Source organism: Clostridium sp. DL-VIII, from assembly GCF_000230835.1.
Taxonomy (GTDB): Bacteria; Bacillota; Clostridia; order Clostridiales; family Clostridiaceae; genus Clostridium.
In genome coordinates this window covers 5,704,636-5,762,306 of the sequence record NZ_CM001240.1, presented here as the reverse complement: position 1 = coordinate 5,762,306, position 57,671 = coordinate 5,704,636, and the positions used below count along the sequence as shown (strand labels likewise).

Annotated in this window: 51 protein-coding genes and 1 other annotated feature (2 of these 52 only partly in view); of the genes, 46 read left to right on the top strand and 5 right to left on the bottom strand. The window is 30.8% G+C overall.

Annotated features, from left to right (window positions below):
* The 6 genes from CDLVIII_RS26205 to CDLVIII_RS26180 form a co-directional block, all read left to right on the top strand.
* Positions 1–620: the 3' portion of a CBS domain-containing protein gene (locus CDLVIII_RS26205; RefSeq protein ID WP_009172516.1), read on the top strand. 631 nt of this gene lie to the left of the window's left edge; the window shows 620 of its 1,251 coding nt (coding positions 632–1,251); the start codon falls outside the window, past its left edge; its stop codon occupies positions 618–620.
* A 542-nt stretch (positions 621–1,162) separates the two neighbouring features.
* Positions 1,163–2,074 carry a cysteine synthase A gene (gene cysK / locus CDLVIII_RS26200; RefSeq protein WP_009172515.1) on the top strand — a complete coding sequence of 304 codons (912 nt, stop codon included), beginning with the start codon at positions 1,163–1,165 and terminating at the stop codon, positions 2,072–2,074.
* Positions 2,075–2,210: 136 nt separating this feature from the next.
* Positions 2,211–2,801 (top strand): serine O-acetyltransferase EpsC, encoded by a 591-nt coding sequence (gene epsC, locus CDLVIII_RS26195; RefSeq protein WP_009172514.1) that lies wholly within the window; start codon positions 2,211–2,213, stop codon positions 2,799–2,801.
* Between the two features lie 464 nt (positions 2,802–3,265).
* Positions 3,266–3,970: a lysophospholipid acyltransferase family protein gene (locus CDLVIII_RS26190; protein ID WP_009172513.1), complete on the top strand. Its 705-nt coding sequence runs from the start codon at positions 3,266–3,268 to the stop codon at positions 3,968–3,970.
* 14 nt (positions 3,971–3,984) lie between these two features.
* Positions 3,985–4,635 carry an endonuclease III gene (nth, locus tag CDLVIII_RS26185; RefSeq protein ID WP_009172512.1) on the top strand — a complete coding sequence of 217 codons (651 nt, stop codon included), beginning with the start codon at positions 3,985–3,987 and terminating at the stop codon, positions 4,633–4,635.
* Between the two features lie 110 nt (positions 4,636–4,745).
* Positions 4,746–5,651: a D-alanine--D-alanine ligase gene (locus CDLVIII_RS26180; RefSeq protein ID WP_009172511.1), complete on the top strand. Its 906-nt coding sequence runs from the start codon at positions 4,746–4,748 to the stop codon at positions 5,649–5,651.
* A 331-nt stretch (positions 5,652–5,982) separates the two neighbouring features.
* Here the strand turns inward: CDLVIII_RS26180 and CDLVIII_RS26175 are convergent, their stop codons facing one another.
* Positions 5,983–6,402: a Fur family transcriptional regulator gene (locus CDLVIII_RS26175; RefSeq protein ID WP_009172510.1), complete on the bottom strand. Its 420-nt coding sequence runs from the start codon at positions 6,400–6,402 to the stop codon at positions 5,983–5,985.
* A 106-nt stretch (positions 6,403–6,508) separates the two neighbouring features.
* Entirely contained in the window at positions 6,509–7,060 is a 552-nt protein-coding gene (locus CDLVIII_RS26170; RefSeq protein WP_009172509.1) for a manganese efflux pump, read from the bottom strand.
* Between the two features lie 186 nt (positions 7,061–7,246).
* Here CDLVIII_RS26170 and CDLVIII_RS26165 point away from each other — a divergent pair, with 186 nt between their 5' ends.
* A complete protein-coding gene (locus CDLVIII_RS26165) occupies positions 7,247–8,464 on the top strand; it encodes a 6-phosphofructokinase (RefSeq protein ID WP_009172508.1) in 1,218 nt (405 codons plus the stop codon).
* Between the two features lie 121 nt (positions 8,465–8,585).
* Here CDLVIII_RS26165 and CDLVIII_RS26160 read toward each other — a convergent pair whose 3' ends face one another.
* Positions 8,586–9,887, bottom strand: coding sequence for an aminotransferase class V-fold PLP-dependent enzyme (locus tag CDLVIII_RS26160; RefSeq protein WP_009172507.1), 1,302 nt, complete (start codon positions 9,885–9,887; stop codon positions 8,586–8,588).
* A 154-nt stretch (positions 9,888–10,041) separates the two neighbouring features.
* On the opposite strand from CDLVIII_RS26160, the gene CDLVIII_RS26155 reads away from it, so the two are divergent.
* A complete protein-coding gene (locus CDLVIII_RS26155; protein ID WP_009172506.1) occupies positions 10,042–10,521 on the top strand; it encodes a hypothetical protein in 480 nt (159 codons plus the stop codon).
* 109 nt (positions 10,522–10,630) lie between these two features.
* Here CDLVIII_RS26155 and CDLVIII_RS26150 read toward each other — a convergent pair whose 3' ends face one another.
* Positions 10,631–11,245: a TetR/AcrR family transcriptional regulator gene (locus tag CDLVIII_RS26150; protein ID WP_009172505.1), complete on the bottom strand. Its 615-nt coding sequence runs from the start codon at positions 11,243–11,245 to the stop codon at positions 10,631–10,633.
* A gap of 170 nt (positions 11,246–11,415) precedes the next feature.
* Positions 11,416–12,396, bottom strand: a complete 981-nt coding sequence (locus tag CDLVIII_RS26145; RefSeq protein ID WP_009172504.1) for a VanZ family protein — start codon at positions 12,394–12,396, stop codon at positions 11,416–11,418.
* Between the two features lie 630 nt (positions 12,397–13,026).
* On the opposite strand from CDLVIII_RS26145, the gene abc-f reads away from it, so the two are divergent.
* The 38 genes from abc-f to rnr all read left to right on the top strand — a co-directional run.
* Positions 13,027–14,949, top strand: coding sequence for a ribosomal protection-like ABC-F family protein (gene abc-f, locus CDLVIII_RS26140; RefSeq protein WP_009172503.1), 1,923 nt, complete (start codon positions 13,027–13,029; stop codon positions 14,947–14,949).
* Between the two features lie 157 nt (positions 14,950–15,106).
* Entirely contained in the window at positions 15,107–15,820 is a 714-nt protein-coding gene (locus CDLVIII_RS26135; protein ID WP_186005528.1) for a response regulator transcription factor, read from the top strand.
* A 22-nt stretch (positions 15,821–15,842) separates the two neighbouring features.
* Positions 15,843–17,309, top strand: a complete 1,467-nt coding sequence (locus tag CDLVIII_RS26130; protein ID WP_050816329.1) for a HAMP domain-containing sensor histidine kinase — start codon at positions 15,843–15,845, stop codon at positions 17,307–17,309.
* Positions 17,310–17,388: 79 nt separating this feature from the next.
* Positions 17,389–18,330 carry a glycoside hydrolase family 25 protein gene (locus CDLVIII_RS26125; protein WP_009172500.1) on the top strand — a complete coding sequence of 314 codons (942 nt, stop codon included), beginning with the start codon at positions 17,389–17,391 and terminating at the stop codon, positions 18,328–18,330.
* Between the two features lie 179 nt (positions 18,331–18,509).
* Positions 18,510–19,961 carry a VanW family protein gene (locus tag CDLVIII_RS26120; RefSeq protein WP_009172499.1) on the top strand — a complete coding sequence of 484 codons (1,452 nt, stop codon included), beginning with the start codon at positions 18,510–18,512 and terminating at the stop codon, positions 19,959–19,961.
* Positions 19,962–20,334: 373 nt separating this feature from the next.
* Positions 20,335–20,796 carry a tRNA (cytidine(34)-2'-O)-methyltransferase gene (locus CDLVIII_RS26115; protein ID WP_009172498.1) on the top strand — a complete coding sequence of 154 codons (462 nt, stop codon included), beginning with the start codon at positions 20,335–20,337 and terminating at the stop codon, positions 20,794–20,796.
* Between the two features lie 20 nt (positions 20,797–20,816).
* Positions 20,817–21,653, top strand: coding sequence for a DegV family protein (locus CDLVIII_RS26110; protein ID WP_009172497.1), 837 nt, complete (start codon positions 20,817–20,819; stop codon positions 21,651–21,653).
* 303 nt (positions 21,654–21,956) lie between these two features.
* Entirely contained in the window at positions 21,957–23,345 is a 1,389-nt protein-coding gene (gene rpoN / locus CDLVIII_RS26105) for an RNA polymerase factor sigma-54 (protein ID WP_009172495.1), read from the top strand.
* Between the two features lie 383 nt (positions 23,346–23,728).
* The gene (locus tag CDLVIII_RS26100) at positions 23,729–24,790 is read left to right on the top strand and encodes a sugar-binding domain-containing protein (protein WP_083825392.1); all 1,062 of its coding nucleotides are present in this window, start codon (positions 23,729–23,731) and stop codon (positions 24,788–24,790) included.
* Positions 24,791–24,864: 74 nt separating this feature from the next.
* Positions 24,865–25,866 carry a type I glyceraldehyde-3-phosphate dehydrogenase gene (gene gap / locus CDLVIII_RS26095; protein WP_009172493.1) on the top strand — a complete coding sequence of 334 codons (1,002 nt, stop codon included), beginning with the start codon at positions 24,865–24,867 and terminating at the stop codon, positions 25,864–25,866.
* 289 nt (positions 25,867–26,155) lie between these two features.
* Positions 26,156–27,331 (top strand): phosphoglycerate kinase, encoded by a 1,176-nt coding sequence (locus tag CDLVIII_RS26090; RefSeq protein ID WP_009172492.1) that lies wholly within the window; start codon positions 26,156–26,158, stop codon positions 27,329–27,331.
* A 158-nt stretch (positions 27,332–27,489) separates the two neighbouring features.
* Positions 27,490–28,236 (top strand): triose-phosphate isomerase, encoded by a 747-nt coding sequence (tpiA, locus tag CDLVIII_RS26085; RefSeq protein WP_009172491.1) that lies wholly within the window; start codon positions 27,490–27,492, stop codon positions 28,234–28,236.
* Positions 28,237–28,644: 408 nt separating this feature from the next.
* Positions 28,645–30,180 (top strand): 2,3-bisphosphoglycerate-independent phosphoglycerate mutase, encoded by a 1,536-nt coding sequence (gene gpmI, locus CDLVIII_RS26080; RefSeq protein ID WP_009172490.1) that lies wholly within the window; start codon positions 28,645–28,647, stop codon positions 30,178–30,180.
* Between the two features lie 245 nt (positions 30,181–30,425).
* Positions 30,426–31,025, top strand: a complete 600-nt coding sequence (locus tag CDLVIII_RS26075) for a hypothetical protein (RefSeq protein WP_009172489.1) — start codon at positions 30,426–30,428, stop codon at positions 31,023–31,025.
* Between the two features lie 321 nt (positions 31,026–31,346).
* Positions 31,347–32,639 carry a phosphopyruvate hydratase gene (gene eno, locus CDLVIII_RS26070; RefSeq protein ID WP_009172488.1) on the top strand — a complete coding sequence of 431 codons (1,293 nt, stop codon included), beginning with the start codon at positions 31,347–31,349 and terminating at the stop codon, positions 32,637–32,639.
* Between the two features lie 145 nt (positions 32,640–32,784).
* A complete protein-coding gene (secG, locus tag CDLVIII_RS26065) occupies positions 32,785–33,018 on the top strand; it encodes a preprotein translocase subunit SecG (protein ID WP_009172487.1) in 234 nt (77 codons plus the stop codon).
* Between the two features lie 168 nt (positions 33,019–33,186).
* Positions 33,187–33,412: a binding site (T-box leader), on the top strand.
* A 118-nt stretch (positions 33,413–33,530) separates the two neighbouring features.
* Complete coding sequence (locus CDLVIII_RS26060) at positions 33,531–33,683, top strand: YezD family protein (RefSeq protein WP_009172486.1); 153 nt, start codon at positions 33,531–33,533, stop codon at positions 33,681–33,683.
* A 219-nt stretch (positions 33,684–33,902) separates the two neighbouring features.
* Positions 33,903–35,384 carry a nitrogenase component 1 gene (locus CDLVIII_RS26055; protein ID WP_009172485.1) on the top strand — a complete coding sequence of 494 codons (1,482 nt, stop codon included), beginning with the start codon at positions 33,903–33,905 and terminating at the stop codon, positions 35,382–35,384.
* Complete coding sequence (locus tag CDLVIII_RS26050) at positions 35,368–36,684, top strand: nitrogenase component 1 (protein WP_009172484.1); 1,317 nt, start codon at positions 35,368–35,370, stop codon at positions 36,682–36,684. Before CDLVIII_RS26055 ends, CDLVIII_RS26050 begins: the two co-directional genes overlap by 17 nt.
* A gap of 188 nt (positions 36,685–36,872) precedes the next feature.
* A complete protein-coding gene (locus CDLVIII_RS26045; protein WP_009172483.1) occupies positions 36,873–38,180 on the top strand; it encodes an aminotransferase class V-fold PLP-dependent enzyme in 1,308 nt (435 codons plus the stop codon).
* Positions 38,181–38,297: 117 nt separating this feature from the next.
* Positions 38,298–39,131 carry a nitrogenase iron protein gene (nifH, locus tag CDLVIII_RS26040; RefSeq protein WP_009172482.1) on the top strand — a complete coding sequence of 278 codons (834 nt, stop codon included), beginning with the start codon at positions 38,298–38,300 and terminating at the stop codon, positions 39,129–39,131.
* Between the two features lie 100 nt (positions 39,132–39,231).
* Positions 39,232–40,011, top strand: a complete 780-nt coding sequence (locus CDLVIII_RS26035) for an ATP-binding cassette domain-containing protein (RefSeq protein WP_009172481.1) — start codon at positions 39,232–39,234, stop codon at positions 40,009–40,011.
* A complete protein-coding gene (locus CDLVIII_RS26030) occupies positions 40,008–40,676 on the top strand; it encodes a methionine ABC transporter permease (RefSeq protein ID WP_009172480.1) in 669 nt (222 codons plus the stop codon). Before CDLVIII_RS26035 ends, CDLVIII_RS26030 begins: the two co-directional genes overlap by 4 nt.
* 41 nt (positions 40,677–40,717) lie before the next feature.
* On the top strand, positions 40,718–41,560 hold the full coding sequence (locus CDLVIII_RS26025) for a MetQ/NlpA family ABC transporter substrate-binding protein (RefSeq protein ID WP_009172479.1): 843 nt from the start codon (positions 40,718–40,720) through the stop codon (positions 41,558–41,560).
* A 15-nt stretch (positions 41,561–41,575) separates the two neighbouring features.
* Complete coding sequence (locus CDLVIII_RS26020; RefSeq protein ID WP_009172478.1) at positions 41,576–41,923, top strand: NifB/NifX family molybdenum-iron cluster-binding protein; 348 nt, start codon at positions 41,576–41,578, stop codon at positions 41,921–41,923.
* 330 nt (positions 41,924–42,253) lie between these two features.
* Positions 42,254–43,126 (top strand): radical SAM protein, encoded by an 873-nt coding sequence (locus CDLVIII_RS26015; RefSeq protein ID WP_009172477.1) that lies wholly within the window; start codon positions 42,254–42,256, stop codon positions 43,124–43,126.
* Positions 43,127–43,234: 108 nt separating this feature from the next.
* A complete protein-coding gene (locus CDLVIII_RS26010; RefSeq protein ID WP_009172476.1) occupies positions 43,235–44,398 on the top strand; it encodes a PLP-dependent aspartate aminotransferase family protein in 1,164 nt (387 codons plus the stop codon).
* The gene (cysK, locus tag CDLVIII_RS26005) at positions 44,395–45,309 is read left to right on the top strand and encodes a cysteine synthase A (protein WP_009172475.1); all 915 of its coding nucleotides are present in this window, start codon (positions 44,395–44,397) and stop codon (positions 45,307–45,309) included. Before CDLVIII_RS26010 ends, cysK (CDLVIII_RS26005) begins: the two co-directional genes overlap by 4 nt.
* A gap of 172 nt (positions 45,310–45,481) precedes the next feature.
* The gene (locus CDLVIII_RS26000) at positions 45,482–46,594 is read left to right on the top strand and encodes an iron-containing alcohol dehydrogenase family protein (RefSeq protein WP_009172474.1); all 1,113 of its coding nucleotides are present in this window, start codon (positions 45,482–45,484) and stop codon (positions 46,592–46,594) included.
* Positions 46,587–47,765, top strand: a complete 1,179-nt coding sequence (locus tag CDLVIII_RS25995; protein ID WP_009172473.1) for an aminotransferase class I/II-fold pyridoxal phosphate-dependent enzyme — start codon at positions 46,587–46,589, stop codon at positions 47,763–47,765. The genes CDLVIII_RS26000 and CDLVIII_RS25995 overlap by 8 nt, the downstream gene beginning before the upstream one ends.
* Positions 47,758–48,819, top strand: a complete 1,062-nt coding sequence (locus CDLVIII_RS25990) for a methionine ABC transporter ATP-binding protein (RefSeq protein WP_009172472.1) — start codon at positions 47,758–47,760, stop codon at positions 48,817–48,819. The genes CDLVIII_RS25995 and CDLVIII_RS25990 overlap by 8 nt, the downstream gene beginning before the upstream one ends.
* Positions 48,820–49,497: a methionine ABC transporter permease gene (locus tag CDLVIII_RS25985; protein ID WP_009172471.1), complete on the top strand. Its 678-nt coding sequence runs from the start codon at positions 48,820–48,822 to the stop codon at positions 49,495–49,497.
* 13 nt (positions 49,498–49,510) lie between these two features.
* Positions 49,511–50,386, top strand: a complete 876-nt coding sequence (locus CDLVIII_RS25980) for a MetQ/NlpA family ABC transporter substrate-binding protein (RefSeq protein ID WP_009172470.1) — start codon at positions 49,511–49,513, stop codon at positions 50,384–50,386.
* Between the two features lie 70 nt (positions 50,387–50,456).
* Entirely contained in the window at positions 50,457–51,314 is an 858-nt protein-coding gene (locus CDLVIII_RS25975; protein WP_009172469.1) for a MetQ/NlpA family ABC transporter substrate-binding protein, read from the top strand.
* A 20-nt stretch (positions 51,315–51,334) separates the two neighbouring features.
* Positions 51,335–52,510, top strand: coding sequence for an amidohydrolase (locus CDLVIII_RS25970; protein WP_009172468.1), 1,176 nt, complete (start codon positions 51,335–51,337; stop codon positions 52,508–52,510).
* A gap of 176 nt (positions 52,511–52,686) precedes the next feature.
* On the top strand, positions 52,687–54,219 hold the full coding sequence (locus CDLVIII_RS25965; RefSeq protein ID WP_009172467.1) for a nitrogenase component 1: 1,533 nt from the start codon (positions 52,687–52,689) through the stop codon (positions 54,217–54,219).
* Positions 54,220–54,242: 23 nt separating this feature from the next.
* On the top strand, positions 54,243–55,601 hold the full coding sequence (locus CDLVIII_RS25960; RefSeq protein WP_009172466.1) for a nitrogenase component 1: 1,359 nt from the start codon (positions 54,243–54,245) through the stop codon (positions 55,599–55,601).
* A gap of 431 nt (positions 55,602–56,032) precedes the next feature.
* Positions 56,033–57,671 carry the 5' portion of a ribonuclease R gene (rnr, locus tag CDLVIII_RS25955; protein WP_009172465.1) on the top strand. 545 nt of this gene lie beyond the right edge of the window, so only the first 1,639 of its 2,184 coding nucleotides appear in the window; the start codon lies at positions 56,033–56,035; its stop codon lies off the right edge, out of view.

Here is a 57,671-nt window from a genome sequence, read left to right as displayed (position 1 = left end):
ATGAGGATTTAGCAGCGGATACGCTAGAAGAAATAGATTCAGAATATAAAGGGACTATTATTAAGGAATTGTCTGATAGTAAGACAGTTGAAGTATTGGAAAATATGCCTAATGATGAAATTGCTGATTTATTAGATGATTTGGATGAGGAAGAAAGAGAAAAAATATTAGTTAACTTAGAGAAAGAAGATGCAGATGAAGTTAAAGAACTTTTACAATATGAAGATGAGACAGTTGGAAGTATTATGAGTAAAGAGTTCATATCTGTAAATTTAAATATAACAGTCGGAGATACTATTGAAATATTAAAAGAAATGAAGCCAGATGAAGATGTTATTTATTATATTTATATAACTGATGAAAATGAGCATATACAAGGTGTAATTCCTCTAAGAGATTTAATCATAAATGACACTGATGCAAAGCTAAGAGAAATAATGGACGAAACAGTGTCTAGAGTAAGACACGATGATGAAATAGGCAAAGTTATAGAGATAGCAGCAAAGTACGATTTAAATTCTGTGCCAGTAGTAGATGAAGAAGAGAAACTAGTAGGGATAGTAATCATACATGATTTAATAGATGAATTTTTATATCCACTTTGGAAAAAGAAATATTAACAAAATCAACACTTTTTATTTTAGCAATTTAATAAAAAGTGTTGACCTTTTTTTGCGTATAGAATATAATAATGATATAAACCCTATCAAAACAGTAAGAATTAAAAACTTAGAAAAAGGAAAGTAACATAAATGAAGTTTACAGAGAGAAGAGGAAGCTGAGAACTTTTCATCAAGATCTTATGTGAAGTGCCCTTTGGAGTTGAAGTCTGAATATATGTATAAAAATGATATGATTATTATAATAGCATACTTTATGAAATTGTATATGGGTATGTTTGAATGTGTGTCATTTTTACATCTTTTAGTAAGGTTCTCCGGGTTCACCCGTTATAGTGATATGGCATTTTATAGTGCCTTAAGTTGAGAGGGATTAATAAATCCAATTAGAGTGGAACCGCGAATTTACTTCGTCTCTATAGTATTATATAGAGGATGAAGTTTTTTTATTATATAAAGAACAATTGAAGAAATATTAATACTAAAAGTATTAATAGGAGATATTAAAAATTAAGCAGAAGTTTGAGGAGGAAAATAGTAATATGATTTATAATCGAGGATTAGAGTTAATAGGAAATACACCGATTTTAAAGGTAAATAACTTGATTAAGGATGAAAATATTGCAGACATATATGTTAAACTTGAAAAATTTAATCCAGGTGGAAGTGTTAAAGATAGAGCAGCTCTTGGAATGATTGAGAAAGCGGAGAGAGAAGGAATATTAAAGCCGGGATCAACAATAGTAGAGCCAACAAGTGGAAATACAGGAATAGCGTTAGCACTTATTGGTAAGTTAAAAGGTTATAAGGTTACCATAGTAATGCCAGAAACAATGAGTAAAGAAAGAAGAGATTTAATTAAGGCATATGGTGCAAATCTTATATTAACCGAAGGTGCTAAGGGGATGAAAGGTGCTATAGAAAAAGCATTAGAAATAGGAGGTGGAGATGGATTTTTTATCCCACAGCAATTTGAAAATATAGCAAATCCAGAAAAGCACTATGAAACAACAGCAGAAGAAATATATAAAGATATCCCAGACTTAGATGCTTTTGTAGCAGGAGTAGGAAGCGGTGGAACTATAATAGGTGTATCTAAGAATTTAAAGAAGAAGATTTCAAAGGTTAAAGCAATTGCAGTTGAACCAGCTAGTTCACCAGTTTTAAGTGGAGGAAACCCAGGTGGACATAAAATTCAGGGAATAGGTGCAGGATTTGTTCCAAGTATCTATGAAAAAGAGTATGTAGATGAAGTATTATCAGTAAAAGACGAAGATGCATTTAAAACAGCAAAAGCATTTGTTGAAGAAGAGGGTATATTAGTTGGAATTTCTTCAGGGGCAGCAATATATGCAGCTATAGAAGTTGCTAAAAAACTTGGAAAAGGCAAAAAAGTATTAGCTATTGCTCCTGATGGTGGAGAAAAGTATATATCAATGGGCTTATTTGATTAGCAGTTAAAAAATTATAATATGCACTTATTTATATAGAGGTTATAATATGATTTTATGAAAATTTTTGTAATTTCATATTATTGCTTTAATTGATAATATTCTACTGAAAACTATAGAAAGGGAGAAGGAATAAGCTGTGTTTAAAAGATTAAATTATGATTTAGAAAGAGTTTTAAATGAAGATCCAGCAGCTAAAAGTAAAATAGAAGTATTAGTATTATATCCATGTATCCATGCATTAATATCTTATAGAATAGCACATTTTCTTTATATGAAAAAAAGATTTTTCATGGCTAGGTTAATTTCACAATTATCTAGATTTTTCACTGGTATAGAAATTCATCCAGGAGCTAAAATAGGAAAAGGATTATTTATAGATCATGGAATGGGTGTAGTAATTGGTGAAACTACTGAGATCGGAGATAATGTAACTCTTTATCATGGAGTAACTCTAGGCGGAACAGGTAAAGATAAAGGAAAAAGGCATCCAACCATTGAAGATGATGTATTAATAGGAACAGGAGCTAAGGTACTTGGACCTATTATTGTAGGAAAGGGAGCTAAAATAGGAGCTAATGCGGTTGTAGTAAAAAATGTTCCAGCAAAGGCAACTGCAGTTGGAAGTCCGGCAAAAAACATTGTGAGAGCTCAGGCAACTGCAACTATAATAGAAATAAGTGATATAAAAGGACGTAAAAAGAAAATATTTAATGAAATGGTCATATAAGATGAGAGTATTCAAGGTATAAGGAAGTATTACTAATATTAAATGATAGATATTCAGTGGAGAAAAAAGAGATTTACAAAAAAATAACAATGAAAGCTTTTAATTATAAAAAAGTTAGGGATCTTTAAGTAATAGCTTAAAGATCCTTAATATTTTTATGAAAGAAATTATAGATAAACAAATCAAAAACTTGATTTATTACTTATAATTTCTAGATTATACTTACTCATAGTTATAACTTATAACTTATAACTAATAATTGATTAATGGTTTTATCTGTTGCAAGTTATAAGTTTGGTTTATATGTTGGATATCTATAACAACCTAAGGATTTGCATACATATATGAAAGAATATATAATGTATAAGGAGATTAGACCAAGTATTAATTTTACGTATTGGTTAAATATGTAAAATGATATATAATATATAGAAAAGTATGTATATAAGAAAGGCTGGGGAAAAATGTTATCACCAATTACGATAAAGATTATAAGAATGTTACCAGAAGGGTTGATTATAAAAATAGCAAGGAAAATAGTTAACAACTATATAAGACAAAATGCTAATATAACAATTAATGGGCTAGAGAATATAGATAAAGTTAAAGGACCTAAAATATTCGTATGCAATCATTTAAGTAATTCAGATGGATTGGTTTTATCGAAAGTATTAAAAGAAAACGGTGATCCATATTTTGTAATGGGGAAAAAATTATCCAATAATCAAATAACTCAATTAGGAACTAAAATAGTAAAGAATATTCCGATTATGCCTAATACAGCTGATAAAGAAGCTATTACTAAAGTAGTTAAGACCTTAAAAGGTGGAAGTAATGTTTTGATATTTCCAGAGGGGACTAGAAGTAGAACCGGTGCTATGATTGAGGGAAAGAAAGGTGTCTTGATGTTTGCAAGAATGTCAAAGGCGGAAATAATTCCAATTGGCATGTCCGGAACAGATATATTATTGCCTATAAGTGAGCAAGGGGATATGGGATCAGAAAAATGGCAGCATGCGGACGTTACAATAAATATAGGGGAAAAAATTACATTTCCAAATAAAGAGAAAAATGAAGATAAGCATGAATATGATGAAAGATGTATGGACATTCTAATGAGAAGTATAGCAAATCTTTTACCTGAGAGATACAGAGGAATTTATAGATAAGGAGATTAGAAGGATTGAAAGCAAGGACAAAAAAAATTGTAGATATTCTGAAGGAAACATATCCAGATGCAAAATGTGAATTAAATTATGAGACACCACTTCAATTACTTATAGCTACAATATTGTCTGCTCAAACAACAGATAAAAAAGTAAATGAAGTGACCAAGGATTTATTTAGAGATTATCCAGATTTAGATGCATTCTTAACTTTAACAAATGAGGAGCTGGAACGAAGGATAAAGCAGATAGGACTATACAGAAATAAATCTAAAAACTTAATTCTTATGTTCAATCAGCTTAAGGAAAAGTTTAATGGAGAAGTTCCAAGAACTATGGAAGAAATAACTTCTTTAGCAGGAGCAGGCAGAAAGACTGCCAACGTTGTTTTATCAAATGCTTTTAATGTACCATCTATAGCTGTGGATACCCATGTGTTTAGGGTATCTAATAGATTAGATCTTGCATGTTCAGAAAATGTTTTAGAAGTTGAAAAGCAATTACAAGGCGAATTACCCAAAAAGGAATGGACATTAATGCATCATTTATTAATTTTTCATGGAAGAAGATGTTGCATTGCAAGAAATCCTAAATGCGGAGAATGTCCTTTAAATCATTTATGTAAATATAAAGGTAAAGAAAAGAAAAATGAACCACGGTCAAAGTAATTTGCAGACTTAGTGGTTCTTTTAATATTGTAGTAAATTTATTAAAATATACATAGTAAAAGAATTAAAACTAATTATGAAGTTAAATCAATAAATATTTGGAGGAAAATATGAAAATTGGAGTTATAATGGGTGGTATATCATCAGAAAGAGAAATATCCTTAAAAAGTGGAAATTCTATAATTGAGAATATAGATAAGAAAAAATATGAAGTGATCCCAATTGTAATAGATAAAAAAGAAGATATAATTAGTAAGACTAAAGGAATAGATTTTGCGCTTCTAGCATTGCATGGTCAATTCGGCGAAGATGGAACCGTTCAAGCAGTACTTCAAACTGTAGGAATACCATACTCTGGCTGTGGACCTTTAAGCAGCGCTATGTGTATGGATAAGGATGTAAGCAAGTCCATTTTAATGGCTGCTGGAATTAGAACTGCACCTTGGATAAATTTAAGAAAAAATGATGCCATAGATTTTAATGAAATAAGAGAATTAGGATATCCTGTAGTAGTTAAACCAACTCATGGAGGCTCAAGTGTAGCAACTTTTATCGTAAAGGAAGAAAAAGAAATTAAAGACTGTGTTGAAGAGGCCTTTAACTGGGACAGTGAAGTTATGATAGAAAAGTTTATAAAAGGAGATGAAATAACTTGTCCTGTATATGGAGATAAGATGCTGCCAGTAATTGCAATAAAGCCAAACGCGGAATTCTTTGATTTCACATCAAAGTATCAAGATGGTGGAGCAGAAGAAGTAGTAGTAGAGTTAGAAGAAGAGTTGCATAAAGAAGTAGAAAAAATGGCATTAGCAACTTATAAGGCATTAAAATGTGAAGTATATGCTAGAGTTGATATGATAGTTACTGAGCAAGGAATACCGTATATTCTAGAAGTAAATACACTTCCAGGTATGACTAAGAATAGTTTGATTCCTAAAAGCGCAGCAGCAATAGATATTGATTTTTCGAAATTAATAGATATGATAATAGAAGATTCTATGAAGATAAGCAGATAAACAAATTTTTGTCTAGAATTATGTAATAACTAACCGAAATAACATACATTTTTATTCCACAGGACGTATAAAATTTTCGCTGGAAAGTTCTAAATGGGAGCTTGCATCCATTTCTGCATGTTCCTGAAACAAGTTCAGGACAAGCAATAAATGGAACAAACTCCCATTAAGAACCTTCAGCAGCTTAATTTTAAATGCCTGTTGCACAAAAATGTATGTTATTTCTGGTGAAAGTGCACAAATAAAATCTAGCAAACATGTAAATATGTTTATATTATAAGCCAACTATATACATTTAAGTCTAGTTAGTATTGTTTGTTATTTATAAAGATTAAGGATTATTTTTCTTCTTGCAATCTTTGCAGACACCTTTCATAATCAAATCATGATTTGTTAAAGTGAAACCTGTTTCATTCTCAACCATTTCCTCTATTTGAAGCATAGGACATGGAATTTCAACTTCTTTATGACAAATATCACATTCCAAATAGTGTCTATGAGTCTTTCCTTTGAGTTTATATGAAAATACTCCATCATTAAGGGTTATTTTTTCGATAATTTCTTTTTCTTCAAATAATTCTAATGTTCTATAAACTGTACTTAAATTAATATTTATATTGTTATTTCTATAAAGTTGATATATTTTTTCAGCAGATAAACTCTTTTCAGAACTTTTCAATATGTTCAGGATTTCTATCCTTCCTTTAGTGATCTTAATTCCTTTTTCTTTTAGAATTTCTTTTGATTCCATTTTTATATCCCCTAACAGCTAAATATTAATTATATTATATCACATATAAAATAGGTATATAAAAAAATGTCAACTTAAATGTGGAAAATTTTTAGGCACTTGTATCTTAGAAAATTATCATTTTAAATCCGAAAAATATAAGCACTATACCGGCAAAGAAATTTGCATATTTTGTTACAAATTTTATCTTTTTTACGTATCTGCAGATAAAAAAACCTAAGGTGCAAATGCACAATGTAATTAATCCGATTAAAATTGAATTAATAAAAAGTAATAAGTTTCCTGTGATTAAACGGAAAGCAGTAAATCCAATTACCAAGGCATCTATACTAACGGATATTCCAAGTAAAATGCATGTGCTGTTTTTTATTAAAATTTCATTTTCCTTCTCTTTAAAACCATCAATTAGGATTAGAATTCCGATAACTCCTATGATTATTCCACCTGCAATTGATGGAATATTAGTAATATAAGTATCAAACAAATATCCTAATGTTCCTCCTAGATATGTAAATAAAAATTGAAAAAATGCAAAAGATAATAAAAACTTTAGTTTATGTTTTCTGTTAACTATCGGATTTATCCCAATGCTTAAGGTTATACCAAAAGCATCCATAGCCAATGCAATCCCTATTATTATTACACCATATAAATTCATTTTATCTTCCCCTTAAAATACTATTTACTCTATAATAATTAAAATCATTTTAATATATGCGAAAAAAATAAAAAAAGTCTTTATTTAATCTCTTTTTTATTGTATATTAATAAATAGTGTATTACTATGAAACAAATAGTATATCATATTTGCTGATTTTAGCATCACAAATAAGGAGGAAATTTCATGTCAAATTGTATAATAGCCCAATCAGGAGGACCAACAGCAGTAATAAATTCAAGTGTAGCAGGGCTGTTGAATGCTAATAAAAAGTTTGGGAATTTTGAAAAAGTATATGGTGGACTGAATGGTATTGAGGGTATATTAAATAAAAATATAATTGATTTGTCGTCAGTATCTGATGAAGAAATAAATAATTTTAGATTTACACCATCTTCTGGACTAGGATCTTGTAGGTATAAATTAAAAGACTTAGAGTCATGCAGTTCAGAATATGAGAAATTAATAGAGATTCTTAAAGAATATAATATAACAGCATTTTTTTATGTTGGTGGAAATGATTCTATGGATACTATTGCTAAACTTTCAAAGTATTCAAAATTAAATAACCTTGGAATAACATTCATTGGTATTCCTAAAACAATTGATAATGATTTAATGTTTATTGATCATACTCCTGGTTTTGGTAGTGCGGCAAAATTTATTGGAACTACTGCGATTGAAACATATTTAGATGCATCTGTATATATTAATAATGGAATATTCATTTTAGAAACCATGGGAAGAGACACAGGATGGCTTGCAGCATCAGCTTGCATTGCAAAAGTAGATGGAAAGCCGGTAGCAGATTTTATTTATCTGCCTGAAGCTGCTTTTGATAAAATTAAGTTTATATCTGATGTTAAAAAGAGATTCGATGAGCAAAATAAAGTTTACATAATAGTATCAGAAGGAATAAGAGATGAAAGTGGTAAATTCGTGTCTGAATTTGAATGTGTATCTCAGGATAATTTTGGACACGCTCAATTGGGTGGTGTTTCAGAATATTTAAGAAAGCTAATCCTTGATGCTGGCATCACAACAAGAGTAAAGGCGCTTGAACTAGGAATTCTTCAACGTTGTGCTATGCACTGTGCTTCTGATACTGACTTAACAGAAGCGTATAATGTTGGAGAAATGGCACTTAAGTACGCAGCTCAGGGTGAAAGTGGAAAAATGGTCACTATTACTAGAGAAAGTAATAAGCCTTACAAGGTTACATATTCATTAGTTGATGCTGATAAAATTGCAAATAACGTAAAGTATTTTCCAGTAGAATGGATTAATAAAGAAGGTAATTTTGTAACAGAAGAAGCAAATACATATTTTGAACCTCTTATAAAGGATCTTCCTAGTTTGAATTATGAAGGTAATCTTCCAAAATATAAGGTGTTTAACCAATAAAAAGGTTGCAATAGAATAGTTACAAATGACAAGAGACAAGTTAAGGATGAAGCTCAAGCTATAAGCTTTTCTTTCTTAACTTGTCATTTGTGATTTTTAATATAATGATATTTAGTGATTTCTATTTGAGTTTCCCGAGGCTGATATCTTCTAATACATTTAAGAATACATCTACTTCTTCAATAGAATTATATAGTGCGAAGCTTACTCTTACCATTCCAAGCATTTTTTTATTAGGATTCTCAAGAAATTCTTTAGCTTCAGCTTCACTTACATTCATAAGTCTTCTACAGTAAGGATGGGCACAGAACCATCCATGGCGCACAGAAATACCTTTTTGTTTAGCTAATATATCTGCAACATCATGATGATACATGTTTTCTAAATTGAAGGTTATAATTCCAAGTCTGTCGCTTATATTTATGGTGTCTCCGTACGTTGTTACTTTGGGTATTGTATTTAGGCCTTGTATAGTATGAGTTAAGAGAAGGTGCTCATGTTTTTCGATATAATCAAATCCAATAGTATTTATAGTCTTCAGTGAATTGATTAAGCCCATTACTCCCAGAAAGTTTGGTGTTCCAGCCTCATTTTTTTCAGGTGGAAGAAGAAATTTAACATCATTATCAAGTACTAATTCAACTGTTCCCCCGCCTGAATAATCTGGATCAACATCTATAAAATCTTCTTTCAATCCTATTATTACCCCTACTCCAAATGGAGCATAAATTTTGTGAGCTGAAAACACTAAAAAGTCAATTTGCTCATCATCACCATCATTAATATTAACTCTTGTGTGAGGTATAAGTTGCGCGCCATCCACAATTAGTTTAGCACCATATTTATGAACTAATTTTGCTATAAAATGAATATTGTTAACATAACCTGTTACATTAGAAGCTCCGGTAAGAGAGACGTATTTAACTCTACCGTTATTTGCCCTAAGTTTATCTTCTAAATCTTCAATTTTAAGCCTGCCATATTGATCAACTTCTATATAATCTACTTTACCTCGTTTTCTCCAAGGCAAATCATTTGAATGGTGTTCCATTCTTGAAGTTAAAATTATTTCATTTGGATCTTTTATTAAGGTATTTGCTAATTTATTTATCCCTTCAGTTGTATTACTAACATAAATAACTACATATTTATCTTTATTTTTTATATTGAAAAAATTCATTAAGAAGTCTTTGGAGTCTTTGTATAAATCAGTAGTAATTTCTGCTTTCTGGCCTGTTCCGCGACCTATGGAAGCATAGGTATTACTTAAATTTTCTATATATTCAATACTTGACTTAATGGGTGGAGTTGTAGCTGCATTATCAAAATTTATTCCTCTTATATAATGTCCATTTGCAGCACAAACTTTTTCATTTAATCCAATAAATAAGTCTTTTAGTTTTTTTGTATCCTTTACCTTCATATGCATCTCCTCCAATATATAGTATTCCTATGACATATTTATTGTTCACTTATTAGAAAAGTAAAATTCATATCTTTTCTATGAAATTTAGTACTATATATATATTTATGATGCATATTATTAATAGTAATCATATTAATAGGAGGTAATATTAATGAAACCTGATGAGAAATATATGGCAGAGTCTCGAGCAAATTTAGATGATAATGATATTAAATTTGTTCCACCAGAATTTATGGATAGAAATCTGTATGAGAAAGTTTCTTTGAATTTTGATGATGATAGTAATTTGGATTTATTTCCTTCTGAAACAGGACTTCCAGAATTATGCTATCATTCTGATGATTCCAGTGATTATTCTATGAATAGATATATTAACGTAGCCAACAATACAATACCTACTACATTTGATATTTTAAGAAACCTTGATCTTGATTTAGATGAAACAGAAGATTTAGAAAGGTCTAGTTCTAATAGTGATATAAGCAAAATCTATTCAAAAATTGAGAAAAAACATCCAGGGATATTTGCTACTCTTTATTCATATAGAATTCCACGTCCAATAGTAAGAGTGATTATTAAAAGATTGATAAAATCAACATTAATGTATTCTAATAAAGATGATAAATGTTAAGGAACATAAAAATAAATAACAAGTCCAAAGATGACATGAATAATTTTCAGAAGGTAAGGAGGTAAACTGCCATTATAGAAAGCCTATTATGGCTTTTTACCATAAGTTATTAAACTTCTATCATTGCTAGGATTTTTTTAAATAAAAGCGGTTTTATACTTTCAATATCCACGGGTTCCTTTAGTATAATAGTTGTAAAACATACACTTCCAACCAATTCAAAAATCATGAACAAGGTCATTTCAGCATCCTCTTTATTCATTCCTTCATTAGTAAGGTTATTAATAAAAAGATCTAGCACTTTCTTTACCTCATTATAAGCTTCTGGTTTCATTATAGCCTTTCTGTATAATCCCCAGGAAATATTTTTATTTATTAGCCTTAATAAAGATTCATTATTTTTCAAATAATTTATTATATGTTCTATAAAAAATAATGTTCTTTCTCTATAGTCTTCACTTCCTAAAGCGTTTGTTTTAGCTAAAGCTTCTTTTATTATTTCATTGCTTTTTTGAAGAATCAGTTTATTTAAAATATCATGTTTGTCATTAAAATATAAATAAAAGGTTCCTTTTGCAACCCCAGCATTTTTAGCAATATCATCAATAGAGGTTTTTTCAAAGCCTTTTTTAAAAAATAGATTATATGCGGCTAAAAGTAATTCTTTTTCCTTTAATTGTTTTTTTCTTTCGGTAAAGCTACTACTACCATTGTTTACAGTCATATTTTGCCTCCAAGTAATGTTTCTATAATAGATATTCAACTTTAAATTTAGAATTATGTGATTTTTAGTATATATACACACAAAAGCTTAAATAGAATATAGGTTGTTGAATAATTAATATTTACAAATAATTGCTTAAGAAAATATTCCTTATTTCTCCGTTATCGTAGTTACTCCCACCAATGCTTTATTTCTGCAATGCTAACATCCCATACCTTTGCATTTCCGGTAACTATAATTTTAACATCTTTTATTTCCGAGTCAAAAAACGTCTCTAATTTCATCATATGGCTATCTTTGTCTTGATCAGTGAACTGAGCAAACTCTTCCCCATTAATCATAATCGTAACGGAACCCTTATATTCTTCTCCGTCGGGAATACCATAATTGGCATAGAGCCATAGATTTTTCTTGCCTAAATTAAATAAATACTCCTTACTTATTCCATCCGCACCGCTATACAAATTAAATTTTGGCTGTACTGTCTCGCCTTCCACCGTAAAAGTTGGAAAACTATTAGTTATTGGCATGGTTGTACTCGCTTCATTTAATGCTTGAACAGGTCCTATTCTTTCATTCACATGTACACCATAATCGATTGTTTCAGAAACAATCATAACTCCAATGATAAGCATAAGAATAGATACTGCTGAAGCAACAAGTTTTTTTAAGGTAATCTCAGAAGAAAATCCTACTCTATATCCTACAAATCCCATGATTGCACCTAATGTATTAGATATAATATCCATAGTGTCAAATGTACCCATAAAGGTAACGGATTGTAATACCTCTAAAAAAGAAATCACTAATATGAACAATGCTATAAACTTTCTAAAACGTATACGATACAATAATGGAATTACTATTCCAAAAGGGATAAAAGCAGCAATGTTTCCAAAATCGTATAACCATGACATCGTTAGTTCCGGAAACCTTAGTGGAATTCCTTCAGGCATAAGCATAAATGTATACTGATTATAATTGATTCTTTGGTCTAGTCTGCTAAACCCCAAGAACATGAAATACAATACTAAAATTGTATATAATATCGTTCCTATAAGAATAAATCTATGTAATTTGGCCTTCATAACCTCGGAATTATCCATCAACACTTCATTACCATTTGGAATCTCTTCTTGTTCATTTTTCATTCTTAGCATCTCCTGTCATCTTCAAAAAATCACATCGTAATCAATAGTAACTTAATTTATCTCAAAATAAAATTTAATGCTCTTTTAATGGATTCATGCATCACTATATTGGCAACTCGTTAATCAGAACATTATTTTATGAATAACATTTTCAGTATCTTTTCCATCCTATGGCTTAGCATATACTCAAGAAATAATTGGTTCCCTTTTCTGAAAAACTTTTTAGGAATACAATTTCTAATTACTTTACAAGTATTGTCCAATAATAGAAAAAACTCAGCTAATTCTGTTTTAAAATACTCATATATTTTTTACAAATTCTGTTTATTCAATAATCTAAAGATAGATAATTATTCTATATATAAGTCAAGTTTATAAGTGTTTATCTCTATTATTATAGAATAAGTTAAAAAATAATCCAAACTTTAAATTGGTGATGAAGTTAATTTAGGAATTTCTAAAAAATATTTATGATTTCGGTAAGTTACCACATAACTCTAGCACCAAAGTTGTTTGTTATCTATAAAGGTCTAAATTGCTATAAGAAATATAAAATAGTATAATTAGTAAAGAAAATCTAACGGAGCGATAATGTTTTTGATTTTCAGCTAAGCTACTGGAGGATGAAAAATGATTGTTTTAAGTTGTAAAAATATAAGTAAAAGTTATGGAATAGATACCATATTAAAGGATGTAACCTTTTCTATTAATGAAGGGGATAAAGTTGGAATAATAGGCTCAAATGGTGAGGGAAAAACCACTTTATTTAAAATACTTTCAAAAGAATTATCCCAAGATGATGGCGAGGTTTTTGTAGATAAAAATAAGTCACTAGGATATCTTGCGCAACATTTAGCATTGGATTCAAATAATACAATTTATGATGAAATGTTACTTGTTTTTGAAGATCTTCAAAGATTAGAAAAAAAGATCGAAGATCTAGAATTAAAAATGAACGAACCATATGATGAAAAAAATGCATCTTATCATGAAAAAATTATTAAGGACTATGGAGTAGCACAAGATCTTTATGAAAATAGAGGAGGATATACTTATAAAGGTGAGATATCTCGTGTAATAAAAGGTCTTGGATTTAATGAAGGAGACTTTGGAAAGTCAATTTCAAACTTAAGTGGAGGACAAAAGACTAGGGTTGCTCTTTGTAAACTGCTACTTTTAAATCCAGACATATTATTGCTTGATGAGCCTACAAATCATCTGGATTTAGAGGCAATAGAATGGCTCGAAGAATACTTAAAAACCTATAAAGGGACTGTAATAGTAATTTCACATGATAGATTTTTCCTAGACTCAGTCACAACAGCAACCTTCCAAGTTATAAATGGCCATGTGAATTGCTATAGTGCACCATATACTAAAGCATTAGAGCTCATGAAAAAAGATTATGATTCTAAACTAAAGGCGTATAATCTGCAGCAGTCAGAAATCAAGAGGCAGGAAGCAATAATAGAAAAGTTTAGATCATTTAATAGAGAGAAAAGTATAAAAGCTGCTGAAAGCAGGGAAAAAGCACTTGATAAAATGGAACTTATAGATGCTCCAGATAAGGAAAAGTCAGCATCAAAAATTAAATTTGAGGCATCTGTTAAGAGCGGGTATGATGTACTTCATATTGAAAATTTAGCTAAAAGCTTTGGTGATAAAAAATTATTCTCAGATTTATCATTTGATTTAAAAAGAGGAGAGAAGATTGCATTAATTGGTGAAAATGGACGTGGAAAAACTACTCTCTTTAAGATTATAATGGATAAAATTGAGAGTGATTCTGGAATTAAAGTACTAGGTGCAAATGTGAATGTTGGATATTATGATCAGGAACAGTCAAACCTTAATATTAATAATACTGTATTAAGTGAAGTGTGGGATGATTTTCCGGAATTTACAACAAGTGAAATTAGAGGCTTTTTAGGATCATTCCTTTTTAGAGGTGATGATGTCTTCAAAGAAATAAGTAAGCTCAGCGGTGGAGAAAGATGCAGAATAAATCTCTTAAAACTAATGCTATCTAAATCTAATCTGCTTCTTTTAGATGAGCCGACAAATCATCTAGACATTCCATCAAGGGAAGCTTTAGAAGAAGCAATCTTAAGTTATGATGGTACATTAATTGTAATTTCACATGACAGATATTTTTTGAATAAGGTGATTCATAGAATATTAGAATTAGAAGAGAATGGAGTTAATGAATATCTAGGAAATTATAGTTATTATACTGAAAAAAAGAAAAATCCGCAAAGGTTTGAAGCTTATGAGAGTCTGGCTTCAGGAAAAACAAAAACTCAATTAAACGAAGAAAAGAAAAAGAAAAAGGCTTTAGAGAAAGAAGCAAAGGCTAAACAAAATGAAATTATGGCAATAGAAGCAAATATAACTGCCAATGAAGAAGCTCTAGAAAAGCTACAAGAGGAGCTTTGTAAGGAAGAAATTTACTCTGATCCAGTTGAAAGTGAAAGAGTCAATAAAGAAATTAAAGTTTTTCAAGAAACCATTGAAAGTCTTTATGAAAAATGGGAGGAACTTTCACAAGAATAATATATATATAACAATAAAGAATATCTTACGAGGTATTCTTTATTGTTATATGAAAATATATTTTAGAAAATATTAAGAACTATTGATAATTTTCTTAAGGTCTTTAAGTTAAAATAAAATTAGAATATGATTTAAATATAGAATTTTAAAATAGGAGATGAAGCTTTTGGAAAAGGGAACTATTTTAATAGTTGATGATGAGAAGGAAATTAGAGATTTAGTTGATATATATCTTAAAAGTGATGGATACAACACTATAAAAGCATGCGATGGAATTGAGGCTATTAATTTACTTCGGGAGAATGACATAGATCTAATAATATTAGATGTTATGATGCCAAATTTAAATGGAATAGAAGCTTGCTTGAAAATTAGAGAGATGAAAGAAATGCCTATAATAATGTTATCTGCAAAAAGTGAAGATATTGACAAGATATTAGGACTTAATATGGGCGCCGATGATTACTTAACAAAACCATTTAATCCACTAGAGCTTGTTGCAAGAGTAAAATCGCAGCTTAGGAGATTTTATAAATTTGGTAATAAGGTAATGTCAGCAGAGAATGATGAAAATGTAATACAAATAGATGAACTTATTATAAACTTGGAAACTCATGAGGTATCTTTAGGAGATAACATGATAAAACTCACACCTACTGAATTTGATATTTTATCATTGCTTGCGAAAAGCCGTGGAAAAGTGTTTTCAATAGAAAATATTTATGAAAGCGTTTGGAACCAGGAATTTATGACATCAGATAATACTGTTATGGTTCATATAAGAAAGATAAGAGAAAAGATAGAGGAAGACCCTAGGAACCCTAGATTTATAAAAACTGTTTGGGGGGTAGGCTATAAGATTGAAAAGTAGTAAATCTGAAAGAAGCATAAATATGCACAATAAACGTAATTCAAAATTAATAAAGCGAATTGAGAAAATATTAAGCGTTGTAAAAGAGCGAATTGAAAAAAATATTAGATTTGAACTTATGGCAGTAATAGGAGTATGTTTTTTTATAGCATTTATTTTTTATAGTTTTACAAACAATATGCTATCAAAACAATACACAGAGCCTAAGATAACATATGATTATGATTCTATAGAAAGAAATGCTAATAATTTAGCTAAGCAATTAGAAGCAGAAAAAAGCCCAATTTCAGGAGATAAAATTAATGACATTTTAAACAATGTGGATAGTGGAGATAAAAGTTATATAACTGATTTAGATGGAAAAATATTATACAAAACTAAAAATGTAGTTGAAGAAAATATAGATATATACAGCGCTTTACAAGGTGCAATGACGAATGTAAATTATGAAAAGAACGAGGAGGTGCGAGAAAAAACGTACATAATGCCGCTAAAGATTGATGGTGAAAGAAGGTATTTAATATATTCTAAAATTCCAGAAGCCACTATAACGTACACCACATTTAATACATCAAATTCATCTTTAGCATTAATTTTAGCAGTTATTGTATTTGTAGTATCTTTTGTTATTATAACAAATAAGAAAATGAAATATTTAGATGAAATTGCAATTGGCCTTAAAATAATAGCAAGCGGAAATTTAAATTATAGAATAGAAGAAAAAGGTACAGATGAGATTAAAAATATAGCATATAATATAAATCTTATGGCCAAGGAAATTGGAGAAAAAATTAATGCTGAACGGGATGCAGAAAAAACCAAAGCTGATTTAATAACTAATGTTTCTCATGATTTACGAACACCATTAACTTCTGTAATGGGATATATGGGACTTGTAATTCAAGGAAGATATAAAGATGATGATGAGATGAAAGAGTATTTAAATATAGCTTTTAGTAAGGCAGAAAGATTAAAATTATTAATAGAAGATTTATTTGATTATACTAAATTAAACAATAATGGAGTTACCTTAACAAAGACTAAAGTTAATCTGGCAGAGTTTTTATCACAATTAATTGAGGAACTAACACCATTAGTTGAGGAAAATAATTTGACTATATATAAGAAATTTGAATCAGATAGGATATTTGTCTTAATAGATACAATGAAAATGCTCAGGGTGTTTGAGAATTTAATTACTAATGCTATAAAATATTCGTATAAGCCTGGAGAAATATTTGTTGGTCTATATGAACATGATAATACTGCAATTGTTGTATTTAGAAATAAAGGAGATCATCTTACTAAGGAAAAAACGGATAAGTTATTTGATAGATTTTATAGATTGGATGAATCAAGAAATAGTAATACAGGTGGATCAGGTCTTGGACTTGCAATTTCTAAGAATATAGTAGAATTACATGAAGGAAAGATATGGGCTCAATCAATAGGAGATAATATAAGTTTTTATGTGCAATTAAACCTATAATTAATTATTAATTATAGGTACTTTTTTTTAGTAAAATTAATATTTATATTAATGAAGTATTTTATATTTTGGAGGAAATATGCAAGATAAAAATCCTAATAGTCGTTTTGGGATAGACATAAATGAATATACTACAACTGTCCAATTTGATGTTTTAGCAAGCAGAATAGATTTTTTATATCTTAGAGCTTCAGGATCAGCAACTGGAAGATTTAGAGCTGATAGAAAATTTGTTGACTATGCAAAAAATAGTAGAAATTATGGAATTCCAGTTGGTGCATATCATTTTTCACTACCATCTTATGACTTAACAGATGCAGATAGGCAATGTGATGACTTTATAAATACATTGCAGCAGGGATTTGGAAATAAAGATTATGGAGATTTATTTCCTGTAATAGATGTTGAGGCACCATTAGATAAGTCAATAAGTACAAAAACGTTAATTGATTGGATTGACAGATTTAGAAAAAGATTTGAAAAAAATACTAGAAGAAGACTTATGATTTATACAGGAACAAACTTTATAGAGCTTTATAATAATTTTAATGTTCCTGGCCGTGGCTATCCTTTAAAGAATATGCCACTGTGGATTGCAATGTATACAAGTATTCCTATTAATCCTAAATTTCCACCTAATGTTGGAGGATGGACTAGGTGGAGAATATGGCAATACAGCGAAAGTCAAACTGTTCAAGGAGTTGGAAATCCTGTAGATGCAAATTGGGGTCCTAACAGTGTAGATTTATTAACTCAGCCTCGAGTTGTTACAGGACTACAAGCAAGATTTCAAGGTGGAAACATAAATGTTTCGTGGAATAGAAATAGTGATGTAGATTTACTAGGCTATAATCTCTTTGTAAATAGAGAGTGGGTAGGAACTGTTGATGAAAATGCTACAAGCTATGTAATACCTGGGAATAAAATAAATGTGCAAAAAAATGCGCCTGTTGAAGTAGCAATTGAAGCATTTGATTATGATGGAGAAACATCAAAAACAAGAGCGAAGGTAAATTTATAAAATAAGATTCATATCATATTTCAAGCTTATATATATGTAATTAGTATATATAAAGATGGAGTATGATATAAGGCAATATTAATTACAAATTAATATTAATGTAAATTATGATCAATAACGTACTTAATCACTATGATAAATAGTATGTGAGAGCGATTTCCTGGAAAGGAGAATAATGAGTGGGAAAAATTAAAAATAGGAGAACAAAATATTCCCAAATAGCAGCTAATGCATTAATAAAAATAGCTATGGTAATTATAGCATTTATAGTAGTCGGAGCTGCTACATCAGCTGTATATTCCATATCAATAAAAAATACGGTTAGAGCTTGGGAGAATAAAATATATCCAGGAATAACTGTACAAGGAGTAGATATTGGCGGCATGACAAAAGAGGAGGCAAAGAATAAACTTGTTGAAACTTTTGAAACTGTTATACCAAATAAAAAAGTATTCATAGCAATAGGGGACAAGCAATATGAACTTATTTATTCAGATATTTCGCCTAAATATAACATAGATGAAACTATTGAACAAGCTTATAGGGCTGGGAAAGTTGGAGGGACTTTAAAAAAATTTATAACTATAAAAGGTAATAATAATACAAAAAATAAAATTCCTTTAAATTTTTCTTATGACGAAGAAAAACTTAAGGCATATGAAAAGAAGATACAAAGCGATACGGCTCAAGCAGCTAAGGATGCGACTCTAAGTATTAATGGCAGCAGTATAACAGTTAATCCAGAACAAGACGGAGTAACTGTAAATTTGGAAGCATTGGATAAAAAATTAAGAGGAAGTATTGATGGTGAAATTAATCCAGAGACTAATATTACTGTTGAGGTAGAAAAAACAAAGCCAAGGGTAACTAAAGAAGATTTAGCTAAGATAAAAGGCTTAATGGGAACTTTCTCAACAAGTTATGCTACATCCCCCCTAGGAAGATGCAAAAATATAGAGATAGCAACCGCTACATTAAATGGAACCGTAGTTATGCCTGGAGAAGTTTTTAGTTTTAATGGAACTGTAGGGCAAAGAACAACTGAAAGAGGGTATCAAGAGGCAGGAACATTTGTAGGAAATAAAATTGAACCAGGAATTGGTGGAGGAATATGCCAAGTATCAACAACTCTTTATAGGGCAGTAATGAAAGCTAATTTGAGATCTGTTGAAAGAACAAATCACTCAATGGCAGTAGGCTATACAGAGCCAGGACTTGATGCAACAGTTGCTTATGGGTATTTAGATTATAAGTTCAAGAACACGTATGATTTTCCAATTTATATTCAAGGAATTACTAGAGGTAAGGCTTTAACTTATAATGTGTACGGAGATCCAAGCGCGTTAAATGGAAAGACATATGAAATGGTAAGTGAAGTTCTTGAAACTATACCTCCACAAACTAAAGTTGTACCTGACAGTAGTTTACCAGAAGGTAAAGAAGTAAATGAAGGAGGTGGAATGACTGGTTATAGAACAAAATCATATCAGGTTACTTATGAGAATGGAGTTGAAATAAATAGAGAACTCATATCTACAGATACTTATGCAAGTGTCGATGTAATTGTAAAAAGAGGAATGAAATCAGATGTTAGTGTAGGAACGGCAGTAGTAACCTCTCCATCGGAATAGTAGTATATTTAATTTGATATTTATATAAATTATAGACATATGTTTTTTGTATGAATTTAGTATATTTAAAGACGTATGTCTATAACTTTGTAAAAAGTTAGATACTGAATAAAAAGGATTAACTTAAGTTTTAGAAAGCGGTTAATTTATTATATATTGTCAATTAATTTTATCGTGGTGAATATATTGATAATAGAATTCTATTCACCATAATAAAATTAATTTTTGATAATGTTCTATAAAGTATATGAGTTTAATTGGCCTTCCATAATTATGCAGGGAATACTTTTGACTTGTTATGAACCATATAGTATAATTTTGAAATAGAAAGAATAGACTAATTCTTTGCACTTGAATAGGAGAAGGTGGAATTTTGAATTTAAATATAGTGTTATATCAACCAGAAATACCTCAAAACACAGGAAATATTGCTAGAACTTGCGTTCTTACAGGTAGTAAGCTTCATTTAATAAAGCCATTAGGATTTGACATAAATGAAAAGCAAGTTAAGAGAGCAGGATTAGATTATTGGAAAGATCTAGATTTAGAAATTCATGAGAGCTATGAGGATTTCATGAATAAATATGGAGACAAAAAAATATATTTATCAACTACTCATGGAGAAACTCACTTTGATGAAATTTCCTTTAAAGAAGGAGATTTTATAATGTTTGGAAGAGAAACTAGCGGAGTACCGCAAGAGGTACATGAGAAGCATATTGGTTTTAGAATTCCAATGATAAAATCAAGTACTAGAAGTTTAAATTTATCTAATACAGTGGCTATTGTAGCTTATGAAGCATTAAGACAAATAGGATTTCCTAATATGAAATAAGTGAAGAGGAATGAAGATATATGGAAAAGATAAAAATCATAACAGATAGCACTGCTGATTTATCCAAGGATATATACGAAAAGTATGAGATAGAGGTTTTACCATTATTAATAAACTTTGGCGAAAATAGCTATCAAGATGGAGTTGAAATAAATACTAATGAAGTATTTGAAAAAATAGAAAGAGACAATGTGCTTCCAACAACAGCACAAGTTACCCCTAATAGGTTCATTGAGATATATGAGAAATATTTAGGGGAAGGGTATAAAATTATATCAATTCATATGTCTTCTGTAATGAGTGGAACGTATCAATCAGCATGTATTGCAAAAGAAACACTAGAAAGTGATAATATAGTTGTAATTGATTCTCAAAATGTTACAGCAGCATTAGGAATATTAGTCTTAAAAGCAGCTAAACTTAGAGAAAAGGGATATAATATTGCACAGCTAGAAGAAGAATTAAATGTAATTAAAAATAATATAAAGCTTTCAGTTTACTTTGAATCTTTAGAATACCTTGTAAGAGGCGGTAGAATTTCTAAAACTGCTGGTATAGTTGGAGGAATGCTTGGAATAAAGCTTATACTCGAAATAAAAGATGGTATTATGTCAGTAAAAGATAAGATCAGGGGAAATAAGAAAGCAATTAAAAAGATTATAAATGATCTTGAAAGTGCGGAGTTAGATGATGAGGTACCAGTTATATTAATTGATGTAAATAATCTTGAAGTTAAAGAAGCTCTTAAAGAATATATGGAAAACAATAATGTGAAATTTATTGAATGTCCAGTTGGATCGGTTGTATGTGTTCATTCTGGTCCTGGATGTTGCGGAATAGTATTTTTAACTAAATAAAGAAACACATGCCTTTATTTTTTATTGCATTGGTTTTAATAAGGTTTAAACAATTTATTTAAGACCAATGTTAATATATAGTATATGAGGCATGTTTTTATTTTTATTAAAAATAATTTTTATTAGCAATCAGGCGTTTTAGGCATTGTATGTATATAGAACGGTTTGAACTATGCTTGCAATCTCAGGATAATGCAGAGTATACTATAGAAAAAGAGATAGAATTAATAACTAAAGCAAAAAGATAGTTTTTATGAATACGTTTAATTAGCGCATACATAATTTTTTGTAAGGAGGAAATTTATGAATATAGAGTATGGCATGAAGATGACCCAGGAACAACGATTGATATTAACGCAAAATATGCAGCAATCTATAAAATTACTGCAAATGTCTCTTCATGATTTAAGGGAATATATAGATATTGAATATTCGGAAAATCCAGTCTTAGAAATAAATGAAGAAACAGCTCCATATGATGATGTGCAAAATGCTGAAAAAATGAGCATAGAAGATAGTTACGATCATAAAAAAATAGTTGAAGAATTGTATTCAGATAATTATAAGGATAAATCAGAAATAAATTATTCAAACGAAGAAATTTCACCGTTAAATTTCATAGAGAAAAAGATGTCCTTAAAAGAATATCTTCAGGAACAATTAGTTGAGGCTGACATAGATCAGTACATGTTAAATATATGTAAGTACATTGTTGAATCATTAGATAATAAAGGATACTTAGAAATATCAGTAGAAGAACTCGGACAAGAGCTGAATATATCAGAGGAAATTATAGAAAGAGCTTTAAAAATAGTTCAATCTTTGGAACCCTATGGAATAGGAGCTAGAAATATCAAGGAATGCCTGCTCATTCAGAGTTTAAGATTAAATATTTTGGATAATATAATGGAGAAAATGATTCTAAACCATCTTGAAAATGTTGCTGAAAATAAGTATGAAGCAGTTGGAAGAGCTCTTAATATATCACCAAGAGAGGCCCAAAGATATGGAGACTTGATTAAGAAATTAGAGCCTAAGCCATCAAGGGGATTTTATACTGGAGAAGAAGTGAATTATATAATTCCAGATGCTGAAATTAAAAATATAAATGATGAGTTTTTTATAATAATGAATGAAAGCGCTTTACCAAAGCTTATGATAAATAGAACGTATAAAGATGTATTGCAAAATAATAAGGATTCAGAGATAAATACTTACGTTAAGGACAAAATTAATAAGGCAATATTTTTAATAAAATCAATAGAGCAAAGGAAAGGTACATTATATAAAGTACTGGAATGCCTGATTGATAGGCAGAAAGATTTCTTTAAATTTGGCAGACAGCAGATAAAACCTTTGACGTTAAAAGAGGTTTCTGAGAAAATTAACCTTCATGAATCGACTGTAAGCAGAGCAATTAAAGATAAATATATATTAACAAGCTATGGGACAATAAAAATAAAAGATCTATTTGCAACAGGTTTATCATCAAATAATGATGATATGGCAACAGTAAAAGTAAAAAATGAAATAAAAAGAATAATAGATGAAGAGAATAGTAGCAAGCCGCTTTCAGATCAGATAATAAGTTCTATGTTAGCAGATAAAGATATGAAGATTTCGAGAAGAACAGTTGCAAAATATAGAGAAGAGTTAGGTATTAAATCTTCATCTATGAGAAAAAGATTATAATAAATAGTTTGGAAATTTAGATAATTAACTCTTACTTGTCAAGTTTTAATGAGCAATGCAAAAAGATGTTTTTAGTATTAAGTCATAAATAAAAATTTATGATTCATATAGGAATTACTAAAGGATTAGAACTTGACAATTAAGAGAGTATATTGGTAATTTCAACTTCTTATAAAGCTAGGTTTAAAATTTATAAGTATTATTTTTTATATATATTAGATAAATATGGAATCATTGTGGAAAACTATAAAAAAGTTTGCTAATAATTAATTATGTTAGTGTATTTTTGTTTTTTTTGAAATATTATAAAAAATTTTAAATAAGGACTTTAAAATTTTTGAAAGGTGTTTTATAATAATATATGTGGGACATAAAGAAATGATATGGGACACGTAGTGACCAAAGGGGTGTTTGAGTTGCAGGAAATATTAGAGTTACAAAAAAAGATAGTTCCTGAGCTTGTAAATACATTAGAGAAAAGGTATAACGTACTCAGAACAATCTGTCATAATGAACCTATAGGAAGAAGAGTTCTTGCTGATATGTTAAATGTCGGTGAAAGGACTGTTAGGACAGAGATAGGTTTTTTAAAGGATCAAGGATTAATTGAGATAAATACTTCTGGAATGACAGTTACAAGTGAAGGTGTAGAAATTATACATAAATTGAATGATTTTATTCATGAGATAAAGGGTCTTTCAGAAGTTGAGAAGAAGATAGAATCTTTTCTTAATTTAAAGAAGGTTATCATAGTCCCAGGAGATGTGGAAGAAAATCCTTTAGTATTAAAGGATTTAGGCAAGGCTTGTGCAAATTACGTTAAAGATGTTTTAGAAAATAATTCTATTATTGCTTTAACTGGAGGAAGTACATTAAAAGAAGTTGTAGAAGCATTTCCGAAAATAACAAATTTGTCCAAGATACAAGTGGTACCAGCAAGAGGTGGCATGGGAAAGAAAGTTGAAACCCAAGCTAATACTTTAGCAGCTACTCTAGCTAAAAAGTTAAATGGTACTTATAAAATGCTTCATATCTCAGAAAATTTAAGCTTAGATATAATTGGTACTTTGCTTAAAGAGGAGGCAGTCAAGGTAGTTATAGATACCATACATAAAGCAGATGTGCTTATTTATGGTATAGGTAATGCTGTACAAATGGCTAGAAAAAGAGGAGTTCCGCAGCAGGAAATAGACAATTTAATAAATAAAGGCGCTGTGGGAGAAGCATTTGGATGTTATTTTAACAAGGACTCAGAAATAATCTCAGAAACTACCGCAATTGGAATAAAAATTAATGAAGCAAGAAAAATTAGAACACATATTGCAGTAGCTGGTGGGAAAAATAAAGTGGAGTCCATCATGGCAACTGAATATAACGATATCGATGGTGTGTTAGTAACAGATGAGGCGGCAGCCAATGGGATATTAAATGCATTTGAAGGTTAGATTCAGTTATTAAATTAGTTTGTAAAATTTATTTTTATAAAAAAAAAGAAAAGCATTATTAGGAGGTAATTGTAATGGTAAACGTAGCAATTAATGGTTTTGGAAGAATAGGAAGATTAGCTTTAAGACTAATGATTAACAACCCTGAATTTAATGTGGTTGCAATCAATGACTTAACAGATGCTAAAATGTTAGCTCATTTATTCAAATATGATTCAGCTCAAGGAAGATTCGATGGAGAAATCGAAGTTAAAGAAGGAGCTTTCGTAGTAAACGGAAAGGAAATCAAAGTAGTTGCTGATTCTAACCCAGCAAACTTACCTTGGGGAGAATTAAACGTAGATATCGTTCTTGAATGTACTGGATTCTTCGCATCAAAAGATAAGGCTTCAGCTCATATCACAGCAGGTGCTAAGAAAGTTGTTATTTCAGCTCCAGCAGGAAATGATCTACCAACAGTAGTTTACAATGTAAACCACGATATCTTAAAGGCATCAGACACAGTTATTTCAGGTGCTTCATGTACTACTAACTGTTTAGCTCCAATGGCTAAAGCATTAAATGATAACTTTGGATTAACTAAAGGTTTCATGACTACAATCCACTCATACACTAACGATCAAAATACTTTAGATGCTCCACACAAAAAAGGTGATTTAAGAAGAGCTAGAGCTGCTGCAGCTTCTATCATTCCTAACTCAACTGGTGCTGCTAAAGCAATCGGATTAGTTATTCCTGACTTAAAAGGAAAATTAGATGGTGGTGCTCAAAGAGTTCCAACAATCACTGGTTCATTAACTGAATTAGTTTGTACTTTAAATAAGAAAGTAACTGTAGAAGAAGTTAATGCTGTTATGAAAGCTGCTGCTACTGAATCTTATGGATACACTGAAGATGAAATAGTTTCTGCTGACGTTATCGGAATCAGCTACGGTTCATTATTTGATGCAACTCAAACTAAGATTATGGAAGTTAATGGAGAACAATTAGTTAAAGTATCTTCTTGGTACGATAACGAAATGTCATACACTAACCAATTAATCAGAACTTTAGGATACTTCGCTAACTTAAAGTAATTTAAACTATATTTTAAACATAACGCGCAAATTTATGTTATAAAATAAGGCATATGAAGAAAATAACGAGTCAAAGATGCTTTGTATATTTTTGCATCAGACAAGGAAGCATATTTGGCTCATAGCCGGCTACTAGCCTAATATGCTGACACAGTATGATACGAAATATGCTAGCATACTGACTTGTTATTTTTTAAATATGCCGGAATAAGTCTGGTTTTGTAGTATAAGGCTATAAAGCCAGACTCTTTTAAAATACTCATAAAATATTTTTTTAGAGGTGAAAGTCATGAATTTTAATAAGAAGACAATTGAAGATATTGATGTTAACGGAAAGAAAGTATTAGTAAGATGCGATTTTAATGTGCCATTAAAAGATGGTGTTATAACTGATGAAAATAGATTAGTTGGAGCTCTTCCAACAATCAAATATTTAGTTGCTCACAATGCAAAGATTATACTTTGCTCACATTTAGGAAAAGATGCTTCAAAATCATTAGCACCAGTTGCTGCTAGATTAACTGAAATGTTAGGAAAAGAAGTTGTTTTTGCTAGAGATGAAGAAGTTGTTGGTGAAAATGCTAAAAAAGCAGTTGCAGCAATGAAAGATGGAGACATAGTATTATTAGAAAACACTAGATGCAGAAAAGAAGAAACTAAGAATATTGAAACATTCTCTAAAGAATTAGCTTCATTAGCTGACGTATTTGTTAATGATGCATTCGGAACTGCTCATAGGGCTCACTGCTCAACAGTTGGTGTGACTGATTACTTAGATACTGCTGTATGTGGATACTTAATCCAAAAAGAATTAAAATTCTTAGGGGATGCCGTTGAAAGTCCAGTAAGACCTTTTGTTGCTATCTTAGGTGGAGCAAAAGTTTCTGATAAGATTGCTGTTATAAACAATCTTTTAGATAAAGTTAACACAATCATAATCGGTGGTGGAATGGCTTACACATTCTTAAAAGCTCAAGGATATGAAATTGGAACTTCACTAGTAGAAGAAGATAGACTTGAATATGCTAAGGAAATGGTTGCTAAAGCAGCAGAAAAAGGCGTTAAATTCTTATTACCAGTAGATCACAGAGTAGCTGCAGAATTCAAAGATGTTGAAGCTACAGTTACAGAAGATCAAAACATTCCAACTGGAAACATGGGATTAGATATCGGACCAAAGACAGAAGCTTTATATGCTGATGCTATTAAAGATGCTAAGACTGTAATTTGGAATGGACCTATGGGTGTATTCGAATTTGAAAACTATAATAAAGGAACAATTGCAGTAGCTAAGGCTATGGCAGATGCAGATGCTACTACTATAATAGGTGGTGGAGATTCAGCTGCAGCAGTTAATACATTAGGATTTGGAGACAAGATGACTCATATCTCTACAGGTGGTGGAGCATCATTAGAATTCTTAGAAGGTAAAGTATTACCAGGAATAGCTGCATTAAATGACTAATTTTAATTAAAGTTAAACTTAAGAAGAGTTAATTACTTTTCTTAAGTTTAATCTGTTAATATCATAAGATTTCTAAATATTATAAAGTGTAATAGAAGTTTTGATGAAAACGTTGGAATGTATATTACAAATAAATAATGAATTATGAGGTGTATATAATGAGAAAAGCAATTATAGCAGGTAACTGGAAAATGAACAAGACTGTTGAAGAAGCAGTTAAAATGGTAGAAGAATTAAAACCATTAGTAAAGGATGCTTCATGCGATGTAGTTATATGTCCTACATTTGTATGTTTAGATGCTGTAAAAAAAGCAGTAGCTGGATCAAACATAAAAGTTGCTGCACAAAATATGCATTTTGAAGAAAGTGGAGCATTTACAGGTGAGGTTTCTCCTAAGATGTTAGAAACTTTAGGAATAGACTATGTTGTTTTAGGACACAGTGAAAGAAGAGAATACTTTAATGAAACTGATGAAGCATTAAATAAGAAAGTTAAAAAAGCTTTTGAACATGGCATTACTCCAATTCTTTGTTGTGGAGAATCTTTAGAGCAAAGAGAAAACGGAACAACAAATAAAGTTATTGAAGCTCAAATTAAAGCTGATATAGCTGGATTAACTAATGATCAAGTAGAAAAACTTGTTATTGCTTATGAACCAATCTGGGCAATTGGAACAGGAAAAACTGCGACAGATGAACAAGCAAATGAAACAATTAAAGCAATAAGAGCTATGGTTGCTGAAATGTATGGATCAGAAGTAGCTGAAAAGACAAGAATTCAATATGGTGGATCAGTTAAACCAAATACAATAAAAGCTCAAATGGAAATGTCTGATATAGATGGTGCATTAGTTGGTGGAGCTAGTTTAGTTCCAGCTGATTTTGCTGCTATAGTTAATTATTAATATACAGATAATAAGAAAACCATGAACAGGGTAAAAAGTGTTCATGGTTTTATTTTTATATAAAATATTTAATTTTATATAAGAATAATGATAAATAATTAACTTGATTGAATGAAAATAAAAACATAATATTTTTATATATAGATAATTTATTAAGTAAAGTAATATTTGTAAATTTAGCTTACACTTTGAATATAAATGTTTAGAAGTTGCAATAAATGCAAAAAAATAATATAATTTAAGTGAATAGTAGTATGTAAATTAAAATAGACGATAATATTTAATATATAAGTTCTTAATAAGGTCTATATACTGATAATTGATAAAAAAATAACGGTTTAAATGTAGAATAATTATTAGAATATTTATATTATGATTTTTAACAAATGTATTTGGAGGGATAGGAAGATGGCAAAGAGACCTGTTATGTTAATGATATTAGATGGTTTTGGAGTAGCACCAAAATCTGAAGGAAATGCTGTAAGTTTAGCAAAAAAACCAAATTTAGATAAACTTTTTGAAAAATATCCAAATTCTGAGCTACAAGCAAGCGGTTTAGCGGTTGGATTACCAGAAGGTCAAATGGGAAATTCAGAAGTTGGACATTTAAACATTGGTTCTGGAAGAATAGTATATCAAGAATTGACTAGAATTACTAAAGCAATTTCAGATGGAGATTTCTTTGAAAATGAAGCTCTTAAATTAGCTATGAGTAATGCTAAAAATGGTGCAGCTTTACACTTGATGGGCTTATTATCAGATGGTGGAGTTCATTCACATTTAGAGCATTTAAAAGGACTTCTAGAATTTGCTAAAAAAGAAGGAGTTCAAAATGTATATGTTCATGCATTTATGGATGGAAGAGATGTACCACCTTCATCAGGAAAAGAATTTATAGAAAAAACTGAGAAAATGATGGCTGAAATAGGGGTAGGTAAGATTGCAACTATAAGTGGTAGATACTATGCAATGGATAGAGATAATAGATGGGAAAGAGTTGAACTTGCATATAATGCGTTAGTTCTAGGAAAAGGCGAAACTGCAGTTAGTGCAGTAGAAGCTATAGATAAATCGTATAAGGATAATAAAACTGATGAGTTTGTATTGCCAACAGTAATAACTGAAAATGGAAGTCCAATTACAAACATAAAAAATGGTGATTCAGTTGTATTCTTTAACTTCAGACCAGATAGAGCTAGAGAAATAACAAGAGCAATTAATGATAAAGAATTTGCAGGATTTAAGAGAGAAACTTTAAGTCTTACTTTTATAACAATGACTCAATATGATAAGACTTTAGAAGGAGTACATGTTGCATATAGTCCTCAAACTTTAACTAACACTCTTGGAGAATATGTAAGCGGCAAGGGATTAAATCAATTAAGAATTGCAGAAACAGAAAAATATGCTCACGTTACTTTCTTCTTTAATGGGGGAGTAGAAAAAGAAAATCCAGGAGAAGATAGAAAGGTAATTCCTTCACCTAAGGTTGCAACTTATGATTTAAAACCAGAAATGAGTGCATATGAAGTAACTGAAGAGTTATTAAATAGATTAGACAGCGACAAATATGATATGGTAATATTAAATTTTGCAAATCCTGATATGGTAGGTCATACAGGTATCGTAGAAGCAGCTGTTAAAGCAATTGAAGCAGTTGATGAATGTGTAGGAAATATCGTAAATAAAATTTTGGAAAAAGACGGATGCGTATTTATTACAGCCGATCATGGTAATGCTGAAACTATGATAGATTTTTCAACAGGAAATCCATTTACAGCTCATACTACACATCCAGTTCCTTTTGTTTGGGTTGCAAATGATACAGAAGGTAAGAAATTAAATGATGGAAAACTTGCTGACATCGCACCAACTATGTTAATTCAATTAGGACTTGAAGTGCCTTCAGAAATGACTGGCGAAAATTTAATAATAAATAAATAAATTATTTAACATAAAAGACTATCTTATGAGGATAAATCCTTGTAAGATAGTCTTTTTGTGTTTAGATATTAAATAACATAAGATTATTAAAAGTATACAATATTGATTCATTTTAGGACAATTTAGTTTAAATAATATATTTTGAAAAGAAAAGATTTATGGGAGTTTAGGGAATAATTTAAGTGAAATTGCATAAATTAAATTTTAAATTAATATACTTATAAAAAAGATTTAGGGTTGATGATATGAAAAAAAATTTTGCATACTCCGCTGATTTTGACGAAGCTACAGAAAAATTATTTAGAGAGGCCAGTTATTTAGGTGAGGGGCATAATGGTGTAGTTTATGAATTACCGAATAGAAAGGTGATTAAAATATTTTTAAGAAAGAAAGTATGTAATGATGAAGGAAGCATTTTGGCTAGAACAAATGGATCTAAATACTTTCCGTACTTGTATAAAAAAGGAAATTTATATGTGATAAGAGACCTAGTGGAAGGAAAGAGACTTGATAAATATATAAAGGAAAATGGATTGAGCGAAAAACTAATTAAAAATATATATGAATTATTAGGAGAATTCAAAAAACTTAAGTTTAAAAAACTAGATGTCAGATGCAAGGATATTTATGTTTCTAGTAATGAGAAGGTTATGATAATAGACCCTAAAAAAGCATATAGTAAAAGGATTGATTATCCGAGACACTTAATGAAGGGACTAAATAAAATAGGCGTTTTAGAGGATTTTATTAAAGGTATAGGAAAAATAGATTCAAAAAAAGCAGTAGCTTGGGAATTAAAATTTAAAAGATATTGTGAATCTGAGTATTTATTATTTCTTGAATGATTATACAAATAATATATTATTAGATTTGCAGATGTTAACAATAAGCTATATTAGATTCTTAAAATACAAAAATTAAGGATTTTTAATTTTATTATTAACTTATTCTGCATAAATTTATATTTTTGAAATAAATGCACAATATTTTTACCAATGAGAATAAAAAATAATAAGCAGCTTCAAAAGTAAAATAAGATGAATATTCCAAAAAAATTTACTAATAATATTATAGTAGTTAAAAAAATACTTTAATATAAGAAATAAATGTATTATAATTAAATTGATAATAGTTATCAATTAAAAAACAATGAGGAGGGAATAGAAATGAAAGATTATTTAGAAATTGTAGATGTCATTGCGAGACAAATCATAGACTCAAGATGTTTTCCAACAGTAGAGGTTGAAGTATATTTAGAAGACGGTACAATAGGAAGAGCCGCAGTTCCATCAGGAGCATCAACAGGTATGTATGAAGCAGTAGAACTACGAGATGGAGATAAAGATAAATTCTTAGGTAAAGGTGTTTTAAATGCCATAAGAAATGTCAATGAGACAATTGCAGAGGAATTAATAGGCTGTAATGTATTTGAACAAACATATATTGATAAGATGTTAATAGAATTAGATGGAACTCCTAATAAGAGTAAATTAGGAGCAAATGCTATTTTAGGAGTATCATTAGCGGTAGCCAATGCAGCTGCTAACGCATTAGAAATGCCTTTATATAGATATATAGGAGGTGTAAATTCTAAGGTGTTACCTGTACCTATGATGAATATTTTAAACGGAGGTTCTCATGCAGATAACTCAGTAGATTTACAGGAGTTCATGATTATGCCGGCTGGAGCACCTACTTTTAGTGAAGCATTAAGAATGTGCGCTGAAGTATATCATACATTGAAAAAAATCTTAAATGATAAAGGGTATTCCACAGGGATTGGAGATGAAGGTGGATTTGCACCAAATCTAAAATCAAACGCAGAGGCACTTGATGTTATAATAGAAGCAATAAATAAAGCAGGATATAAACCAGGTGAAGAAATTTATATCGCTATTGATGCAGCTTCATCAGAATATTATAAAGATGGAAAATATGTGTTAGAGCATGAAGGAAGAACATTATCATCAGCAGAAATGGTAGATTTCTTTGAAGATTGGGTTAATAAATATCCAATTATTTCAATAGAGGATGGTATGGCAGAAGAAGATTGGGATGGATGGAAGTTAATAACTGAAAGGTTAGGAAAGAAAGTTCAATTGGTTGGTGATGATTTATTTGTTACTAATACTGAAAGACTTGAAAAGGGAATTGGACTTGGAGTAGCTAATTCGATCCTCATTAAACTAAATCAAATAGGTACATTGACAGAAACTTTAAATGCTATAGAAATGGCAAATAGAGCTGGATATACAGCAGTTGTTTCCCATAGATCTGGAGAAACAGAAGATACAACAATAGCTGATTTAGTTGTAGCCGTAAATGCAGGTCAAATTAAAACTGGAGCACCAGCAAGATCAGAAAGAGTTGCTAAGTATAATCAGCTGCTAAGAATAGAAGAAGAATTAGATGAAGTAGCTGAGTATAAAGGTAAAAAGGCCTTTTTTAACATAAAATAATACCTAGGCACTTAAAAGATAGTCAGTAGCAAAGAAATATAAATTATGTTACTGACTATTTTTATTTTACATAAAGTTGTAATAAATAAATAAATATGATATTATTAAATGTAGATGTCGTTGATCATTAGTGGAGGTGTTACCTATGCAAAATATGTTATTAGCTTTTGAAGTGTTATTAGGATTAGGTGTTATCATAACAGTATACATGCAACCTAGTAAAGCAGATGCCTTAAGTGGTTTAATACAAGGTGCTTCAAAAGATACATTCTTTTCAAAAAATAAGTCAAGAACTAAAGAAGTAATTCTTATAAGATTTACATGCGTATTTATGTTTCTTTTTGTAATTAATACAGTTGCATTAAATTTAATAAAATAGTAAATTCGAGCTACTTTGTTTTAAGTAGCTTTTTGCATTTTCATATAAAAGTTTTATTATAAAAATACGAAATAATATTGACTAATTACAAGTATGTGGAATATAATTAGAATAATAAATCACAGTAATTTAATAGGAATAATATGAATATAAAATGTTATATATGAATTTAATGCGATGAAGGGAAGAAGTAAATTAGTGGAAGTTTAAAGAGAGGAATTCTTAGTAGCTGAGAGGAATTCTAAAGGAAAACTAGTTGAATGCATTCTGGAGCACTAAGTTGAAAAGTGAAGTAGGCTTAGCAGGTGTGCCTGATACAGCACAAAGAGATGTTATGTATAAATATAATGCATAATAAATCAGAGTGGAACCGCGGGAATATTCTGCCTCTGTTTTTATAACAGAGGCATTTTTTTATAATGAAAATTATATATTAAATTTAAGATAAGTATATCTTTAACTGATAAAAACATTATATCAAGAGTATCTTAATCTTATGGGGGTGAATATATATGGCTATTAATAGTAAAGAAATTATAGAAAATAAAAAATTAGAAGAAATATTAAGGATGGTTGAAAAGATAAAGTATGGGTCAATAACATTAATAATACAAGATGGAATAATTATACAAGTTGATAAAAATGAGAAAATAAGAATGAAGTAATTAGAAAAGGTGTTAAAAGTTGTTGACAAATGAAAGTAAAAAGAATATATTATTATAAAACACAGTATACTTATAAGAATAAGTGGAAATAAAACAGATAATATTTAAGTAAATCTGACTGGAAAACCAGAGGATGTACTTCTTAGTGAAAGAAGTATGTCCTCTTTTCTTTTTTCAAATTATTAGTGTTAATAAAAGTTTAAGGAGGACAGTTCAATTATGGGAGCAATTAATTTGAAGGAATCATCAGTAACTATAAGAGAATCAAGATTAGGCTCAATTACTGGATTTAATGGTTCAGCAAAAGAACTTGTTACCTGTGCTCATGCAGGAAAATTAAAAGATTGTTCAAGGAAGTTCTCTCAATGTATGGGATGTAATGCAGGACATGCATTTTGCCAATTGTCAATGATAAGGGATGCAGTAGTTGTTAATCATGCACCAATAGGATGTGCTGGAGATTTCTTTGGTTTCAATTTTACTTATAGAGTAGAACAAATGAAGAGAAATCTTCCAGCTACCATAGGCAGATATTTCAGTACATGTATTGAAGAAAAAGATACTGTTTTTGGTGCAGCTAAGAAATTGGAAGACACAGTAAGGGAAGCATATAAAAGAGTCAAACCAAATGCTATCTTTGTTACCACGTCCTGTGCCTCAGGAATAATAGGAGAAGATGTTGATGCAATAACTGAAAATTTATCACAAGAGCTAGGAATACCTGTTATATCATGTTCGTGTGAAGGGTTCAGATCTAAAATATGGACAACAGGATTTGATGCGGCATATCATTCGATTTTGAGAAAACTGGTAAAACCGCCTAGGAAGAAAACCAATAAAGTTAATATAGCTAATTTTTGGGGAAGTCATATTTTTGATGGATTTTTAAATAGACTTGGGTATGAAGCTCAATACATTGTACCTTTTTCAACAGTGGCTGAATTAGAGTATATTTCTGAAGCAGCAGCAACAATTCATGTTTGCCCTTCCTTAAGTACTTATTTAGGTGCAGCTTTAGAGCAAGAATATGGAGTTAAAGAAATAAAAGCACCACCAGCTTACGGAATAGAGGGAACTGATATATGGATGAGGGAAATAGGCAGAGTATTAAATCGAGAAGAAGAAATCGAAAAAATAATAGAAGAAGAACATGTAAAAGTGCTACCAAGACTTGAAGAATATAGAGAAAAATTAAAAGGAAAAACAGCATATGTTACAGCAGGAGCAGCACATGGCCATGCAATAATAGCTATGCTTAGGGAACTTGGATTAGATGTTCAGGGAGCAGCTATTTTCCATCATGATCCTCTATATGATAACAAGGATAAGACTTCTGATGCTTTAGCACAGGCAGTAAATATTTATGGAGACATTAAACACTATAATGTTTGTAACAAGCAGGCATATGAACTTGTAAATATATTAAACAGGGTGAAACCTGATCTTATGATTGCAAGACATGGTGGGATGACTATGTGGGGGGCAAAACTTGGAATACCAACTTTATTAATTGGAGACGAACAATTTGGGTTTGGGTATCAAGGAGTTCTAAATTATGCATCACGTATAGTTGAAACAATAGATAACAGAGAATTTGTAACTAATCTTGCTAAGCATAGTACCATGCCATATACAAAATGGTGGCTTGATCAAGATCCATTTACGTTCTTAGGAGGTAATACTAATGTCGAAAATTATTGAACAGCCTAGGTTTTCATGTGCTTTAGGAGCTCAACAGACAGTGATAGCTATTAGACGTGGAGTTCCAATATTACATTCAGGACCAGGATGCAGCAATAAAATAAGTTCGTTGATAGGACAGGGGGAAGGGTATGCTGGAGGAAATACAATACCATGTACAAATGCAACAGAGTCAGATGTCGTGTTTGGAGGTGAAAGAAAACTTAAAGATGTTATTGAAGGTGCATTTAAAGTAATAGATGCAGATCTTTATGTTGTTCTTACAGGATGTACTTCAGATATAGTTGGAGATGATATTGGAAGTGTAACAAGTAAATATCAAGAAGAAGACAAGCCAATTGTATATGTAGAAACTGGTGGATTTAAAAGCAATAATTATGTGAGTCATAGTACAGTTGTTAATGCAATAATTGATCAATATGTAGATAAATTCAAAAAAGATGACACTGTAAAAAAGGGACTTGTGAATGTATTTGCAACAGTGCCATATCAAGATCCTTATTGGAATGGAAATTTGGAAGAAATAAAGAGGGTACTAGAGGGGATTGGACTAAAAGTAAATATACTTTTCGGAAATGAATCTAAAGGTATAGAGGAGTGGAAGACAATACCTAATGCAGAGTTTAATATAGTTGCAAGCTCATGGGTAGGCTTAGATATTGCAGAACATTTAAAAGAAAAATACAAAACACCATATGTACATTTTCCATATCTGCCAATAGGAGCGATTGCTACAACTAAATTTTTAAGGCAGGTAGGCGAATTTGGACATTTAGGTAAAGATAGCGTTGAGAGTTTTATTAAGAAAGAGGAGGAGAAGTTTTACTTTCACATAGAAAGGACAGCAGATTTTATGCTTGAATTTAGATATGGTCTTCCAAGAAAATTTTACAGCATTTTAGACGCATCATATTCATTAGGATTTTCTAAATTTTTATTGAATGAACTTGGAATACTTCCAGGAAGGCAGTTTATTGTTGATGATACTCCAGAAAAATATAAGGAAGCCATAGTAAAAGAATTTGAGAATATTTCAGAGTTTAGGCATGCAGAAGTTGAATTCAATGTAGATGCAGGTAGTGTTCAATTGGAAATTGAAAAAGAATCAATTGAAAGTAGAGCATTGATTTTAGGAAGTGGATGGGATAGAGATCTTGCAAAAAAAATGAATGCAGATCTGCTTATAGCAAGTGTTCCAGTAACCTATAGACTAGTACTTAATTGTGGTTATGCGGGATATAATGGTGGACTTAGAGCGATTGAGGATATATATGATCGAGTACTGAACACCTATAGATAAAGAAAAAGATAGATATAAGGGTAGGAATATCTAAATTAATATCAATGTAAGAGTAGAGACAAAATTTAATGAGTGCTTGCTTTTAAGGGTGTCATGGGAAATTATAGAGGTTTTAAATAAGAGTATTTTTATAAGAATGCTCTATAGATGATAAATAAAAGTTTATAAAAAGAAAAGAGGAGAGATAAATGGGAGATTATAAATTTGACACTATTAAGGTTAGAGGTGGGTATAATCCTAAAAACCACAATGATGCGGTTTCTGTGCCAATATATGCAACTGCATCTTTTGAAGTAGGTGAAGCAGAAAGATTTGATAGGCTAGCAAGTCTTTCTGAAGAAGGATATATCTATAGCAGGCTTGGAAATCCAACTGTAAGTGTATTAGAAAGTAGAATAGCTGCCTTGGATGGAGGAGCTTCTGCTGTTGGAGTGGCTTCTGGTATGGCAGCTATTACTTACGCATTATTGGCTGTCGCAGAAGGAGGAGGCAGAATTTTAACAACACATCAGCTATATGGAGGAACAGTAGATGCATTAAAAAAATTATATCCTAAGTTCGGAATCCAAATTGACAGAATTGATAATGATAGTGATATAGAGGAGTTTAGAAGGGCTATTAAGGAAGATACAAAGGCAATTTTTATAGAAACAATTAGTAATCCCAATGCGGTTATTTCAGATATAGAGAAAATAGCTGAAGTTGCTCATGAAAATGATATTCCACTTATTGTAGACAATACCTTTGCAACACCATATTTGCTTAATCCAATTAAGTATGGAGCAGATGTTGTCATATATTCTGCAACTAAAGCTTTAAGTGGTCATGGAAATGTTATTGCTGGTGTAATAGTAGATAGCGGTAATTTTAATTGGGCAAATGGTAAGTATCCTCAATTTACTCAGCCACATTTTACTCTAAAGGATTTAGAAGGAAATGAAAGAAGCTATATCGAGGCATTTAAGGAAAGTGCATTTGCAGGAAAAATAAGATTAGATTATCTTACCTATTTTGGAGCAGTGCTTAGTCCTTTTGATGCTTATTTAATATTAATAGGCTTAGAAACCTTATCAGAAAGAGTACAAAAACAAGTTTTAAACACTGAGAAAATAGTAGAATTCTTAAAAACAGAAGAAGCAGTTAGCTGGATAAGCTATCCGACAGTTGAAGGAAGCCCTTATAAAGCTTTAGCAGATAAATATTTTCCAAAGGGTGTTGGTTCAACTTTTACATTTGGATTTAATGGAAATTCAGAAGGAATTTATAAATTAATTAATTCAGTTAAGTTATTTAGTTATCAGGCTAATGTTGGAGATGCAAGATCTTTAATTGTTAATGTTCCAAAAACAACTCATGGAGAATTAACTGAAGAACAATTAAAACTAGCTAAAATACCTCAGGAAACCATAAGGCTTTCAATAGGTATCGAAGATGCTGAGGATTTAATAGAAGATTTAAAACAGGCATTTAAGAAAGCTTTAAATCTATTTAGTTAAATAAAAGGGTATAGAAGATTTATAGAGGTTCAAATAAAAGTATTTATAAAGATTATAGAAAAGACATCTGTATGTGTTAATGCAGTGAGAAATTATTTATTTAAGGAGAGAATCGTAATGGCAGAAAAAACATTAAGACAAGTAGCTATATATGGAAAGGGTGGAATAGGAAAATCAACTACTACGCAAAATCTAACAGCAGGTCTTGCAGAACTAGGGAAAAAGATTATGGTAGTTGGCTGCGACCCTAAGGCAGATTCCACAAGATTATTATTGGGAGGATTAGCTCAAAAAACTGTTTTGGATACATTAAGAGAAGAAGGAGAAGATATAGAACTAAATGCAATAATGAAAACAGGCTTTAAAGGAATAAAATGCGTTGAATCAGGAGGACCAGAACCAGGAGTAGGCTGTGCAGGAAGAGGAATAATAACTTCTATTGGAATGCTAGAAAGATTAGGAGCTTACACAGAAGATTTAGATTATGTATTTTATGATGTACTTGGTGATGTAGTTTGCGGGGGATTTGCAATGCCAATAAGAGAAGGAAAGGCGAAAGAAATATATATAGTTGCAAGTGGTGAAATGATGGCTTTATATGCAGCCAATAATATATCAAAAGGAATTCAAAAATACGCTCTAAAGGGTGGAGTGAGGCTTGGAGGAATAATTTGTAACAGCAGAAATGTTGACAGAGAGCTTGATCTTTTAACAGCATTTGCAAAAGAGCTTGGAACACAATTAATTCATTATGTACCAAGAAATAATGTAGTACAAAGAGCTGAAATAAGGAAAAAAACCGTAATAGAATTTGACCCAGAAGAAAGCCAAGCAGATGAATATAGAGAATTAGCTAAAAAGATAGAAGAAAATGATTTGTTTGTAATTCCACAACCAATGAAGCAGGAGAGGCTTGAAGAAATTTTATTAGAATATGGATTGATGGATTAAAGCAATTAATATGTAATTGAAAGATCTTTGGAGTATAAAGCTTTAAATATCTAGATGAACTCAAGAAATATTGACATTTAAGATAGTGGGAGGCAGCCTTATGATAACTGTAAATAATGTAAGTAAAACCTTTAATACTCCTACTGGAAAAGTAGAGGTACTAAAAGATATAAGCTTTAAAATTGATTCAGGTGATATTTTTGGAATAATAGGTTTTAGCGGTGCAGGAAAATCAACTTTAATAAGATGTTTAAATGGACTGGAGAAGCCTGATTTAGGAACCATAGTTATTGGTGAAGATGAAATAACAAAATTAAATAGAAGGGAACTTAGGAATGCAAGAAAAAAGATAGGAATGATATTTCAACAATTTAATTTATTTGATTCAAGAACAGTATATGAGAATATTGCCTTTCCATTAGAGATATCTGGATATAAAAAAGAAAAAATAAAGGAAAGAGTTGAAGAAATATTAGAATTAGTTGAATTATCAGAAAAAAGGGATGCATATCCACTTCAATTAAGCGGAGGACAAAAGCAAAGAGTTGGAATTGCAAGGGCGCTAGCAAATGAGCCTGATGTTTTATTAAGTGATGAAGCAACTTCTGCTTTGGATCCACAAACTACCTTTTCGATTCTGGAACTTTTAAAGAGTATAAATGAGAGATTAAATTTAACAATAGTAATAATAACTCATGAACTTGATGTATTACGGTATGCAACAAACAATATGGTGGTTTTAGAAGAAGGGCACATTGTAGAAAGTGGTGAAACAGATAATTTATTTTTAAATCCCAAAAGTGACACTTTGAAAAAGTTTATTAATATTACAAAAGGTCTTCAGAAAAATAGAAAATTTTCAGGTGGTGAAGGAATATGAGCAGCGATTTAGGAAGTCTACTTATAACTGGTACAGCAGAAACATTATATATGGTATTTCTTTCATCTATAATAGCATTTGTACTTGGAGTGCCCATAGGAATTTTACTTGTTGTTAGTGATAAAGGTGGAATATTCCCATTAATTAAAGTGAATAAAATAACTGGATTTATTATAAATGTAATAAGATCGATGCCTGAAATGATATTAATCATTATTTTATTACCACTAGCCAAAGTTATAGTTGGAACAACTTTAGGAGCAAATGCAGCAATAGTATCTATTTCAATTGGTTCAGCACCATTTCTTGCAAGAATAATAGAAAATAGCCTGAAGGAAGTTGAATTTGGGAAAATAGAAGCAGCAGAATCTATGGGAGCAACTCCCTTCGAGATAATCAAAAAAGTATTACTTCCAGAAGCACTTCCTTCAATCGTTAGAGGAATAACTATAGCAGTAATAGGAATAATAGGCTTTACAGCTATAGCAGGAGCAATTGGTGCAGGAGGACTTGGAAGTTTAGCTATAAGATTTGGATATCAGAGGTTTCGTACAGATGTACTTATAGGAACTGTAGTCATATTAGTTGTAATTGTACAAGTTATTCAATTTGCAGGTGATTCTATTGCAAAGTTAATAAATAAGAGAAGATTTAAATTTGAGTAGTAAAAATTTGATTTATTAGATGAATATTAGGAGGAATAATAATGAATAAAAAATTGATAGCGATTTTCACAAGCACTCTTATGGTTTTAAGTATCTTTACAGGATGTGCTAATAATAGTAAGCAGGATACAAGCAAGGCAGATGATAGCTCAAGTAAAAAAAGTGAAGTAACTTTAAAGGTAGGAGCAGCAGTGACACCTCATGCTGAAATATTAGAGCATATTAAACCAAAGTTAAAGGAAGAAGGTATTAATTTAGAAATAGTAACATTAGATGATGAAGGACAATTAAATCCTGCCCTAGATGAAAAGCAAATAGATGCAAATTACTTTCAGCATGTTCCTTATTTAGAATCGGTATCTAAAGAAAAAGGCTATAATTTTGAAGTTGCAGGAAAAGTTCATATTGAACCAATAGGCTTATATTCAAATAAGATAAAATCTATAAGTGATCTAAAGGATGGAGATAAAATAGGAATACCTAATAATCCATCAAATGAATATAGGGCATTAGTGCTTCTTGAGAAAAATGGTCTTATTAAATTAAAAAGTGGTATAACAGATTATTCAGCAACACCAAGTGATATAGCAGAAAATCCTAAGAATCTTCAATTTGTAGAAGCTGATGCAGCACAGTTGCCAAGAGCTCTTGATGATTTAGCAGGAGCAGTTATAAATACTAATGTAATTTTAGATGCCAAAATTGATCCAAACACTGCTTTAATCAGAGAAAGTGGAGATTCTCCTTATGCCAATGTAATTGTAGTAAGAAAAGGTGATAAAGATAGAGATGATATAAAGGCCCTTGTGGCAGCATTGAATTCAGATGATGTGAAAAATTTCATCAAAGAAAAGTATGGTGTAGCAGTAGTACCAGCATTTTAGGAGGAGAGATAAGAAATGTCTTATAAAATAGCATTTGCAAGTAGCGATGGAAAAGTTGTAAATCAGCATTTTGGAAGAGCAAAGCAGTTTTTAGTTGTTGAGGTAGATGACAAAGATTATAAGTATGTTGAAACGAGGGTAAATGAACCAGCATGCCAAGATTTTCAACATACAGAGGAAGCGATGGAAAAATCTATCGAATTAATATCAGATTGTAAAGCAGTTTTTATTGCACAAATAGGACAAGGTGCTTTAGCTTTAGTTGAAGCAAGGGGAATAAAAGGTATAGAAGCACCTTATTTTATAGAAGACATACTAAAAAAGATATTAAATTCAAAAGTAAATATCTTAGATATATATTGACACAATTAAACTATATAAGTTCTAATTAACAATGTACATTTGACAATTAACAATTAATAATGAAATTTTTTAAAAATTTCTAAAACTAATAATTTAGTAAAATATATTTTCAATTTAGACCTTATATATATTGCAATAATAATTCTACATTTTTAAGAAATCCTGTAAGGATTTCAACTGCAATTGGTCACAGACTACCCATAAAGGGCATCAATTGTACTTTGTAAATTATTAATTGCAACATATATATATTAAAAATTTATAATAAAAAGATATGTAATATAAGGAATATTCAGAGTTTAGTGTTAAATAAAAAGGAAGTGATTTTATATGGGGAATTTTGAGCATTTAGTAAAAACTCATCCGTGCTTAGGTGGAGAAGCACACTTTAAATATGGAAGGATACATTTGCCGGTAAGTCCATCATGTAATATACAATGTAAGTTTTGCAAAAGAGGATTTAATAAATCAGAAGTGCGTCCAGGGGTAAGTTCACTCATCCTCACTCCTGAGCAAGCTGTAGAAACAGTTAGGAAGGCAATAAAATTATGCCCTGAAATAAGTGTAGTTGGGATAGCAGGGCCGGGAGATACCCTTGCAACTGATCATGCTCTTGAAACTTTTAGATTGATAAAAAAGGAATTTCCAGAGCTTATTAATTGTTTGAGCACTAATGGACTGCGCTTAGAAGAAAGAGCAGAGGAAATTGTAGACGCAGGTGTACAGACTGTAACAGTTACTGTTAATGCAATAGATGCAAGAATACAAAAAGATATATGCTCCTTTGTAATTGACGAATATGGAAATAAATTAAAAGGAGAAGAAGGAGCTAGAAAATTAATTGATGCACAGCTTAGAGGTATTAAAAAGATTAGCGAGTTAGGAGTTATAGTAAAGATAAATAGTGTTTTAATTCCAGGAATAAATGATGCACATATTAAAGAAATAGCAAGAGTAACGAAAGAATTAGGAGCATCGATACTAAATATAATTCCTTTAATTCCTCAAAATGAATTATCTCATCTTGAAGCTCCAACTTGCGAAGTTTTAAATAAATGCAGAGGTGAAGCTGGAGAATATCTTGATGTATTCAGACATTGCAAACATTGCCGTGCAGATGCTTGTGGAGTACCTGGCAAGAATCAGGATATACACAGTCAATTGTATGATAAGGAAGTTGTGGAAACTTTTTCACATGGTTAAAATTGAAATATTTTTTTATATAAAATCATAGTAAGCAAATAAGAATAATATGAATATTATATAGAAACTATATATGCATATAAGGCACGTATACGAGGAGGAAATAATATGAAAATAGAATCAATATTAGTTCATGGTGCTATTGATGGAGATGAGACAACGGGATCAGTAAATGTTCCGATTTATCAAACATCGACATATAAGCAGGAGGAACTAGGTAAAAATAAAGGTTATGAATATTCAAGAACAGGCAATCCAACCAGGGAAGCATTAGAGAAAACTATTGCTCTGCTGGAAGGCGGCACAGGGGGACTTGCTTTTAGCAGTGGAATGGCTGCGATTACAGCAGTTTTGTCTTTACTAAACAGTGGAGATAAGATAATAATTCCAAGTAACCTTTATGGAGGAACCTTTAGAGTCATTGATAAGGTATTTAAGAATTTCAATATTCAATATGAAATAGTTGATTTTTCCAGAATAAATGATGTTAAGAGAATTTTAGAAGATAATAAAGAGAATGGGAAGATAAAAGCTGTATTTATAGAAACACCTACGAATCCTCTTATGGATATTACAGATATTGAGGAAGTCAGTAAACTTGCAAGAGAATATGGTGTACTAACAATAGTAGATAATACATTTATGTCACCATATCTACAAAGACCTTTGGAATTTGGGGCTGATATAGTTGTTCATAGTGCAACCAAATATTTAGGAGGCCATAGTAATGTAGTAGCTGGATTAATAGTGGTAAATGATGAAAAGCTATGGGACAAGCTACACTTTATACAAAATTCAACTGGAGGAGTACTCGGACCTTTTGATTCATTTTTATTGCTACAGGGAATAAAAACTTTAGGGGTCAGATTAGATAGGCATAATGAAAATGCAGAAAATATAGTAGATTTTTTATCACAAAATGAATATGTCGATAAAATTTATTATCCAGGTTTAAAGGCGTCAAAAGGATATGATATTCATAAAAAACAAGCTTCAGGATTTGGTGGAGTATTATCTTTTGTTATTAATGAAAAAGTCGATTATAAAAAGTTTCTAAGTTCATTAAGACTTATAACTTTAGGAGAAAGTTTAGGAGGAGTTGAATCATTAATATGTCATCCAGCAACTATGACTCATGCAGCAATACCATATAAAATAAGACAGGAAGTTGGAATTGTTGATAATCTGGTAAGATTATCAGTTGGAATAGAGAATATTGATGATTTATTAGAAGATTTAAATAATGCATTTAAGGAGAGTAAAGTAAAATGAATTACGTAAGCGATATAAAAGAACTTATAGGAAAAACTCCTTTAATAAAGCTTACTCATATTAATGTAAAGGAAAATATAAATGTATTTGCAAAATTAGAATGCTTTAATCCAGGTGGAAGCGTAAAAGATAGAATTGGCGTAAAAATGATTAAAGGTGCTGAAGAAAAAGGAATATTAAAAAAAGGATATACAATAATTGATGCTACAGCAGGAAATACTGGGCTTGGAATAGCATTAGCTGCAATAAATAAAGGTTACAATATAGTTTTTGTAGTTCCAAGAAAGTTTTCTATAGAAAAACAAAAATTAATTAAAGCATTAGGTGCAGAGATTATTAATACTCCAGATGAAGAGGGGATGCTTGGGGCAATAAATAAAGCAGAAGAACTATTAAAAGAAATTCCAAACAGCATTAGTTTGGAGCAATTTGAAAATGAGGATAATCCTTTAGCGCATTATGAAAGTACAGGACCAGAAATATATGAAGCATTAGAAGGAAAAATAGATTATTTTGTGGCAGGAGCAGGTAGTGGAGGTACTTTCACTGGAATTACTAAATGCCTAAAGGAAAGAGATAAAAATATTAAGGGAATACTTGCAGACCCAGAAGGATCAACAATGGTTGGTGGTGAGCATAAAAGCTATAAAATAGAAGGCATAGGAAATGATTTTGTTCCCAAAACCATGGACATATCTTTAGTTGATAAAGTAATAAAAGTTAATGATGAGGAAGCATTTGGAATGGTGAGATTATTAGCTAAAAAGGAAGGTTTAATTGTTGGGTCATCATCAGGAGCTATACTTGCAGCAGCAATAAAATTATCTGAGGAAATAGATAGTGGAAATATAGTAGTAGTCTTTCCTGATAGAGGAGATAGGTATTTAAGTACAACTTTATTTGATGAATAAAAAATAAAATGAGGTTTATGAAATATACTAGTGTTTTTGATAATCATATATATGAGTATATTTAAATTATATCTGACTAGAAAACTAGAGGGTATACTTTTACAAGTGGTAGGAGTATACCTTTTTTTATTATAATGACAACTTAAAATCTTAGGCTGAGGTGAGGAGTAATATGAGTGCAATAAATGTCCCAAGATATTATGAAAATAGGAGAGGCATTATAAAAGAAGCAGGAGATTATATAAGAAGGTTAGGCAAAAATGTCTTAATTGTTGGCGGAAATAATGCTCTTACAGCTGTAGGAGGAAAATTTTATAAAAGTCTTGAAATCAATGAAATAAAGTATGAGGTGAAAATATTCACTGGATATCCAACTCAAAAATGTATTAGAGAAATATCAGCAATGGCTGTTGCAAATAAAAATGATGTAATAATAGGAGTTGGAGGTGGAAAAGTTCTAGATTTAGTAAAGGCAGTAGGAAATAAAATCAATATGGCTGTTGTCACAATACCTACTATTCCAGCTACCTGCGCTGCATGGTCAGCTCTAGCTGTAATATATAAGGAAAATGGTGAACAAGATATATATATTCATCTGGAAAATTCTCCGCAGCTTATACTAGCAGATAAAGATATTCTATCAAAGGCTCCGAAAAGATATATTAATTCAGGAGTTGCGGATACTATTGCAAAATGGTATGAAATAGCTCCAGATTTAAAAGGTAATAAAGATGATTTTTCCATAAGGCTCCAATTAAAAGTATGTGAGCTTGCTTTAGAATTTTTAAAGGATGATTATGTAAAATCAGCTATAGATGGGAGCTTATTTGATAAAGCATATTTAATTGATAATGCAGTTGATTCAATTATTATGTTAGCAGGATTAGCAGGGAGTATAAATGGCAGTGTTCCTTATGGGGGATTAGCACATCCATTTTACAATAATTCAACTAAAATACATGAAACCCATAAGTTGCTTCACGGTGAAAAAGTTATTTTTGGGCTACTAGTACAATTTGTTTTAGAAGGTAGAGATGAACGAGAAATACTTGGATTTGTTGAATGGATGAAGAAATTAAATTTACCTATAACCCTAGATGATTTAGGAATTAAATCAAATATAAGGGAGAAAGTAACTGTAATTGCTAAAGGTATGTTAGAAAGTATAGGAAATTATTCTGGTTTAAGTTATGTGTTAAATGAAAAGCACATAATAGATGCAATATTTAAAGTAGATAGTCTAGGGAAAAATAATTTAAACAGGGAGAATGGAATAAATGCTTAGTTTAAGTGATAAAGTGGAAAAGTTTTCGGAATCAATGATAAGACAAATGACAATCCTTGCAAATAAATATGGGGCCATAAATCTAGCACAGGGGTTTCCGGAATTCGATCCATCTAGTAAATTAATTTTAGCCTTGGAGAAAGCTGCCAAAGAAGGGCCGCATCAATATGCACCATCGTGGGGAGCTGAAAATTTTCGGCAGGCTATAGCTGATAAACAATCCTTAAGTTTTGGAAGAAGAATAGATTCTAATACAGAGGTACTTGTTACATGTGGATCTACAGAAGCTATGATAAGCGTAATGCTAACAGTGTTTAATCCAGGAGATAAAGTTATTATTTTTTCACCTTATTATACAAGTTATGTAGCTGATGCAATACTTGCGCAGGCAGAACCAATATTTGTTTCGCTCAAAGCACCTAATTTTAATTTTGAAGAAAGTGAATTAGAGGAAGCATTTAAACAAAGTCCCAAAGCAATAATTCTTTGTAACCCTTCAAATCCATCAGGTAAAGTGTTTACTCAGAAAGAACTAATAATTATAGGTAACCTGGCAGAGAAATATAATGCCTTTGTCATAACTGATGAAGTATATGAACACATAGTTTACAAACCATTTAAGCAGGTATATTTTGCTTCTTTGCCAGGAATGTTTGAAAGCACTATTTCATGCAGCTCACTTTCAAAAACTTATTCTATAACAGGGTGGAGATTAGGATATGTAATTGCACCAAAGAAAATAATAGAGAATGTAAGAAAAATACATGATTTTTTAACTGTAGCAGCTCCTTCACCGCTTCAGGAAGCAGCAATAACGGGATTGAATTTTAATGATGGATACTATGATGAATTGCAGGAAGTATATACGAAAAAGCGAGATTATTTTTTGAAGGGACTAGATGAAATTGGATTAAAGCATACAAACCCAGAAGGAACATATTTTGTTTTAGTTGATATATCTGAATTTGAATATGAAAGTGATATTGAGTTTTGTAAATTCTTAGTGAAGGAATATGGAATTGCAGCGGTACCAGGATCGAGTTTTTTTCATGAAGGCGGCAATAATTGGGTGAGGATGCATTTTGCTAAGAATAACGAAACCTTAAGTGAAGCTTTAAGGAGACTTAGAAATCTAAAAAAATCTATAGAAAGGAGAGTTAAATATGATTGAGCTTAAGAATATTAAAAAGACATATGAAGCTGATAACCTGTCAGTAGAAGCTTTAAAGGGTATTTCACTGAATATAGGGAAAGCTGATATCTTTGGAATCATTGGGTATAGCGGTTCGGGAAAGAGTACCTTAATTAGATGCATAAACTTATTAGAGAAGCCTGATAGTGGACAAGTAATTTTTAATGGGAAAGACTTAAATAAGTTATCGGAACGTGATTTAAGAAGAGAAAGACAAAAAATAGGAATGATATTTCAACATTTTAATTTGTTATCGTATGATACGGTGTATGCTAATGTAGCACTTCCACTAGTTTATAAAGGACTTAATAAGAAGGAGATAGAAGAAAAAGTAGATAATTTACTGGAAATCGTGGGACTTTCAGATAAGAAAAATGCATATCCATCTCAATTAAGTGGAGGTCAAAAACAGAGAGTTTCAATTGCAAGAGCATTAGCTAATGACCCAGAAGTACTATTAAGCGATGAGGCAACATCAGCTTTAGATCCGCAGACTACTGATTCAATATTAAATTTATTGAAAGATCTAAATAAAAAATTTGGGTTAACTATTGTAATTATTACTCATGAAATGCAGGTGATAAAGGAAATTTGTAACAAAGTAGCAGTACTTAGTGATGGTAGAATTGTAGAACAAGGAACAGCTTTAGAAGTATTCTCAAAACCAAAACATGAGATTACAAAAGAATTTGTAGCTAGTATATTCCAAAGTGACAAGATATATGAACTTTTAAATAATGAATCAATTTCAAAAATAGTAAAAAATAAAGGGATAGTAGTACGTTTATTATTTACAGGATCAAGTGCAAATGACGCGTATATATCTACAATATCACGAGAATTTCAAATAAATTTAAGTGTTATTTTTGGAAATATTGAGATTATACAAGATGAACCAGTAGGATGTTTGTTTATAGCTTTTTCAGGTGAAGCATATAAAATAAAAAAAGCAATTAACTATTTAGAAGAAGAGAAAGTTCAAATAGATTTTATTAGAGGCGAAGAAAATCTTTTAGAAGTGGAGGTAGTATAAATGGAAGTACTAAAAGATCTATTTCCTAATGTGATTAAATATCATACAAAACTTTTTGATTCAACAATAGACACATTAATTATGGTTATAATATCTGCAGTTATAGCAATAATATTAGGATTGATATTAGGTATTATGCTTGTAATTACATCTAAAAATAAAATCTATGAAAATATGAAATTGAACAATATTCTTGGGAAAATCATTAATGCATTTAGATCGATTCCATTTGTAATAATAATTACACTTATCCTGCCTTTTACTAAATTTATAGTTGGAACATCCATAGGGATCAAAGGGGCTATTGTGCCAATGATAATTGGGAGTGCACCATTTATTGCAAGACAGATAGAACAAGCTTTATTTGAAGTTGATAATGGCGTTATTGAAGCAGCAAGAGCTATGGGCATGTCGAAAATATATATAATTTACAGAGTATTAATTAGAGAAGGAATGCCTGGAATTATAAGGGCTCTAGTAATATCTATAATTAGTTTGATAAATCTTTCAGCAATGGCTGGAACTGTTGGAGGAGGAGGTCTTGGAGATTTTGCTATTAGATATGGATATTCTCAATATATGACGGATATAACCATTGTAACAGTTTTGATTTTATTGCTTATCGTAACTGTAGTACAAGGAACTGGAAATCTAATACTTAAAAAGATAACACATTAATGGGGGAAGAATAATGAGTAAAATAAAAAAAATTTATATGAAATTACTGATTATAACTATGACATTTTGTATTGGAGTTACAGGATTAGCTGGATGTAGTAATAATGCAACTAACAGTGGAGTGACCGTCCCAGATAAAAAGATTGTAAAAATAGGAATAACAACACCTGATGATATAATATGGGATGCTGTAAAGAAAAAAGCGGCTGAAGATAATATAGAAATACAAACAATATGTTTTTCTAATGTAAATATAAATGAGGTATTAGCTAGTAGAGATGTTGATCTTAATGCCTTTCAACATTATGCATATTTTGAAAAAAACAAAGCAGATTTAGGATTAGATCTTGTAGCATTAGGGGACATGTATATTCTACGCTTAGATATATACTCTAAAAAGTATAAATCATTAAATGATTTACCAAATGGCGCAAAAATAGCTGTACCTAATGATGCAGTAAATATAGGAAGGTCATTAAAAGTATTTGAAGAAGCTGGTTTAATCACTCTTAAAGATGGGGCAGGAAACACTCCAGAAACAGCAGACATAGCTTCAAATCCTAAAAATATTCAACTCGTTGAGATAGAACATTCTCAAATTGTAAGATCTCTAGATGATGTTGATGCAGGTATTGTTTTTGTAAAAGATGCAGTAGATGGAGGATTAGATCCATCAAAAGATCCCATATATGTAAACAACATTGATCCAACTGATAAGAATTTAAAACAATATATAAACCTGATTGCAGCAAGGGCAGAAGATAGAGATAATGAAACGTATAAAAAGGTTGTTAAAGCATTTAATAGTGAAGAAGTAGCTCAGGCTATATTTGAACAATTTAAACATGGTGCAATTCCAGCGTGGGACGAAAAATATGCAAACCAATAAAAATATTATTGGTTGAGCAAGAAACAGAAATTAATAACTAGTAGTATAAGATGTACTTGGGGGAAATGATATGAATAAAAGAATTTTTATGAAAAGCATGAGTTTTATTTTATTTATTTTAACGATAATTGGATCATTTATTGGCTGTAGTAATAAAACTCAAGAAGTAGAAAAAAATAAACCAAAGGAAGAAATTAAAATTAAAGTTGGAACCACATCAGATGAACCAAGAGTATGGGAAGCTGTTGAAAAAAAATTAGAAAGTGATGGTATAAAAATTGAGATAGTTAATTTTGCTAATGGTGCAAATCCAAATCAAGCTCTTGCAGATGGTGAAATAGATTTAAATGCTTTTCAACATTATGCATATTTCAACAAAAATATAAAAGATTTAAATTTAGATCTCACTGCTATTGGTGATACCATAATAGTTCCACTAAATTTATTTTCAAAGAATATAAAGTCAATATCTGAATTGAAAAGCGGAGCTAAAATTGGTGTACCCAATGATGTTACAAATGAAGGAAGAGCACTTTTGGTACTTCAAAAAGCAGGGATAATAAAAGTAAAAGCAGGCTCAGGACAAACACCAGGATTAGCGGATGTTGAATCAAATCCACTAAATATAGAATTTGTTGAATTACCAGGAGCACAGCTGCCAAGGTCGTTAAATGATGTTGATGCAGCTATAATAAATTGCGGATATGCTGTTGATGCTGGATTAGATTTAAAAAATGATGTGATTTTTTCAGATAAAGTTGATATTAATAGTGATGACTATAAACCGTATATAAATATTATTGCTGCTAGAACAAAGGATAAAGATAATGAGACGTATAAAAAAATAGTAAAAGCCTATAATAGCGATGAAGTAAAGGAGGCTATAAAAGAAGTATATAAGGGAGCAGCATTGCCAGCATGGAAGTAAATTAATGGAGAGATGATTGAATGAGTATAGATGATATCATATATAAAATAAATGAAGATAAAGATAAGCTTATAGAGCTTAGAAGATGGTTTCATGCACATCCAGAATCAAGCTTCAAGGAGTTTGAAACAAGTAAAAGAATTAAGTATGAGCTTGATAAGCTACAAATTCCTTATAAAAGTGTTGGTGAAACAGGTATTGTAGGGATTATTAGAAGTGAAACCTATTCTGATAAGAATATACCAGTTATTGGACTTAGAGCAGATATTGATGCTCTTGAAATTGAAGAAAAAAATGAAGTTGAATATAAATCTTTAAATAAAGGCCTAATGCATGCCTGTGGACATGATGCTCACATAGCTTCATTATTAGAAGCAGCCAAAATACTTAATGATCAAAAAGATAAATTACCTGTAGTAGTTAAACTGATATTTCAACCAGCAGAGGAAGTTGGAAAGGGCGCTTCATTGATCAGAAAATCTGGTTTTATAGATGATGTAGAGGCATTCTTTGGGATACATGTAAGTACTGAGATTGAAACAGGAAAAATAGCGATAGGAAAAGGCTTGATAATGGCTGGTTCTAATAGTTTGAAGATAGTTGTTAAAGGGGTAAGTGGACATGGAGGAAAACCAGATGAGGCAGTAGATGCAATTGTTGCAGGAAGTGCAATTGTAGGAGCTCTTCAACAGGTTGTATCAAGAGAAAGCAAGCCTACAGAGCCGACTGTTATAACAATCGGAAAGTTTAATGCTGGAACTAGGGAAAATATAATAGCAAATGAAGCTATACTAAGTGGAACCATTCGTATTGCGAATGAGGAAAATCGCAGAAAAGTGGTAGAATCAGTAAAGCGAATAGTTAGTTATACAGCAGAAGCATATAGAGCTAAAGCAGATATTAAATCAAACATAGCAACTGTCCCAGTAATAAATGATGAAAATTTATATAGCATAGGTTTTGAGGCAGCAAAATCAATAGTTGCAAAGGAAAATATAATTGAACCACAAATCACTATGGTGACTGAAGATTTTGGAATTTATAATTTAATAGCAGCAGGATTTTATGCATGGGTTGGTACTAAAAAGGAACCCTATTACCCTAATCATCATGAGAAATTTGATATTGATGAAGACTCTCTTAGTATAGCAGCTGCATTATATGTTGAATTTGTATTTAAATATAGTGAAAGATAGGATAAGTAAAAATATTTAGAAACAAAATTTATAAATATTGATAAAATTTAATTATGATAAATCCAACGAATACAGTTGACTAGAAAACTAGAGACTGAGCTTCTAAAGAATAATTATATCTAAAGGAAGCTCAGTTTTGTTATTATAAAGCAAAAATTTTTGGGAGGGAAATAGACATGGAGCATAAAAAAATTAATCTTTATATTCCAGAAGTTGAGCCAAGGGAGCAAAGGCTTGGAACAATAATTGCATGGGATGGAAAAGCTTCAGAGTTATCAGAACAATCAGCATATGAGCGCAGAGGATGCAGTGGAAAAGGAAAACAGTGCAGGCTTTGTGAAATAAAAGGACCTTTTACACAGGGGTCAGTATGCAGCGAACAAATGGTTGAATGTCAGGCTGGAAATGTAAGAGATGCAGTACTTATTCAACATTCACCTATAGGGTGTGCAGCAGGACAAGTACCTTATAATTCCATTTACCGTAATGGACTTGCTCTTAGAAATTTACCTGTGGAAAATATAAGAATTATCTGCACTAATTTAGATGAAAGTGACATGGTATTTGGTGGGGTTAAAAAATTAAAACAATCAATTAAAGATGCATTTGAAAGATATAACCCTAAAGCTATATTTTTAGGTACTTCTTGTGCAACAGGAATTATTGGAGAGGATATGGAAAGTGTAGCTACTGAAGCAGAAAAAGAAATTAACATACCAGTAATTCCACTTGCTTGTGAAGGATTCAGATCTAAGCATTGGAGTACTGGTTTTGATGCCACCCAACATGGAATTCTAAGAAAAATTGTACGTAAAAACCCTAAAAAACAAGAGGATTTAATTAATGTAATTAATCTTTGGGGTTCTGATGTATTTACACCTATACTTGGTGAATTAGGATTAAGGGTAAATTATATTGTAGATTTAGCAACAGTAGATGATCTTGCTAAGCTTTCAGAAGCAGCAGCAACTGTAGGTTTTTGTTACACTTTATCATCTTATATGGCAGCAGCATTAGAACAGGAATTTGGAGTTACGGAAATTAAGGCACCACAGCCTTATGGCTTTGCAGGAACAGATGCCTGGCTTCGCGAAATTGCAAGAGTTACACATAGGGAAGAGCTTGCAGAAGCTTATATTAAAAAAGAACATGAAAGAGTAAAGCCTAAATTACAAGAACTTAGAGAAAAACTTAAAGGTGTTAAAGGATATGTTGCAACTGGTTCAGCTTATGCACATGGATTAATTACTGTTCTAAGAGAATTAGGAGTAGAAGTGAATGGCTCTTTAGTTTTTCATCATGATCCAGTTTATGATAGCGGAGATCCAAAACAGGATTCGCTTAAATTCTTAATAGATAATTATGATGATGTCCCTTCGTTTAGTGTAAGTAACAGGCAGCAATATCAATTTTATGGACTATTAAAAAAGACAAATCCGGATTTTATATTAATTAGACATAATGGACTTGCACCTTTAGCTTCAAGACTCGGAATACCAGCAGCTCCACTTGGAGATGAACATCTTGCTATTGGATATGATGGAATGATTAATTTAGGAGAAGCGGTTTTAGATGTCCTTGCACATAAAAAATTCCATCAAGATTTAAAGGAACATGTTAAATTGCCTTATACGCAGTGGTGGCTTAATCAAGAAGATCCTTATATACTTGCAAAACATCCAGAGATATTAAATGAAAAAATAATATAGTTGATTTTTAGAAGGAGAATAGTATGGGAAATAATGAAAACATAAATTTAAAACAGACAAATTCTATAAACCAAGTCCGTTATGGGTGTGCAATAGGGTCAATATATAGCGTATCATCTATTCCAGGAGCAATGCCAATTGTAAATTGTGGACCAGGATGTGCAGATAAACAATATACAAGTCTTGCATTTTATAATGGATTCCAAGGTGGAGGATATAGTGGAGGTGCAGTATCACCAAGTTCCAATGCAGGTGAAAACGAAGTTGTATTTGGTGGGGAAAATCGCCTTAGAGAACTAATAAAATCATCACTTAAGATTATGGAAGCGGATTTATTTGTCGTTTTAACAGGGTGTATTGGAGAAATTGTAGGAGATGATGTAGGATCAGTGGTTGGAGAATTTCAAAAAAAAGGAGTTCCTATAGTATATGCTGATACTGGTGGGTTTAAAGGAAATAATTTTGTAGGTCATGAATTAGTTACAAAAGCTATTATTGATCAATACGTAGGAGATTATGAGGGGGAAAAAGAAAAAGGGTTAGTTAATGTATGGTCACTATTGCCTTATCAAAATACTTTTTGGAGAGGGGATCTTACAGAAATTAAGCGTGTACTAGAAGGGGCTGGATTAAAGGTTAATATTTTATTTGGGCCAGAATCAAAAGGAGTAAGTGAATGGAAAAGCATTCCTAAGGCACAATTTAATTTAGTGCTTTCACCTTGGCTTGGATTAGATACAGCAAAACATCTAGAAAATAAATATGGACAACCATTTTTGCATGTTTCAACTATACCAATTGGAGCAAAAGAAACAACTGAATTTTTACGTAATGTAGTAGACTTCGCAGGAATTGATAAGCAAAAATCTGAAGAATTTATAAAGAATGAAGAAAAAAATTATTATTACTATCTAGAACATTTTTCAGATTTTTATGCAGAATACTGGTGGGGGTTACCAGCTAAATATGCAGTAGTAGGAGATAGTGCATATAATTTAGCACTTAATAAGTTCTTAGTTAATCAGCTTGGATTGATTCCAGCTAAACAAATTATTACAGAAAATCCTCCAGATCAATATAGAGAAGCAATTGCAAGGGAGTATAAAACTTTAGCAGAAGATGTTTCTACAGATGTTGATTTTGCAGAGGATGGATATATAATAGGCCAATTATTAAAGCAGACAGATTTTGGACATAAGCCACCAATCATTTTTGGAACAACATGGGAAAGAGATACTGCAAAAGAATTAAAAGGAGCTATTATTGAAGTTGGATTCCCAGCGTCTTATGAGGTGGTTTTAGCAAGAACTTATATAGGATACAGAGGAGCATTAAATTTATTGGAAAAGATTTATACTACAGCAATTAGTGCAAGTGCATAATTAGATGTTATTTAAATGGTATCCATATTTTTATTGAATTATAAAGTTGTAAAATATAAAGCGTGGATATGGCAGAAAATGCTTGGTGAGTTTTATATTTTACGGCTTTATTATTTGGGAAAAATAATAAATTATAATATGCTTAATATAAAAAAGAGTTATTAAAAATGTTTAGCTTTCTCTTCAATATGAATAAAGCCTAGTAGTAAATAGATACTAAAATAAATAATGTATTAAAAGCAGATAATTATAGTATAAAGATTATCTGCTTTCTTATTAAAATAGATTATTCAAATGCATGCTAATAAATTACTTAATATGTGTCAATACTAATACTTGAGAGAGATATTATCTATATTGTTTAATATTATTGTGGTAGTATATAGATATATAGGAATAATATATAGTAATGATACAATGGAGGAAAAATTATGGGAATAAAACAAACATTAACAAGTTTTATGAAAGAACCTGCATATAGACCAATGGATATAGAAGAATTAGTAGCTGTATTTGATATAAAGAAAAATGAATATAATGCATTTAAGAAGACTTTAAAAATGATGGAAAATGAAGGCTTTATTATAAGGACAAAAAAAGATAAATATATGATTGCTAAAGAAGATCATGAAGAAGAAGGATTAATAGTAGGAACACTTCAGGCCCATGCAAAAGGCTTTGGATTCTTGATTCCAGAAGAAGAGGGACAAAAAGATGTGTTTATTCCAGGCAATTGCATGAAAGGAGCAATGAACGGGGATAAAATATCTGTTAGGATAACTAGAGAAGATACGAATACGAAAAAGAGAGAAGGAGAAGTAGTCGAAATTATAGAAAGAAATACAGCAAAAATAGTTGGTGTATACGAAGACTCTAGAAATTTCGGATTTGTAGTATCTGAGGACCCAAGAATATCAAAAGACGTATTTATATCGAAGAAGGATAGAAATGGAGCTAAAGATGGCGATGTTGTTACAGTTAAAATAACAAAATGGCCAGAAGGAAATAAAAAGGCAGAAGGGGTAGTAACAGAAGTTCTTGGAAGAAAAGGCGATAGGGGAATAGACATTTTGATGATTATCAAGAAGCTAGGACTTCCAGAAGAATTTAGTGAAAAAGTGCTAAATTATGCTGAAAATATTCCAGAAGAAATTGATGAGGAAGAATATAAAGGCAGAAGAGATTTAAGAGATTTAAAAATGGTTACAATAGATGGAGAAGATGCCAAGGATTTAGATGATGCTGTATCTATTGAAAAATTAAGTAATGGAAATTATAAACTTGGCGTTCACATTGCAGATGTAACTCATTATGTTAAAGAAAATAATCCACTGGATAAAGAGGCGTTAAAAAGAGCAACTTCAGTGTATTTAATTGATAGAGTAGTTCCGATGTTACCTAGAAAATTATCTAATGGAATCTGCTCATTAAATCCTAAAGTAGATAGATTAACTTTATCCTGTTTTATGGAGATAGATCATAAAGGAAAAGTTGTAAATCATGAGATAGTGGAATCTATTATTAAGACTAATGAAAGAATGACATATACAGATGTTACGAAGATTTTGAGAGATAATGATGAGGAACTGATAAAGAGATATGATTATCTTTATGAAGATTTTAAGATGATGGAAGAGCTTTGTAAGATTTTAAGAGAAAAAAGAACTAGAAGAGGTGCTATTGATTTTGAAATAGCAGAAGCAAAAATAACACTAAATGAACTTGGGAAACCAATTGAAATTAAACCTTATGAACGTGAAATATCTAACAGGATGATAGAGGAATTTATGTTAGCTGCTAATGAAACAGTTGCGGAGCATATGTTCTGGACTCATTTGCCTTTTGTATATAGAATACATGAGAATCCAGATGAGGAGAAATTAGCTAAGTTTAAGGAATTTGTTTATAATTTAGGGTACAATGTTCATTGGACAGAAGAAATAGTACCTAAGAGCTTTCAAGAAATTTTAGAAAAAGTTAAAGGAAAAAATGAAGAGACTGTCGTGAGCACATTATTGCTCCGCTCTATGATGCAGGCAAAGTATGCACCAGAATGCAGTGGCCATTTTG

Excerpts from the sequence above, each read along its gene's own strand:
- cysK (WP_009172515.1), top strand. The coding sequence starts at position 1,163 with ATGATTTATAATCGAGGATTAGAGTTAATAGGAAATACACCGATTTTA.
- CDLVIII_RS26190 (WP_009172513.1), top strand. The coding sequence starts at position 3,266 with ATGTTATCACCAATTACGATAAAGATTATAAGAATGTTACCAGAAGGG.
- CDLVIII_RS26180 (WP_009172511.1), top strand. The coding sequence starts at position 4,746 with ATGAAAATTGGAGTTATAATGGGTGGTATATCATCAGAAAGAGAAATA.
- CDLVIII_RS26175 (WP_009172510.1), bottom strand. The coding sequence starts at position 6,402 with ATGGAATCAAAAGAAATTCTAAAAGAAAAAGGAATTAAGATCACTAAA.
- CDLVIII_RS26170 (WP_009172509.1), bottom strand. The coding sequence starts at position 7,060 with ATGAATTTATATGGTGTAATAATAATAGGGATTGCATTGGCTATGGAT.
- CDLVIII_RS26165 (WP_009172508.1), top strand. The coding sequence starts at position 7,247 with ATGTCAAATTGTATAATAGCCCAATCAGGAGGACCAACAGCAGTAATA.
- CDLVIII_RS26160 (WP_009172507.1), bottom strand. The coding sequence starts at position 9,887 with ATGAAGGTAAAGGATACAAAAAAACTAAAAGACTTATTTATTGGATTA.
- CDLVIII_RS26155 (WP_009172506.1), top strand. The coding sequence starts at position 10,042 with ATGAAACCTGATGAGAAATATATGGCAGAGTCTCGAGCAAATTTAGAT.
- CDLVIII_RS26150 (WP_009172505.1), bottom strand. The coding sequence starts at position 11,245 with ATGACTGTAAACAATGGTAGTAGTAGCTTTACCGAAAGAAAAAAACAA.
- CDLVIII_RS26145 (WP_009172504.1), bottom strand. The coding sequence starts at position 12,396 with ATGAAAAATGAACAAGAAGAGATTCCAAATGGTAATGAAGTGTTGATG.
- abc-f (WP_009172503.1), top strand. The coding sequence starts at position 13,027 with ATGATTGTTTTAAGTTGTAAAAATATAAGTAAAAGTTATGGAATAGAT.
- CDLVIII_RS26135 (WP_186005528.1), top strand. The coding sequence starts at position 15,107 with ATGAAGCTTTTGGAAAAGGGAACTATTTTAATAGTTGATGATGAGAAG.
- CDLVIII_RS26130 (WP_050816329.1), top strand. The coding sequence starts at position 15,843 with ATGCACAATAAACGTAATTCAAAATTAATAAAGCGAATTGAGAAAATA.
- CDLVIII_RS26125 (WP_009172500.1), top strand. The coding sequence starts at position 17,389 with ATGCAAGATAAAAATCCTAATAGTCGTTTTGGGATAGACATAAATGAA.
- CDLVIII_RS26110 (WP_009172497.1), top strand. The coding sequence starts at position 20,817 with ATGGAAAAGATAAAAATCATAACAGATAGCACTGCTGATTTATCCAAG.
- rpoN (WP_009172495.1), top strand. The coding sequence starts at position 21,957 with ATGAATATAGAGTATGGCATGAAGATGACCCAGGAACAACGATTGATA.
- CDLVIII_RS26100 (WP_083825392.1), top strand. The coding sequence starts at position 23,729 with ATGGGACACGTAGTGACCAAAGGGGTGTTTGAGTTGCAGGAAATATTA.
- gap (WP_009172493.1), top strand. The coding sequence starts at position 24,865 with ATGGTAAACGTAGCAATTAATGGTTTTGGAAGAATAGGAAGATTAGCT.
- CDLVIII_RS26090 (WP_009172492.1), top strand. The coding sequence starts at position 26,156 with ATGAATTTTAATAAGAAGACAATTGAAGATATTGATGTTAACGGAAAG.
- tpiA (WP_009172491.1), top strand. The coding sequence starts at position 27,490 with ATGAGAAAAGCAATTATAGCAGGTAACTGGAAAATGAACAAGACTGTT.
- gpmI (WP_009172490.1), top strand. The coding sequence starts at position 28,645 with ATGGCAAAGAGACCTGTTATGTTAATGATATTAGATGGTTTTGGAGTA.
- CDLVIII_RS26075 (WP_009172489.1), top strand. The coding sequence starts at position 30,426 with ATGAAAAAAAATTTTGCATACTCCGCTGATTTTGACGAAGCTACAGAA.
- eno (WP_009172488.1), top strand. The coding sequence starts at position 31,347 with ATGAAAGATTATTTAGAAATTGTAGATGTCATTGCGAGACAAATCATA.
- secG (WP_009172487.1), top strand. The coding sequence starts at position 32,785 with ATGCAAAATATGTTATTAGCTTTTGAAGTGTTATTAGGATTAGGTGTT.
- CDLVIII_RS26060 (WP_009172486.1), top strand. The coding sequence starts at position 33,531 with ATGGCTATTAATAGTAAAGAAATTATAGAAAATAAAAAATTAGAAGAA.
- CDLVIII_RS26055 (WP_009172485.1), top strand. The coding sequence starts at position 33,903 with ATGGGAGCAATTAATTTGAAGGAATCATCAGTAACTATAAGAGAATCA.
- CDLVIII_RS26050 (WP_009172484.1), top strand. The coding sequence starts at position 35,368 with ATGTCGAAAATTATTGAACAGCCTAGGTTTTCATGTGCTTTAGGAGCT.
- CDLVIII_RS26045 (WP_009172483.1), top strand. The coding sequence starts at position 36,873 with ATGGGAGATTATAAATTTGACACTATTAAGGTTAGAGGTGGGTATAAT.
- nifH (WP_009172482.1), top strand. The coding sequence starts at position 38,298 with ATGGCAGAAAAAACATTAAGACAAGTAGCTATATATGGAAAGGGTGGA.
- CDLVIII_RS26035 (WP_009172481.1), top strand. The coding sequence starts at position 39,232 with ATGATAACTGTAAATAATGTAAGTAAAACCTTTAATACTCCTACTGGA.
- CDLVIII_RS26030 (WP_009172480.1), top strand. The coding sequence starts at position 40,008 with ATGAGCAGCGATTTAGGAAGTCTACTTATAACTGGTACAGCAGAAACA.
- CDLVIII_RS26025 (WP_009172479.1), top strand. The coding sequence starts at position 40,718 with ATGAATAAAAAATTGATAGCGATTTTCACAAGCACTCTTATGGTTTTA.
- CDLVIII_RS26020 (WP_009172478.1), top strand. The coding sequence starts at position 41,576 with ATGTCTTATAAAATAGCATTTGCAAGTAGCGATGGAAAAGTTGTAAAT.
- CDLVIII_RS26015 (WP_009172477.1), top strand. The coding sequence starts at position 42,254 with ATGGGGAATTTTGAGCATTTAGTAAAAACTCATCCGTGCTTAGGTGGA.
- CDLVIII_RS26010 (WP_009172476.1), top strand. The coding sequence starts at position 43,235 with ATGAAAATAGAATCAATATTAGTTCATGGTGCTATTGATGGAGATGAG.
- cysK (WP_009172475.1), top strand. The coding sequence starts at position 44,395 with ATGAATTACGTAAGCGATATAAAAGAACTTATAGGAAAAACTCCTTTA.
- CDLVIII_RS26000 (WP_009172474.1), top strand. The coding sequence starts at position 45,482 with ATGAGTGCAATAAATGTCCCAAGATATTATGAAAATAGGAGAGGCATT.
- CDLVIII_RS25995 (WP_009172473.1), top strand. The coding sequence starts at position 46,587 with ATGCTTAGTTTAAGTGATAAAGTGGAAAAGTTTTCGGAATCAATGATA.
- CDLVIII_RS25990 (WP_009172472.1), top strand. The coding sequence starts at position 47,758 with ATGATTGAGCTTAAGAATATTAAAAAGACATATGAAGCTGATAACCTG.
- CDLVIII_RS25985 (WP_009172471.1), top strand. The coding sequence starts at position 48,820 with ATGGAAGTACTAAAAGATCTATTTCCTAATGTGATTAAATATCATACA.
- CDLVIII_RS25980 (WP_009172470.1), top strand. The coding sequence starts at position 49,511 with ATGAGTAAAATAAAAAAAATTTATATGAAATTACTGATTATAACTATG.
- CDLVIII_RS25975 (WP_009172469.1), top strand. The coding sequence starts at position 50,457 with ATGAATAAAAGAATTTTTATGAAAAGCATGAGTTTTATTTTATTTATT.
- CDLVIII_RS25970 (WP_009172468.1), top strand. The coding sequence starts at position 51,335 with ATGAGTATAGATGATATCATATATAAAATAAATGAAGATAAAGATAAG.
- CDLVIII_RS25965 (WP_009172467.1), top strand. The coding sequence starts at position 52,687 with ATGGAGCATAAAAAAATTAATCTTTATATTCCAGAAGTTGAGCCAAGG.
- CDLVIII_RS25960 (WP_009172466.1), top strand. The coding sequence starts at position 54,243 with ATGGGAAATAATGAAAACATAAATTTAAAACAGACAAATTCTATAAAC.